We start from the raw sequence: 51,725 nt of genomic DNA on the forward strand, positions 1-51,725 counted from the left end.
CCGGGCCTGATCCGTTTGCGGCGCCGCCGCCGGCCCATCCCGCCGGTTCCGATCCTTTCGCGGCAACGCCACCGGCACGCCCGGCGGGTCCCGATCCCTTCGCGGCACCACCGCCGGCCCCGCATCCGGCGGGTCCCGATCCTTTCGCGGCGCCATCGCAGCGCCCGGCTGGCCCGGACCCTTTCGCCGCGCCCGCTGCCTTCGCGGCGCCGCCCGCGGCCGCGCCCGATCCCTTCGCAGCGTCTGTGGCAGCGCCCGCAGCATACGCAGCGCCGCAGCCAGCACCCGCGCCCGCCGGCCAGCACGCCGATCCCTTCGCGGAGCCGCCGCGTGCCGCTGCGCCGCCACCACCTCCTCCGCCGGTCCACGAACCACCGCCGGCGCCGCGCCCGGTTGCGGCGACCTCGGCGGGCGGGACGGATGCCGGCCTCGCGGCCTTCCTCGCCGGAGCGGGGCTGCCGCCGAGCGCCGCCGCGAATGCCGACCCGGAAGCCGCGCTGCGAGCGCTCGGGGCCGCTTTCCACGCGGCGGTGTCGGGGCTGCGGCAGTTGCTGATCGCCCGCGCTGACGTGAAGCGCGAATTCCGCATCGAGCAGACCATGCTGCGATCCGCCGGCAACAATCCGGTGAAGTTCGCCGCCTCGGACGAACAGGCGCTGGCCTCGCTGCTGACCGCCGGGCCGCAGGCCGGCCCGCGCGCGGTGCGCGAGACGGTCGAGGACCTGACCGCCCACCAGGTCGCGACGCTGGCCGCGACCCAGGCCGCCGCACGCGCATTGCTGGCGCGGCTGGCGCCCGAGGGCATCGAGGGCGTGGACCAGGGCGGCGGCGGGCTCTTCGCCAGCAAGGACAAGCGGCTGTGGGACGCCTACAAGCGTCTTCACCAACAGGTGACCGAACAGTTCGACGACGATTTCGACAGCGCCTTCGGCAAGGAATTCGCGCGCGCCTACGAACAGGCGTCGCGGCGCGACGGATAGGCCGGGGCACAAGGGGGCAGGGCGCGGATGCTGTGGCACGACAAGGTGGTCTGGCAGGAGGGCATGTTCCTCCGTGCGCAGCATTTTCAGCAGCAGGACCGGCATTTCGAATGGATGCTGCAGGCGCGCGCCGCGCCGCTGCGGCCGCATCCCTGGGGCATCACGGAACTCTCGCTCGACCGTGACCTGCTGGCGGCGGGGAAATTCGCCATCGCCTCGGCAACCGGCATCATGGAGGACGGCACCGCCTTCTCCGTGCCCGGCCATGCCGACCAGCCGACGCCGCTCGACCTGCCGGAAGGCACGCGCAACTGCGTGGTCTACCTCGCACTTCCGGTGCGCCAGCCCGGCAGCCCCGAGATCGCCTTCTCCGAAGGTCCGGACATGGCGAATGCCCGCTACGGCATGCGCAGCTTCGAGGCCTTCGACACCCATTCCGATGCGACCGTGCCCGGTGAACTGCAGGTCGGCCGCCCGCGCCTGCGCTTCATGCTGGAGACGGAGGAACGCGCGGGCTTTTCCACCATCGGCCTGACGCGCGTGGTGGAAGTGCAGGCCGATCGCCGCGTCGTCGTCGATGACCGCTTCATCCCGCCCTGCCTGCGCGTCTCCGCCACGCCGCCGTTGGGGAACCTGGTGGGCGAGCTGGTCGGCATGCTCGGCCAGCGCGCGGAAGCCCTTGGCGCGCGACTGTCGCAGCCCGGCGCGCGCGGCGTTGCCGAGGTCGCGGACTTCCTGCTGCTGCAGGCGGTGAATCGCTGGCAGCCGCTGCTGGCGCATTGGGCCGATGCGGGCAACGTCCACCCGGAATCGCTCTATGCCGCGCTGGTGCAGCTTGCCGGCGAGCTCGCCACCTTCACCGACCCGAAGCGGATGGCTGCGACCTACCCGGCCTATCGGCATGAGGATCTGCAGCGGTCCTTCGCGCCGGTCGTCGCGGATCTGCGCCGGTCGCTGTCGATGGTGCTGGAGACGAATGCCGTCTCGATCCCGCTGCAGGAACGCCAGTTCGGCGTGCGCGTCGGCCCGATCGTCGATCGCAACCTGCTGCGCGCCAGCCAGTTCGTGCTGACGGTGCAGGCGGACCTGCCATCCGAGCAACTGCGTCGCGTCTTCCCGAACCAGGTGAAGATCGGCGCAGTCGAGCATATCCGCGAACTGGTCAACGTCGCGCTGCCCGGCATCCAGGTGCGCCCGCTGCCGGTCGCACCCCGCCAGATCCCGTTCCATTCGGCCGCGGTCTATTTCGAACTCGACCGCGGCAGCCCGCATTGGGCGCAGATGCAGAATTCCGGGGCCTTCGCCATCCACGTCTCCGGCGATTTCCCGAACCTCAAGATGGAACTCTGGGCGATCAGGGGCTGAGCCCCTGCCTGCCTGGCACTGACCCGAAGGACGCCGCGCGATGAGCGACAATCCCTTCGCCGAACCCAATGACAGCGACCGGACGGTCGTGCGGGGGCCCGGCGGCGCCGCGCCGCCGCCCCGGCCCGCCCAGCCGCAGCCGGGTTTCGGTGCACCGGCCGGCCCGGTTGGCGGGATGCCCGGCCTGCCGGGGGCCGCGGGTCAAGGCGGCGGCCGAGCCGAATCCGCCCCGCGCCTGGCGGGTGAGGCAGATGCGCTGCCCAAGACCGGCATCGGCGCGCTTGCCGCCGCGGCGCAGCCGCTGCTTGACCTGCTGGGGCGGCTCGCCAATGCCGGCATGACCGCGCCGCCGCAGGGCGAGGAATTGCGCGAACGCGCGCTGCGCGCCTTCCGCCAGTTCGAGGTCGATGCCCGCGACGTCGGCGTCAGCGCCGAGCAGGTGCGCGCCGCGCACTACATCCTCTGCGCCAGCCTCGACGACGTGGTGCTGTCCTACAATTGGGGGCAGGGCAGCGTGTGGTCGGTGCAGTCCCTCGTCGCGACCTTCCATCAGGAAGTGAAGTCGGGCGATCGCTTCTTCGACGTGCTCGCCGGCATGCAGAAGGATCCCGGGCGCTGGAAGGATGCGCTGGAGGTCACTTACCTCTGCCTGTCGATGGGCTTCCAGGGGCGGTACCGCCTGTCGCCGCGCGGGGCGTCGGAACTCGACCAGATCCGCACCGGGCTCTACCAGCTGCTGACGCAGGTGCGGCCACCCTGGGAGCGCGAGCTCTCGCCGCATTGGAAGGGCGTGGATGCGCCGCATCGCGGACCGCGCCGCGGCATCCCGGCCTGGGTCGCTGCCTGCGTCGCCGTCTTCGCGCTCGGCATGGGCTATGCGTGGCTTGCCAATGCGATGAACGAGGGCTCGGACGGGCTCTATGAACGCCTCGCGGCGCTGCCGCCGGGCGCACTGCCGACCATCGAGCGGGTGGACCCGCCGCGCCCGCCCGCGCCGCCGCCACCGCCGCCGCGCACCGTAGCACCGCCGCCGCCGGACTTCCTGCTGACGCTGCGCGAATTCCTCAAGCCCGAGATCGACCAGGGCCTGCTGACCGTGTTCGGCGACGGGCGTTCGGTGACGGTGCGCATCAAGGGGCGCGGCATGTTCGCCTCGGGTTCCGCGACCGTCGAGCAGCGCTTCATCCCGATGCTTCAGCGCATCGGTCAGGGCTTGAGGACCGAACCGGGACGCGTGCAGGTGCTCGGCCATTCCGACAACCAGCCGATCCGCACGGTGCGCTTCCCGTCCAACTTCCACCTGTCCGCCGCGCGGGCCGAGGCAGCCGCCGCCATCATCGCCGGCGCGACGGGCGATCCCGGCCGCTTCACCTATGAAGGCCGCGCCGATGCGGAACCGATTGCCGACAACAGGACTGCCGACGGCCGGGAGGAGAACCGGCGCATCGAAGTGGTCCTGCTGAGGGGTACGAACTGACCATGGAGATCCTGACCGTCTTCCAGCCCTTCCTCAAAGGGCGTGCGATCGCGGCGCTGCTGGCCGTCGTGCTGTTGATGCCGATCGTCTACCTGTTCGGCCCGATGATCGATCTCGGCGGTGTTCGCCCGCTCGAGAGCGAGACCAACCGCATGATTCTCTGTGCGGTCCTGTTCGTCATCTCCCTGGCGGTGATCTGGGTGATGGAACGGCGCAAGTCGCGCCGCGACTTGCTGCTGGTGGCGGGCATCGCAGCACCCGATCCCGGCGCCGACCGTGCCGCGGAAGAAGAAAGCGAGATGCGCGAGCGGCTGACCGCTGCGCTCGACCGCCTGAAATCCGCATCCGGCAAGAAGGGCGCCTTCCTCTACGACCAGCCTTGGTACGTCATCATCGGCCCGCCCGGTTCGGGCAAGACGACGGCGCTGGCGAATTCCGGGCTCGACTTCCCGCTGAGCGACGGCGGCAAGCTGCAGGGCGTGGGCGGCACGCGCTTCTGCGAATGGTGGCTGACCGACACCGCCGTGCTGATCGACACGGCCGGGCGCTACACGACGCAGGATTCGGATGCCGCGGCCGACAAGGCGGGGTGGGAACGCTTCCTCGGCCTGCTGAAGAAGAACCGGCCGCGCCTGCCGCTGAATGGCGTGCTGGTGACCTTCGGCGTGGACATGATCTCCCGTCTCGGTCCCGCCGAGCGCGAGCAACACGCGCGCACCGTGCGCCGGCGCATCAAGGAGCTGGAGGACAAGCTCGGCCAGCGGCTGCCGATCTACTTCATGATCAGCAAGACCGACCTTCTCGCCGGCTTCATGGAGTTCTTCGACGACCTCGACAAGACGGCGCGCGAGCAGGTTTGGGGCTTCACCTTCCCGGTCGAGGGCGGGGGCGAGGCCGGCCATGCCGCGAAGTTCGGCGAGGAATTCCAGGCGCTGCTCGGCCGTCTGCAGGACCGCGTGCTGGAGCGTCTGCAGAATGAACGCGGGCCGCAGCAGCGCGCCGCGCTGGAGGGCTTCCCGGCGCAGTTCGCCTCGATGGAAGCCCCGCTTGGCGCCTTCATCGCGGCCGCCTTCGGCGGCACGCGGCTTGATCCCGCACCGATGCTGCGCGGTGTCTACTTCACCTCCGGCACGCAGGAAGGCAGCCCGCTCGACCGGCTGGCCGGCGCGCTGTCGCGGTCCTTCGGCTTCGATCCGCGCCGCCCGGCGGCAGTGATGCAGCAGAAGGGCCGCGCCTACTTCATCACGCGGCTGCTGAAGGATGTGGTGTTCAACGAGGCGCGGCTGGCGTCGAACGACCGCAAGGCGGACAAGCGGCGGCGCGTCGTCGCCATCGCCGCCTGGTCGATCGCCGCGCTGGTGATCGCGGGCGGCGGCCTGTTCGGCTACACGGCCTGGGCGAAGGAACAGGCGCGCGCGCAGCGCCTCGCCGAGCAGATCGGCAAGGCCGAGGCGGCTGCGCAGGGCCTGCCCTTCGATCGCATCACCGAGTCCGAGTTCCGCCGCATCCTTCCCTATCTCGACGCGGCGCGGGACCTGCCGCCGGCCGCGCGCGGCGAAGGCCCGATCTTCGGGCTGAGCCAGGGCGAGAAGCTCGAAGCCGGCGCCAATGCGGCCTATCGCCGCGCGCTCGACCGCTCCTTCCTACCGCGGCTGCTGGCGCGGATGGAACTGGTGATGCGCGGCGCCTTCCAGCGGCCGGACGAACTCTATGAGGCGACCCGCGCCTATCTGATGCTGGGCCAGGAAGGGCCGCTCGATATCGAGGTGGTGCGGTCCTGGTTCGCCCGCGACTGGCAGCGCGCTTTCCCAGGCGCGGTGAACCAGCCGGTGCGCGATGCGCTGATGGGCCACCTGGATGCGACGCTGGCGCGCAATTTCCAGCGCTATCCGGTGGATGGCGCGCTGGTGGACCAGGCGCGGCGCGTCTTCTCCCGCCTGCCGCTCGCGCAGCGCGTCTTCTCGCGCCTGCAGACCATCGCGGCGACGGCGGGGCAGAACGTCCAGCCCTGGCGGCCGGCGGATGCGCTGGGACAGTCGGGGCAGCGCTATTTCGTGCGTGCCTCCGGTCAGCCGCTGACCGAGGGCATTCCCGGCCTCTACACCATCGATGGCCTCTATCGCGGCCTGCTGCCGGTGCTCGGCCAGGCGGTGCGCCAGGGTGTCGCGGAATACTGGGTGCTCGGGCCGGAAGGGGCCAATCTCGGCACCGACGATCCGGTGCAGTTGGAACAGTCGGTGCTGCGGCTCTACGCCGAGGAATATGTGAAGCAGTGGCAGGCGATCCTCGAGGACCTGAACCTCGTGCCGCTGCCGCCCGCACTGGCCCAGCAGGCCGAGGCGCTGAACATCCTCGGTGCGCCGAACTCGCCCATCAAGGATCTGCTGCGCGGCATCGCGCGGCAATTGACGGTCGGCACGCCGCCGCAGGGCTGGACGCGACCGGGCGCCCAGCCGCGCAGCGCGCCGCAGCCCGGCCAGCCGGCGCAGCCGCCCGAACCGACCGGCGCCGAACCTGTCGCCGATGTGGTGGAACCGCGCTTCGAGGCGATCCGCGCGGCCGCCGGCCAGCCGCTGGACGACGTGCTGCGCATCGTGAACGAGCTGTTCGTGCAGGTGCAGCGCCTGGCCAGCACGCCGCCCGGCACGCTGCCGCCGCCGAGTGTCGGCCTCGACCCCGGGCAGCGGCTGCAGGCCGAGGCGGTGCGCCAGCCGCAGCCGTTGCAGCGCTGGCTGAACGGCATGGTCACAGCATCCGCCGCGGCGCGCGGCGGCGGGGCCAAGGCCGCGCTCGCGGCTGCTGGCGCGCAGCAGATCGCACCCTTCTGCCGTGGGCTCGACCAGCGCTTCCCGTTCAACATCAATGGCCAGGACCTGCCGGTGGATGACTTCATCCGCCTGTTCGGGCCCGGCGGGGTGTTCGACCAGTTCTTCACGCAGAATGTCCGGCAATATGCCGACATCACCAGCCTGCCCTGGCGGCCGGTGGCGACCGACGGCCTGCCGCCGCCGATCTCCGCGGCAGACCTGATGCAGTTCCAGCGGGCACGGGCGATCCGCGACGCCTTCTTCCCCGGCGTCGCCTCGATCGGCCTGCGCTTCGAACTGGTGCCGCAGAACATGGACGCCGGCACGCAGATGGCGACGCTGGAGTTCGAGGGCGCGAAGACTGAGATCACACGCACCGCGTCGTTCCGGCCAATCCCCATGTCCTGGCCGGCGCGCGGCAACATGACGCTGACCTTCGATCCGCCCTCGCTCGCCGGGCCGCTCGCCTTCGACGGTGCCTGGTCGGCGCTGCGGCTGGTGATGCGGCGCGGATCCACCCTGACCACGACGCCGGCACGCGAAAGGCTGCGGCTGCGCGTGACGCAGGGGGATCGCGTCATCGACTTCGAGCTGCGCGCCGGCAGCACGCAGCACCCATTCGGCCTGCGCGAGCTGACGGAGTTCCGATGCCCGACGCTCTCCCCCTGACGGGTCTGTTCGGCAAGGTGCCGGCGCACGGGGATTTCGTGCGCCGTGGCCTGCCGACGACCTTCGTCGGGCCTTGGGATTCCTGGCTGCAGGATGGGATGGCGACGGCGCGCGAACGGCTGGGCGATCGTTGGGCAGCGGTCTGGGACGGCGCGCCACCCTGGCGCTTCGCGCTTCCGGCCGGGGCCTGCGGGCCGGACGCCGTGGCCGGCGTCCTGCTGCCAAGCGAGGACATGGTCGGCCGGCGCTTCCCCATCACGCTGGCGGTGCTGTTGCCGCTTGGGGAGCCGACACCGAGCCGGGCCTGGTTCGCGGCGCTGGAGGCCGCGGCCCTGGCGGGACGGGCCGGGCAGGCCGACGCGGATGCCCTGGCCGCCGCGATCCCGCTGCCCGGTGCCGAGCCACCGGAAGCCGAGCCGGCGCCCCCGCCATCCGGGTGGAGCCCTGCCGAACCCGCTGATCCGCCGCCGCTGCCCTTCGCCGCGGCGCCTGAGGATGACGCGATGTCGCCCGTGGCCGATCTGCGCGACAGCCTCGGTGAGAGCCAGGGAGTTGCGCTGGCCGAGTCCGTCGATGGATCGGAGGGCGACCTGTCGGTCGCAGCGGGCAATGTGCTCGACCTGTTCGCCGGTGGTGACGCGTCGCCGCCGGTAAGCGACGCGCCCGCGGCGCCGCCGGGCGACCTGCTCGACATCTTCAGCCGCGCCGTGCCGGCGGCCGAGGCGGCGACGCTTCCCGAGATGCCCGGCAGCGCCCCGCCGCCCCACATGGCGACGCCCGATCCGCCGGCACCCGCGCCGTCCGACGGCACGCTCGCCTTCCTGCTTGGCGAAGGCGATGCGGCACCGGCGGCCACGCAGGCCGGCCTGGCCGTGGAGAGCGATCCACTGGCGGCGCTGATCGCCGCCGGTGATGCGCCGCCGCGCCTGCCCGCCGAGGATGTCGCGCCGGCGATGGAGCCGCTGGCGGCTACGCCGATCCTCGCGGAACTCGCCTCACTGCCGCTTGCCGCCATGCCCACGCCCTTGCCGTCGGCCGCCGCACCCGAACCGCCGCCGGGCGGTGGCTGGTGGACGGGCGGTGGCGGCCGCCTGCCACCCTCCATCCGGTCGCTGCCAGCCCTGCTGCCGGCGGCCGATTTCGCCAGCCTATTGGAAGCCGACGCATGACCTGGCGCCTTGCCTCAATGGCTGCGACCCATCCCGGCGCGGTGCGTCCGCGCAATGAGGATGCGCTGCTCGATCGATCCGATATCGGGTTGTGGGTGGTGGCTGATGGTGCCGGCGGGCATGGCGCGGGCGACGTCGCATCCAACGCCATCGTCGCGGCGATGGGCGTGATCCCGGCGGGCCTGGCGGCGGCGGAATTGATGGCGCAGGTGCGCCTGCGCCTGACCGCCGTGCACCAGGAACTGCAGGAGGAAGCGGCGCGGCGCGGGCCGGGTCGGATCCTTGCCTCGACGGTCGTCGTCATGCTCGCGCGCGGGGAGCATTTCGCGATGCTCTGGGCCGGCGATTCGCGCGCCTATCTGCTGCGGCAGGGCACGCTCTCGCGCGTCACCAAGGACCACAGCCTGGTGCAGGAACTGGTGGACCAGGGCACGCTGCGCGAGGAGGAGGCCGAGAGCCATCCGCAGGCCAATGTCATCACCCGCGCGATCGGGGCGCATGGCGAACTGGAACTCGACAAGGTGTCCGGCCGCATGATCGAGGGCGACCGCTTCCTGCTGTGCACCGATGGCCTGTTCAAGACGATGGCGGAGGCGGAGATCGCGGCCATGCTCGGCGGGGGCGCCGATGTGCAGGCGATCATCAACGAGGCGGTCAGCCGCGGTGCCCGCGACAATGTCAGCGCGATCGGGGTGGATTGCCTGGCGTGACGCCGGCGGAGCCATTGGCCTGCGCGCGCCGGATCGCGGCGCCGTCGCTTGCCTCGTGTCCTTGGGGAAATCCTCGCCCGACCGGATGATTTGCGCCTGGTCAGGCCCCGCGGCCGTTCAAGCGCTTGGCTCGATGGCGGTTGCGCTCCCGTGCTGCCGGACCGGGCATCGCCACGCGCCCGAATTCCGCCCAAGGCGGGCCGGTGCCGATCCGGCGCGAGGGTAAGCGGCCCTAGCCGCCCGAGTGCTCCGGCACGGAGTATCGTACGAGGTCCTGCGAGCCGGACAGCGTGTTGCCGACATTGCTCACGCCAACCGTGACCACCTCATACTTCATTTCGATGATCTCGTGCGGCCGGTCCCCCTCGGACGATTCCGAGATCCGTAGGACGTGGGCACTCTCCAGCGTGATTCCGAAATAGGGGATCGGCCGGGTCGTGCCGGTGCGCAGCCAGGTGATCTTGACCTCTGGGAAGATGCTTCGGTCCACCATGTTCTTCCAGAACAGGGCGCTGTTCGCATCCGAGATGCGTTTCAACTTCACGGAGCGGAGCTGTGGTGCCCAGGCCCGTGCGCCGCTGGAAGAAGACTGCGAAGTGTTGCGCGCGACGCGCGTACCGCCCCATTCGAAGCCGGCCAGCGTCAGCCAGCCAATATGGTCGGGGGCCCTCGCCTCGCCGATGATGCCCGGCACCTGGAAAAGGGTGCTGTCGCCACCGGAGCCGGATTGCTGGACTGCCATGACGGCTCCCCTCTCAGAGCGAGTTGGCGATGGTGGCGGTCGCCCGCGCCGTCGAGGCGCCGCTTCTTTCGAAGGCCCACGACGTGATGTCCATGCGCGTGTACCGGATGCTGAAGCTCTCGAGCGGCCGGTCGGACCCCGTCGATATCGTGGTGAAGCCGGCAATGCCGCAACCCAGGAGCTCCAGGCGCAGGTATTGCTGAGGCTGGGCGGTTCCGGTCCGCAGGAAGACGATGACGACGTTGCTGTCGAAGCCGCCGAACAGCGCGTCGCGGTACAAGCCGGTGGAGGACGCATCCGCGAGCTTGGTGACGGTGATTTCCGTGACGTCCAGCGCGCTCGAGTCCTGCCAAGGCTCAGTCTGGCCGGCCGGCAACGCGGCCGAGAAGCTGCAGCCCTTCAGGTTCATCCATCCGCCGCTTGCCGGCGACTTCTGGACAAAGGACGGCGGAAGCCCGGACTCGCCCCGCACGCCGTCAAAGCACATGCAGATCGCAACATCGCTCATGGCGTCTGTTCTCCGATGGCTTTCGCCAAGGATATGCCGCCCGGATGGCTCCGGACGGCATGTCCAGTCTTATGGTCCGGCGCCCGCCGGGGATGTCACGCCGCTGCGCGGCGCGGCATCACTTCGTCATCGACGACAGCTTCCAGCTCGTGGAGGCGGGGCTGCCCGTCAGGTCGTCGCCGATCGGGTTGTACTTCACTTCGATCTCACCGAAGTTCATGTGCACCGTCTCGCCAGGGCGGCTGTCGACGCCCGAGCCGCCGGCGGCCTTGAAGGACAGGCCGGACACGCCGGTGGCCTTCAGGTAGACGCCGAGGAATTCCTGCGGGTCGCCCGAACCGGTGCGCACGAAGGAGATCTTCACTTCGTTGTTCAGCTTGCCGAAGCAGGCCTGCTCGAAGAGCTTGAGCGTGGTGCCGTCGGTCGACTTCTTCACGACGATCTCGCTCATGTTCACGACGGAACCTTCGCGGACCGAGTTCACGCCCGAGGTAATCCGGCGACCAAGGCCGAATTCGAACGAGGTGAGCTCGATGTACTTCTCGAAGCCCTTAATCTTGCTCTCGCCCGGAATGCCCTTGTATTCCATCAGAATTGGCATCGCTGTGTCCCTTTCCCTACCTACCCCCGGAAGGCGACCCGCTGTCGCCTCCTGATACGAAGAACCTTATCTCAATCGACGTCGTATCGGAACGACCCATCGTCGTTCAGACCCACCTTCACCTGAAGGATTTCATGACCGTCGGCGAGGCGCGCGAGGATGCGCGCGGAAAGCTCCGGCAGCACCGTGCGGCTGAGGATGTTGTCGATGTTGCGCGCACCCGAGGAGACTTCCTTGCAGCGCTCGACGATCGCATCAATGACGTTGTCGTCCACCTGTAGCGGCACGTTGTACGCCTCCTTGAGGCGACGTCCGATGCTGCGCAGCTTGAGCCCGGCGATCTTCTTCAGGATCTCGGGCGGCAGCGGATAGTAGATGACGACGTTGGTGCGCCCGAGGAAGGCCGGCTTGAACGACTTCAGCAGGTCCGGCATCAGGCTTTCGCGCAGCACCTCGGGCTCGGGCGCCATGTCGGGATCGGCGCACAGCTTGTCGATGGTGTCGGTGCCGGCGTTCGACGTCATGATGATGACGGTGTTGCGGAAGTCGATGTCGCGGCCTTCGCCGTCCTTCATCGCGCCCTTGTCGAACACTTGGAAGAAGACGTCCTGCACGCCGGGATGCGCCTTCTCCATCTCATCCAGCAGGATGACGGAGTAGGGGCGGCGGCGCACCGCTTCGGTCAGCACGCCACCTTCGCCATAGCCGACATAACCCGGCGGCGAGCCCATCAGGAGGGAGACCTTATGCTCCTCCTTGAACTCGGACATGTTGATGGTCGTCATGTTCTGCTCGCCGCCATAGAGCAGGTCGGCGACCGCGAGCGCCGTCTCCGTCTTGCCGACGCCTGACGTGCCGGCCATCAGGAAGACGCCGATCGGCTTGCGCGGGTCGGTCAGCCCGGCGCGGGAGGTGCGGATCGCCTGGGCGATCGCATCCAGCGCATGGTCCTGGCCGACCACGCGCTCCATCAGGTGGTCCTTGAGCTTCAGGACGGTGTGGATCTCGTCCGACACCATCCGGCCCACGGGGATGCCGGTCCAGGTGCCAACGACATCGGCCACCGCCTGGCCATCGACCACCGGGAAGACCAGCGGCTCCTCGCCTTGCAGCTTGTGCAGCGCATCGGCGGTCTCGCCGAGTTCCTTCTTCAGTGCCTCCAGGTCCACCGCGGCCGGGGCGGCGCCTTCCGGGGCAGGCATGGGCACGGCCGCCGTCTCGATCTGGTGGCGGATGTCGCGCATCTTGGTGACGAGCGCCTTCTCCTGCTCCCAGCGGTTCATCACCTCCTCGAGCTCGGCGGAGACCTTCGCGTGCTCCTGCTCAAGGGCGAGGCGGCGCGCTTCGTGGTTCGCGCCGGTGGCCTCCTCGCGCTTGATGGCGCCCAGTTCGGTGTCGATCAGGGCGAGGCGGCGCTGGCGATCCTCGACCGGGGCGGGGATCGCCGCCTGGGACATGCCGACGCGGGCGCAGGCGGTATCCAGCAGCGACACGCCCTTGTCCGGCAGCTGCCGCGCCGGGATGTAGCGGGCCGACAGCTTCACCGCCTGGGTGATCGCCTCATCGAGGATGCGCACGCCATGGTGCTTCTCGAGCGTGCCGACCAGCCCGCGCAGCATGGCGTTGGCGAGCGGTTCGGACGGCTCCTCGACCTTCACCACCTGGAAGCGGCGGGTCAGGGCGGCGTCCTTCTCGAAGTACTTCTTGTATTCGGCCCAGGTGGTGGCTGCGATACAGCGCATCTCGCCGCGCGCCAGGGCGGGCTTCAGCAGGTTGGCGGCATCGTTCTGCCCCGCCGCGCCGCCGGCGCCGATCAGGGTATGCGCCTCGTCGATGAACATCACGATCGGCGTCGGCGAGGACTTCACCGCGTCGATGACACCTTTGAGACGATTCTCGAACTCGCCCTTCACGCCCGCACCGGCCTGCAGCAGGCCCATGTCCAGCGAGTAGAGCTTCACGCCCTTCAGCGCCTCGGGCACGTCGCCGGCGGCGATGCGAAGTGCGAGGCCCTCCACCACCGCCGTCTTGCCGACGCCGGCCTCGCCGGTGAGGATCGGGTTGTTCTGGCGCCGCCGGGTCAGGATATCCACCATCTGGCGGATCTCCCCGTCGCGGCCGAGGATCGGGTCGATCTTGCCGGCCTTGGCGTGGGCGACGAGCTCCGTGCAGTACTGGTCGAGCGGGCCGCCCGAGCGCGGCGCCTCGCCGCCAGGCGCACCGCCCGCGGCGGGGCCGGCGGCGGATTCGGCACCGGCCTCGGCGGCTTCCTCGCTGCCCTCGGCCATCTCGCCGAGATTCCGCCGCACTACATCGGCCGGCAGGTTCAGCAGGGAAGGCGCGCTGTCCTTCACCGTGCGGCCGAGCGCGTCATCGTTCAGCAGCGCGGCGAGCAGGTGCCCCGAGCGGATCTTCGGCGCCCCGCTTTCGAGGCTGGTCAGCAGCCAGGCCTCGCGCAGCCAGGTCACGATGTCCGGGGACAGCGAGGGCGCGCGGGCATTGCCCGTCTTGAACTTGTCGAGCGCCCGGGTGATCTCGTTCGCCACGCGCCCGGCATCGACGCCGCCCTTGCGCAGCACCGCGGCGACGTCCGACCCGCCGGTCTCGACCAGCTTGAGCAGGACGTGCTCGATCTCCACATTGTAATGGGTGCGCGACAGGGTGAGCCCGGCCGCCGCCTCCAGTTGCCGACGCGTGAGCGCGTTCATGCGCCCGACGAGGGATTTCAGATCAATCGCCACCATGCCGGGACTGCCTCACCTGGAACTGCACTCGCGGAGCGGCTTTGCTTCCGCGACGCGGACGGTAAGGGGGCGTGCGAAACGAGTCCAGCGTGCTAGCGTGGCGTGCATCGGCCCCCGTCATTCGGTGTAAGGGGCATCACACGGGGGTTAACGATGGGTGAAGGTGTGCTCGATATCGAGGCGCTTCTGGCACCGCTGGCCGATGGCGAGGGGGCCGGCGAGGATCTGCGTCCCGACTATTCGCCGACCTCGCTCTATCAGCGGATACGCACCCAGAGGAACGACGCGCGCGCCGGCGAGCGCGCGATCGATGGCGGCGACCCGGAGGCCAATCCGGCGGCCATCGCCACCGCCTGGCGGGATGTGAAGAAGCTCGGGATCGAGGCGGTCAGCGGCCGGTCCAAGGATTTCGAGATCGCCTGCTGGATGGCGGAGGCGCTGGTCCGCGTGGACGGCCTGCCCGGCCTGGCCGACGCCGCCGAGGTCATCACCGGGCTGTGCAACCAGTATTGGGATCACGGCTTCCCCGCCCTCGACAGCGAGGACGGCATCGAGGATCGCGGCGCCCCGATCGGCGGCCTGTCCGGCGAAGGTGCCGACGGCACCCTGATGGCGTCGATCCGCCGCTACCCGCTGTTCCAGCGCGCCGACGGATCCGATGGCGACCTCTTTACCTGGCAGCGCGCCGAGGAGACCGCGGCGATCGCCGATGCCGAGCGTCGCCAGGCCCGCATCGATTCCGGCGTGCCCGACTTCAACGCCCTGCAGAACGAGGCACGGGCGAGCGTGGGGATGCTGCGGGCGGCCGGGCAGCAGGCGCGGGCGGCGCTGACCGCCTGGACAGCGATGGATGCCGCCGTCTCCACCCGCTTTGGCGGCAGCGCGCCGTCTACCCGCCGCGTCGCCGAGGCGCTGCAGGCCATCCTCGAGCTGGTGACCCGGATCGGCGGCGCGCCGGCCGAGCCGGGTACGGCCGAGGAGGCTGCCGTCGACGCATCCGGCGGCGGCGGCGGCGATGCGCCCGCCGGGGGCGGTGGCGGGGTGGCTGCCGGCCCGAAGCCCATGCGTACCCGCGAAGACGCGATCCGCCAGCTGGAGGAGATCGCGGGCTTCTTCCGCCGGACGGAGCCGCATTCGCCGCTGGCCTTCACCCTGGACGACGCGGTCCGGCGCGCCCGGATGCCCCTGCCGGAACTGCTCGCGGAGGTGATGCCCGATGCCTCCGTGCGGAGGATGCTGCTGACCGCCCTCGGCATCCACGTCGCCGAGGAGTGATGCGCCTCACGGCGATGATGCGGATGCGTTGACCCGGATCGGGCTGGGTGCGTAGTCTCCCGCCACCGTAATCATGGGCCTCGGACCTCGCCCTTTGGAGGAATGCTGATGAGCAGCGTGCATGACAAGCTCGCGCGGGTCCGGAAGCCGCGCGTCCACATCACCTATGAGGTCGAGACGGAAGGCGCGCAGATCGAGCGCGAGCTGCCCTTCGTCATGGGCATCATGGGCGACTTCGCCGGCGATCCCAGTGAGCCGCTGAAGCCGCTGGCCGAACGCAAATTCGTCCAGATCGACCGCGACAACTTCAATGACGTGATGGCCCGCATCCAGCCCGGGCTGAACATCAAGGTCGACAACACCCTGGCCGGCGACGGCAGCCAGATGGCGGTCAACCTGAAGTTCAACAGCCTGGACGACTTCGAGCCCGCCAAGGTGGCCGAGCAGGTGCCGGCGCTGAAGGCGATGCTCGAGACACGGGCGAAGCTGCGCGACCTGATGTCCAAGGTGGACCGCTCGGACGAGCTCGAAGGGCTCCTCGAGCAGGTGCTGCAGGACAAGGACAAGCTCGACAAGCTGTCGGCCGAGCTCGGCCTCGACAAGAAGGAGGGCTGAACGCATGAGCGGCACCCAGTCGGCCCCCGCCGGCAGCACGACGACCACGGAAGCCGAAGGCGGTCTTGGCCTTCTCGACCAGGTCATCGGCGCCACCAAGCAGACCGAGCGCGACCGCGCCCAGGACCTGATCAAGGCGCTGACCGAGGAAGCGCTGAAGGGCACCGTGACCTTCAGCCGTAACCTGTCGCAGACCTTCGATCGCGCCATCGCCGCGATCGACCAGAAGGTCAGCGAGCAGCTGAACGCCATCATGCACAATGAGCGCTTCAGCAAGCTCGAAGGCTCCTGGCGCGGCCTGCATTACCTGGTGATGAACTCGGAGACGGGGACGTCCCTGAAGCTCCGCCTGCTGCAGATCAGCAAGCGCGAGCTGTCGCGCGACCTGCAGCGTGCCGTCGAATTCGACCAGTCGCAGCTCTTCAAGAAGATCTACGAGAACGAGTTCGGCACCCCGGGCGGCGAGCCCTACGCCTCGCTGATCGGCGACTACGAGTGGACGTCCCACCCGGACGACGTCGAGACGCTGCGCCTGATGTCGTCGATCGCGGCGGCGTCCTTCGCGCCCTTCATCTCCGCGGCCTCCGCGCAAATGTTCGGCATGAACGACTATCGCGAGCTGTCGAAGCCTCGTGATCTCGCCAAGATCTTCGAGACGGCCGAGTACACCAAGTGGCGCGGCCTGCGCGACACCGAGGATGCGCGCTTCCTCAACCTGGTCATGCCGCGCACCATCGCGCGCCTGCCTTATGGCGCCGCCACCGTCCCGGTGGAGGAATTCGCCTATGAGGAGGCGCCCTACGACGCCAACGGCAAGCCGAAGGCGATGGACCACGAGCATTACTGCTGGATGAACGCCGCCTACGTCATGGGCGCGCGTCTCACCGACGCCTTCGCGCAGTATGGCTTCTGCGTCGCCATCCGCGGTGCGGAGGGCGGTGGCAAGGTGTCCAACCTGCCGACCCACGTCTTCACCTCGGACGATGGCGACAGCGACACCAAGTGCCCGACCGAGATCGGCATCACCGACCGGCGCGAGGCGGAGCTCTCGGGCCTCGGCTTCCTGCCGCTCTGCCACTACAAGAACACCGACTACTCCGTGTTCTTCGGTGCGCAGTCCGTGCAGAAGCCGAAGAAGTACGACCGGCCGGAAGCGACGGCGAATGCGGCGATCTCCGCCCGCCTGCCGTATCTGATGGCGACGTCGCGCTTCGCGCACTTCCTGAAGGTCATGGCGCGCGACAAGATCGGCTCCTTCATGGAATCGACGGATGTCGAGATCTGGCTGAACCGCTGGATCCAGAACTACGTCAACGCCAACGAGAATGCCGGCCAGGACCTGAAGGCGCGCTACCCGCTGCGGGAGGCGAAGGTCGAGGTGAAGGAGGTGCCGGGCAAGCCCGGCGTCTACAACGCCGTCGCCTATCTCCGCCCGTGGCTGCAGATGGAGGAACTCTCGACCTCCATGCGCATGGTCGCGCGCATTCCGCAGAAGGCCTGACGCAACGGCGGGGCGGAAAGGGGAATGCGGCGTGGTGCCACAGCCGCCCGATACCGACCCGCCGGTGCCGCTGCGCGCACAGGTCCTCTCCGGGAACTTCCTCGGCCGCTCCGCGGCCGGGGGGGCGGAAGCGCTCTCGGCCTTCCTGGTCGAGAGATCGCCCGTCGAGGCCATCCGCGCCTGGTTCGGGCCGCGGCTGGCCAACATCACGGCCCATGACGGCAGCAAGGCAGGGCGCGCCAACGCCATCGCCCGGCTGGAGGAAGCCGTCGATCGCGACATCGCCGCGCTCGACCGGCTGATCGGCAGCCAGCTCGACACCGTGCTGCATGACGACCGGCTGCGCCGGCTGGAAGGCGGCTGGCGGTCGCTGGACTGGCTGGTCGATCGCGTCCCCTTCGGCGCACGCATCAAGATCCGCATCTTCGTCGCGCGCTGGGGGGAAATCTGCCGCGACTTCGAACGCGCCATCGAATTCGACCAGTCTGTCCTGTTCAAGCAGGTGTATGAGGGCGAGTTCGGCTCCCCCGGCGGCGAGCCCTTCGGCATGCTGGTCGCTGATTACGAGGTGCGCCACGCACCCGGACCCGGCAGCCCGACCGACGACATCGCCGGGCTCGACGGCCTGGCCGGCGTCGCCGCCGCGGCCTTCGCGCCGGCGGCGATCGCGGCCCATCCCGCGCTGCTTGGCTTCGACACCTGGGCCGGCGTGGGTGCGGCAGCGGACCTGACCGATGTGCTGCGCGCCGCCGACCGCACCCGCTGGCGTTCGCTGCAGGGGCGGGAGGACAGCCGCTTTCTCTCCGTCGTGCTGCCGCGCGCGCTCGGCCGCGCGCCCTGGCCCGATGACGCGACCCGCGCCGATGGCTTCCGCTATCGCGAATACGCGCCGGGGCCGGAGGCGCGCGTCTGGACCAGCCCGGCCTATGGCCTCGCGGCTGCCGCCATCCGGGCCTTCGCCAAGGCGTCCTGGCCCGCCGATGTGCGCGGCGCGACGATCGCGGCCGAGGCCTCCGGCGGCGTGATCGAGGACCTGCCAGCCGAACGCCTGTCCGGCGACCCGCGTTCGGGCACGCTGCGCCCGCCGGTCGAGGTCGCGCTGACCGACGACCAGGAACGCCAGGCGGTCGAGGCCGGCTTCATTCCCTTCATCGGGCTCGAATTGCTGCCGGAGGCGTCCTTCGCGGCGACGCCGTCGATCCATCGCCCGCCCCGCATGCAGGGCGAGACGGCGGCGGCGGCGGCGGCGAATGCCAACCAGCGCCTCTCGGCGCAGTTCAATGCCATGCTCTGCGTCAGCCGCTTCGCCCATTGCGTGAAGCTGATGGGGCGCGACATGGTGGGGTCCTTCCAGACGGCGGACGACATCCAGATACGGCTGCAGCGCTGGCTGCAGGGCTTCACCAACATCTCGGCGGGCGGTGCCGGTGATTCCGGCGCGCGCTATCCGCTGCGCGAGGCGCGGGTCGAGGTGCATGAGAAACCGGGCAAGCCCGGTGTCTTCGGCTGCACGGTGCTGTTGCAGCCGCATTACCAGTTGGACGAGGTGGGGGCGGCCTTCCGCCTCGTGACGGATCTCCAGGCGGCGAGGCAAGCGGCATGACCACGGCAGGCGAGGCGTTCAAGGCAGGCGACATCGAGGGAGCGGTCGCGGCGGCGATCGCCACGGTGAAGTCCAATCCACGGGAGCCGGGGGCGCGCTGGCTGCTCGCCGAGATGCTCCTTTTCGCCGGGGAGTTCGAACGCGCGGACCGTTCCCTCGATGCGGTGATCGAGGAGAACCCGTCGCCGACCGTGATGGAGTTCCGCCAGTTGCTGCGCGCCGAGGTGGTCCGCCACCAGGTCTTCCGGGACGGCCGCGTGCCGAAGTTCCAGGGTGAGGATCCGACCGAGGCGCAGAAGGCCGCGGCGCGGGCGGTGACGCTGCTGCGCGGCGGCGACCATGCCGGTGCGGCCGCGGCGGGGGCCGAGGTGGAATCGCTGCGCCCGCGCGTGCCGGGCAAGGTGGACGGCGTCGCCTTCGACGACCTGCGCGACGCCGATGACGTGCTGGCCGCCATGATCGAGATCCACACCGCCGGCGGCGAATACATGTGGGTGCCGGTCGAGCGCCTGCGCGCGCTGTCCTTCGACGAGCCCAAGCGACCGCGCGACCTCTATTGGCGCCGCTGCACCATCGAGACCAAGGACGGCCAGGAGGGTGTCGTCTACATGCCGACCGTCTATCCCTGGACGGCGAAGGACATGCCGAACCCGCTGCGGCTCGGCCGCGGGACGGAATGGCAGGATGATGCCGGGCTAGTGCGCGGCCTCGGCATGCGCGAATTCCTCATCGGCGAGGAGGCGAAGACGCTCGCCGAACTCACAGAGATTACCTTCGATTGACCAGGCCTACGCCCACGACCGCGACGCCCTTCCGGCCCGATGTCCTGCATCGGGTCGCGGGCGTACGGCACGGCCGTGCCCAGGCCGCCAACGGCGGCTGCCGCAGGGCGCGAAAGCCAGGCGGCCGGACGGATTCCAACATGACCGCCGACCCCCTTCGGCCCGATGCCTGGCATCGGGCCAGGAGCGCACAGCGCGACCGCGCCCAAACCACCCTCCACCGCCAGCGCGTCAGTGCAGGGCGCGAAAGCCAAGCCGGCGGATGCCGGCGCCGGCGTTTGAGGCATGAATAATGTCCGATAACCGATCGAGCCCGCGCATCCGGCTGCCGCTGCTCGACCGGCTGCTCGATGCCGACCCGGACAGCCCGCGCGATCCGCCGCTGTCGCAATCCGTCGCGGTGGACCTGCTGCGCACCGCGGTGCGCCGGGATCTCGAGGCGCTGCTCAACGCGCGCCGCCGCCGCCTGCCCCCGCCGCCGGGCTTCACCGAATTGTCCATGTCGCCGATCGGCTATGGCGTGCCCGACCCGACCGCCGGTTCCTTCACCGAGGAGGAGCGTCGTGCCGCCCTGTCGCGCGAGATCCAGGCGACCATCACCCGCTTCGAGCCGCGCTTGACCGGGGTGAAGGTGCAACTCCACAAGAATGAGGGCCGATCGATCGACCGCGTCCTGCGCCTGCGCATCGAAGCGGTGCTGCGCACCGACCCGGTGCCCGAGCACATCTCCTTCGAGACGCTGGTGCGCCCGACCACGCTCGACGTCGCGGTGCGGGAGGACTGAGCGATGTCTGAATCGCTGCTCCCCTATTACAACCGCGAGCTCCGCGCGATCCGCAAGCTCGCCGGTGAATTCGCCGATGCCTATCCGAAGGTCGCCGCCCGGCTGCGCGTGACCGCCGAGGCGGTGGACGATCCCTATGTCGAGCGGTTGCTCGAAGGTGTCGCCTTCATCGCCGCGCGGGTGCAGCAGCGCCTCGACGACGAATTGCCCGAGTTCAGCGAGACGCTGCTCGAGATGCTGGCGCCGCATCTGCTCGCACCCGTGCCGTCGATGACGACGCTGAAGCTCTCGGCACCGCCGGAAGCGACCGGGCCGACCCGCGTGCCGCGCGGCCTGATGGTGGAAACCGAGCCGGTGCGCGGCGAGCCGGTCCGCTTCACCACCTGCCACGACGCCACGGTCTGGCCGGTGACGGTGGAATCCTTCCGCCTGTCGGGCCTGCCGATCACCGCGCCGGTCAACAACCGCGTGCAGGGCGCGTTGGGGGTGCTGCGCATCACGCTGCGCACCACGACGCCGGAACTGACCTTCGCGAAGCTCGGCCTCGACAAACTGCGCCTGCACCTGCGCGGCGTCGGCGCGCAGGCGGCGCTGCTGCACGAATTGCTCTGCACCTCGACGCTCGGGCTCGCGCTGGCCGACAGCCCGGTCGATCCGCGCCCGACGCTGCTCGATGCCGATGCGCTCTCCCCCGGCGGCTTCAGCGCCGAGGAAGCGGCGCTGCCCTGGCCGAACCGCTCCTTCGCCGGCTACCGCATGCTGACGGAGTGGTTCGCCTTCCCGGAGAAGTTCCTCTACCTCGATCTCAACGGGCTGGATGCGCGGACCCTGCTGCAGGAATCCGACAAGCTCGACATCTTCGTCTATCTGTCCCGCGCCATGCCGGAGCTCGAACGGTCGGTCGGCGTGGACAATGTCGCGCTGGGCTGCACGCCTGCGATCAACCTGTTCCCGCAGCGCTGCGAACCGATCGGCCTCGACGGCACGCAATCCGAATGGATGGTGGTGCCAGATGCGCGCCGTCCCGGCGCGCTCGAGATCTACGCCGTCGATTCGGTGCGCGAGAGCCGCGCCGATGGGCGCCGGCGCACGGTGCTGCCCTTCTACCGGGTTGGCCGGGCGGAGGGTGACGAGACGCTGCTCGCCGACATCAACTACGTCACCTTCCGCCGCGGCGCGACGCCCCCGGTCACCGGCACCCAGACCTGGATCGAGCTACGCGACGCCGAGTTCGACCCGGCCCAGGTCGCCGAGGGTGTGCTGACCGTCGAGGCGCTGTGCTGCAACCGCGACCTGCCGGCACTGCTGCCCTTCGGCGCCGGCCAGCCGCGGCTGCGCGTGGCGCAGGGCGGTTCGCCGGTGTCGATGGTGGACTGCATCTCGCCGCCCACGCCGACGCTGCGCCCGCGGCTGAACGACCGCGGCGCCTGGCGGCTGATCTCTCACCTCGCGCTCAACCACCTGTCGGTGACGGGCGGGGATGGGGGCGCGGCCGCGCTGCGCGAAATCCTGCGCCTGCACGATCTGCGCGACACGGCGGAGACGCGCGCCGCGCTGGCGGCCCTGGTAGCGGTGGATACGCGACCCGGCGTGGCGCGGCTGCCCGGCGGGCGGGCCGGCGCCTTCGCGCGCGGGCTCGATGTGACGCTCACCTTCGATCCGCAGGCGTGGCAGGCGGCGGGGCTGTATCCGCTCGCCCAGGTGCTGGAGCGCTTCCTCGCGCTGCAGGTCTCGGTCAACGCCTTCTCCCGCACCCTGGTCGCCCTGCGTGGCAGGCCCGGGGTGGTGGCGCGCTTCGCCCCACGTAGCGGCACGCGGACCCTGCTGTGAGCGAAACCGCCCCGCCCGGTCCGGAGCCGATCGCCGAGACCATCCCCGATGTCGCCGACCTCGCGGTCGCCACGCCCGAGGCCGCGGCCGAGGCCCGTCCGGCGCCGGAGCCGCCGCTGTCGCCGACCCTGACGCCGGTCGCGCCGATCGAGCGGTTGAAGCGGGAGCCGACCCGCTTCGACATCGACCAGGCCACCGCCATCGCCCTGCACGCCGCCGGCCTCCCGCCGGATGAGCCGGAGGCGCTGGTGCTGCGCAGTTCCGCGCGGCTCGCCATGCCGGCCGGCGCGGTGCTGGCGGCGAAGCCGGAGCAGGGGGAACTCACCCTTGGCACCTTCGGCCTGATCGGCGCCGGCGGTGTGCTGCCGCGCCACCACACGGCTCAGGTCGCCGCCGAACAACGCAAGCGTTCCCTCGCGCTGCATGTCTTCCTCGACATGCTGGGCCGCCGCGTCACCGGGCTGCATGCCAAGGCGGGATCGAAGTACCGGCCGACGCGCAACCCCGAACCGGCTGAGCGCGTGCTGTCGGCGGCGATCGGCATGGGCTCGCCGCATCTCGAGATGCGCACGCGCATCCCGAAATCGGCACTGCTGTTCCATGCCGGCAACCTCGCCGCCCGCACCCGCAGCGCCGAGCGCCTGCGCGCGATGCTGGAGGCCGAGACAGGCCTGCGCGTCGAGATCCAGGAATTCGCGGGTGGCTTCATCCGCCTGCCGGAGGAAGAACGCAGCCGCATGCCGAAGGGGCGCGGCGCGCCGCAGCATTGCGCGCTTGGCGTGTCGACCACCGCGGGGGCGCAGGTGTGGGACCCGCAGGCGCGGCTGATCGTCCGCTTCGGGCCGCTCGACCGCGCCGCCTTCGATTCGCTGCTGCCCGGCACGCCGGCCTGGCAGCGGGTGACGCAGCTCGCCCGGTTGTTCGTCGGCCCCGACACCGCCTTCGCCGTCAACCTGGTGCTGCGCGCGGACGATGTTCCCGCGGGCGCGCTTGGCAGCACCTCGCGGCTTGGCTGGACGTCCTGGATGGGGGCGTCGAAGCCGCGCCGCGGCGATGCGCGCGACGCGCTGTTCGAACCGCGGGAGGTGATGTGACCCCGGTCGGCCCACCGATGGGGGCAGCACCAACGACCCGCTGCCGCGCATCGGAGCGCGACCATCCGGCGCGAAGCCAAGCCGCCGGGACATGTTCGCGTGCGACTGCCGCCCGCCTTCGGGCCGATGCTCCGCATCGGACCGGAAGCGCACAGCGCGACCGCGCCCAGACCACCCGCCGCCGCCAGCGCACCAGTGCAGGGCGCGCAAGCCAAGCCGCCCGGACGGGCGGCGCCCGGCGTTTGAGGGACACAAGATATGAGTGACGCCAAGTCGCGCTATGGCGCAGCCGATGTCCGCTATGTGACGGCCTTCCAGTCGGAGGCATCGCCGGCGCGGCTGCACTTCAACCTGGCGCTGGCCGACACCCATTGGGAACCGGCCGACCGCGACCGGCTGAATGTCCTCGACATCGGCTGCGGGCGGGGCGTCACCGCGCGTCTGCTGGCGGCGGCGAATCCGGGCTGGGACGTCATCGGGGTCGACCTGCAGCCGGTGCATGTCGTCGAGGCGCGGGAAGGCGCGGCGGCGGCCGGTCTCGACAACGTCCGTTTCCTCGAGATGGACGTGGCGGAGCTGGACGAGGCTGGCTTCGCGGCGCAACTGCCCGAGCTCGACATCGTGGTGATCTGGGGCGTGTGGACCTGGGTGCCCGATGCGGTGCGGGACGGCATCGTGCGTCTGCTGAAAGGCCGGCTGAAGCCGGGCGGCATCGTGCTGATGGGCTACAACGCGCTGCCCGGATTCTCGGACGCGCTGGTAATGCAGCGGCTGATCGACGAAGCCGCCCGCGACCCCCGCGGCACGCCCTATGAGCGCGGCGCCATGGCGATCTCGGCGATCGAGGCCATGAAGGAAGCCGGCGCCTACAACCTGCCGAACGAGCATGTGCTCAAGCACGTCATCGAATCGGCGCGGCGTTCACCGTCCTACATGGTGCATGAATGGCTGACCTCCTTCTGGCGGCCGGTCTATCACGTGGACCTGGCCCGGGCGCTGCTGCCCGCGCGCCTGGAATTCGCCGGCAGCGCCAACCCATCGCGCAGCCTGCCCTCGCTGCAATTGTCACCGGCCCAGCGCGAGGTGATCGAGAACGCGCCGCCGGGCCTTCACCGCGAGACGCTGACCGACATGTTCCTCCAGCGCCGCTTCCGCGCCGACATCTTCGTGCGCGGGCGGCGCCCGGCCAGGCCGAATGCGCTGGCGGATATCCCGGTGGCCCTCGCCATGGCGCCGGGGCTGATCGACACCTCGGTCAACACCTCCTCCGGCGAGGCGACGCTAAAGGACGAGCATCAGGCGATCCTCGCCCGCGCCCTGGCCGACGGGCCGCGCACCCTGGCCGAACTGGCGGCGCTGCCCGGCCTCGGCGACCTCAGCCTGGCCGAGATCGGGCTGATGCTGGTCGAAAGCAGCGCGGCGCAGCCGCTGTGGCGCCCGATCACCCGCGACCCGGCCGCCGCCGCCCGCGCCGCGCGCTGCAATGACGCGCTGATCACCAGCCACACGGCCGAGGGTGGCGGCAGCGGCGCCGTGCTGGGCGCGGTGGTCCCCGCCCTTGGCAGCGCCATCGCCGCCTCGCCGTCGGACCTTGCCGTGATCGTCGAATTGCAGAAGGGCGCGCCGGCCGAGCCCGAGGCCATCGCCGCACGGCTCGTCGGTCCCGACATGCCGCCCGAAGCCATGGCCAATGCGACATCCGCGATCGAAAGGCTGCTCGCGCTGCGCCTGTCCGCCTGGCACGGCATGGGGGTGTTGTGAACCACTTCGGATGCGCGACGATGCCACGCATGCTACTCATGGTCGTATCCAAGGAGGGCCAAGTATGACCCGTTCGCTGCTTCTTGCTGGCGCCGCCGCGCTGGCCTTCGTCACCGCTGCCCCAGCCGTGCAGGCGCAGACCGATCCCGCTGCATTGCAGCTGATCGAACGGCTGCGCCCGCAGGCCGGTGGCCAGACCCGCGGCATCCGCGTGCCCGGCAATGTGGAGGGCGCGCCCGCCGCGCCGGCCCCGGTGCAGCCCGCCCCGGTCTTTGGTCAGCCCCAGGCTGCGCCGCCGGCCGCATCGGTCGCCGGTCCTGGCGCACCGACGGCGAACCCGACCACGGCGACGTCCCGTCCGACCCCGGCCGCGGCACGCGCACCGGTGCGGGAGACGACCGCGGATGCGCCCTCGGCGTCCATCACCGTCACCTTCGCCACCGGTTCCTGGATGCTGACGCAGGAGGCGGAGCGCGCACTCGCGCCGCTCGGCCGCGCGCTGTCCTCGCAGGACCTCGCCGCCTTCCGCTTCCGCATCGAGGGCCACACCGACACGGTCGGCGACGGCGCAATGAACCAAGCGCTGTCGGAACGCCGCGCCGCCGCGGTCCGCGAATACCTGATCGCGAAGTTCGGCGTGGACCCAAACCGGTTGGTCGCGGTCGGTCTGGGCGAGACGCAACTGCTGGTGCCGACGCCGCCGCAGACCTCCAACGCGCGCAATCGCCGCGTGCAGGTGGTCAACATCGGCAGCTGACGGCCACGGCGTGGTCGATCGGGACGAGACAGTCCGGCTCGAACGCCCGGCCCCGGCTGCACCGGCGGCGCCACCGCCCGTTGCTTCCGCGGGCGCCGGGCGGCGTTCCGTCGCGCTGGTCGCGGCGGGCGCAGCGGTGTTGTTGGCCGGCATCGGCGCCGGCGCCTGGTTCTGGCTGCAGCCCGGGCCGGCCGAACCACCACCCAAGCCGGACACCGTCGTCCTCGCCCCACCGCCGGCACCGATCGTCCGGCCGGCGACACCGCGCATCACCGTGGCCTCGGCGGAGGCGATCCGCGACCATCGCGCCGCCGAGCCGACGCTGTTTCGCCTGGCCGAAAATCCCCATGTTTTCGTTGCCGATTTTCCGGGGCTCGACCGCCAGGGCGCCGCACTGAACCGCGTCGCGGCGCTGGTCGAGAAGGCCGGGACGCCGCGCGACCTGGTGCTGGACGATGCCGCGCTCGCCGCCGCCATCGCGCGCAGCGGGGAGACCGCGGCCACCTACTACTACGGGCACAACTACCGGGGGCGCGACCTTGAGCGCTTCTTCGCCCTTGCCGCACGCGACGGCGTTGCCCTGACCGCCGAGGAGGCATGGCTGCGCGACCAGGTCGCCCGGATCCGCGCCATCGTGCCGGAGGAGGAGTTCGCGCTGGTCTCCGTCCCCGGCATCGGCGGCCAGGTGGATGCCACCATGCGCGGCGCCATCCTGCACCATGAGATCGGCCACGGGCATTTCTTCACCGTCCCCGCCTTCGCCGCCCATGTCGGCCGCGTGTGGCGGGAGGTCTTCACCGCGGATGAACGCGCCCGCTTCCGCGCCTTCCTGCAGCGCGAGGGCTACGACCCGACGCTGGAGGAGGTGATGATGAACGAGGCCATGGCCTATCTGATCTTCACCCCCGATCGGCGCTTCTTCACCCCGGCCCATGCCGGGCTGGACGATGCGCGGGCCGAGGCGCTGCGCGCGGCGCTGCGGGCCGGGGCGCCGCAGTAGCAGGGCTCATCCCGCCGGGATCAGCTTCACCCGCTTGCCGTCCACGCCAAGGGCCAGCCGCCCCGTCTTCAGCGCCAGCGCGGCCTCGCCGAAGACTTCCCGCCGCCAGCCATGCAGCGCTGGCACCTCGTTGCCGTCACCGCTGGCCAGGCGATCGAGGTCGTCGCTGCTGGCGAGCAGCTTCGGCGCGACGTCGTGTTCCTCGCTCTTCGCCGCCAGCAGCACCTTGAGCAGCGCGACCAGGGCCGGCGAGGCGGGCGGGCCGGCGCGGTCCTTCGGGGCCTCGGGCAGCGCGTCATCGGGCAGTTCGCGCCCGGCTTCCACGGCAGCGAGCAGCCCGGCACCCGAACGCCCCTTGGCGAAGCCTTCGGAGATGCCCCGCGCGCGGGCGAGGTCGGCGGCCGTCGTGGGCGTCGTCGCGGCGATTTCGAGCAGCGTCTCGTCCTTCACCAGACGCTGGCGGGGGATGTTGATGCGCTGCGCCTCCCGCTCGCGCCAAGCGGCGATGGCCTTCAGCACGCCGAGGAAGCGCCGGTTGCCGGTGCGCGGGCGCAGGCGTTCCCAGGCGGTCTCGGGGTCCTGGCGGTAGGTGGCAGGGTCGGCCAGCGCGCCCATCTCCTCCGCAACCCAGGCGAGGCGGCCTTCGCGGCGCAGCCGGGCATCGAGCGCGGTGTAGATCTTGCGCAGATGGGTCACGTCGGCCACGGCATAGGCCAGTTGCGCGGCCGAGAGCGGCCGGGCCGACCAGTCGCTGAAGCGGTGCGCCTTGTCGATCTGCGTCCCGGCCAGGGACCGACACAGCCCGTCGTACGAGACCTGGTCGCCATAGCCCGCGACCATGGCCGCGACCTGGGTGTCGAACAGCGGGGTCGGCACCGCGCCGAACTTCAGCAGAAAGATCTCCACATCCTGCCGGGCGGCGTGGAAGACCTTGGTCACCGCCGGGTCGGCGAGCAATTCCCCGAGCGGGGCGAGGTCGAGGCCGGGGGCGAGGGCGTCGACCGCCGCGACCTCATGGTCGCCGGCGAGCTGCACCAGGCAGAGCTCGGGCCAATAGGTCCGTTCCCGCATGAATTCGGTATCGACGGTCACGAAGCGCTCGGACCGGAGGCGCGCGCACAGGGCGGCCAGGCCTTCGGTCTCGGTGATCAGGACGGCGGGCGACTCGCCGGGGGTTGCGGCGGTGGCGGCGGAACGACGACTCATCGCATGACGTTTAGACCCCGCGGCGGGCCAGGGAAAGGCGAAGCCCGGGCGGGGCTGGCCGGACGGCGGCCGGCGGCGCATCCTGGGGCCTGGTCAGGAGGGGATTTCCCATGCGGATGCGTGCGCTCGGCCGGTCGGGGCTCTCGGTGCCGGTGGTGGTGTTCGGCGGCAATGTCTTCGGCTGGACGGCCGACCAGGCGATGTCCTTCCGGCTGCTCGATGCCTGTGTGGAACGAGGCCTGGTCGCCATCGACACGGCCGATGTCTATTCCGCCTGGGTGGCGGGCCATAAGGGTGGCGAATCGGAAACGATCATCGGCGCCTGGCTGAAGGCGCGGCCCGGCGTGCGCGAGAAGGTGCTGATCCTGACCAAATGCGGCATGGAGATGCCGGGGCAGGGCAAGGGGTTGTCGCCGGCCTGGATCGCGAAGTCGTGCGAGGATTCCCTGAAGCGGCTCGGGATCGAGCGGATCGACCTGTATCAGGCGCACAAGGACGACGAGAGCGTGCCGCTGGCCGAGACGCTCGGCGCCTTCCAGGCGCTGATCAAGGCGGGGAAGGTCCGCGCCATTGGGTCGTCCAACTATACCGCGGCGCGGCTGAAGACGGCGCTGGAGGTCAGTACGGCGCAGGGCCTGCCGCGCTTCGAGAGCCACCAGCCCGTCTACAACCTGATGGATCGCGGCATCGAGGCCGGGCTGCTGCCGCTGTGCCGGGCGGAGGAGGTCGCGATCATCACCTATTCCTCGCTCGCCTCGGGGTTTCTGACGGGGAAGTACCGGACCCGGGACGATCTCGGGAAAAGTGTGCGTGGCGAACGGTCCGTGGCCAAGCACATGACCGACAAGGGGATGGCGGTCCTTGCGGCGGTGGACGCGGCGGCGAAGCGGCACGGCGTGAGCCAGGCTGCGATCGCGCTCGCCTGGCAGATCGCCCGGCCGGGCATCACGGCGCCGATCGCCAGTGCGACCAGCCCCGAGCAACTGGCGGAGCTGGCCGTGGCAGGAGGGCTGGACCTGTCGGCCGCCGACATGGCTGAACTGGACGCGGCCAGCGCCTGACGGCCGCCCAGGTCATGGGCCGGCCAGCACCGGCCCAAACGGCCTTCGTGCCCGTCCGGCGCTTGACATGGCGCGGTCGGTCGGTCCCTTTGCGCGGCCCTCCATCGTATCCGAGCACTGCCCATGCACGCCTATCGCACCCATACCTGCGCCGCGCTGCGCGCCTCCGACGCCGGCAAGACCGTGCGCCTGTCCGGCTGGGTGCATCGCAAGCGCGACCATGGCGGGCTGCTGTTCGTGGACCTGCGTGATCGCTTCGGCCTGACGCAATGCGTCTTCCCGTCCGGGTCGATCGTGTTCGACGCGGCCGAGGCGGCGCGCCCGGAAAGCGTGATCACCGTGACCGGGGAGGTGGTGCTGCGCGAGGCGGGCACCATCAACGACAAGCTGCCGACCGGCGCGGTCGAGATCCGCGTCCATGAGATCGCGGTGCAGTCGGCGGCCGAGGTGCTGCCCATCCAGGTCGCGGGCGAGCAGGAATTCCCCGAGGATCTGCGTCTGCGCTACCGCTTCCTGGACCTGCGCCGGGAGAAGCAGAAGCAGAACATCCTGCTGCGCGCGGGCGTGATCGCCTCCATCCGCCACCGGATGATCGAGCAGGGCTTCACCGAGTTCCAGACGCCGATCCTCACGGCGTCCAGCCCCGAAGGCGCGCGCGACTTCCTGGTGCCGTCGCGCAATCATCCCGGCACGTTCTACGCGCTGCCGCAGGCGCCGCAGCAATTCAAGCAGCTTGCGATGGTCGCGGGCTTCGACCGGTATTTCCAGATCGCGCCCTGCTTCCGTGACGAGGCATCTCGCGCCGACCGCTCGCCCGGCGAGTTCTACCAGCTCGACTTCGAGATGAGCTTCGTCACCCAGGAGGACGTCTTCGCCGCCATCGAGCCGGTGATCGCCGGGGTGTTCGAGGAGTTCGCGGGCAGCCGCAAGGTGTATGGCGCGCCGTTCCCGCGCATCGCCTATGACACGGCGATGCTGGAATACGGGTCCGACAAGCCGGACCTGCGCAACCCGATCAAGATCACGGATGTCACCGAGCATTTCGCTGGCTCGGGCTTCGGGCTGTTCGCCAAGATCGCCGCGTCCGGCGGCATCGTTCGTGCCGTGCCGGCGCCGGGCGCTGCCGACAAGCCGCGCGGCTTCTTCGACAAGCTGAATGAATGGGCGCGCGCCGAGGGCGCGGGCGGGCTCGGCTACATCCAGTTCGCCACCGACGGCGCCAAGGGGCCGATCGCCAAGAACCTCGAAGCCGATCGCGTCGAAGCCATCCGCGTCGCCTGCAGGCTGAACCCCGGCGATGCCGTCTTCTTCGCCGCCGGCAAGAAGGACGAGGCGCCGAAGTTCTCCGGCAAGGTCCGCACGCGCCTCGGCGAGGAACTCGGGCTGATTGCCAAGGACGAGTTCCGCTTCTGCTGGATCGTCGACTTCCCGATGTACGAGCTGAACGAGGACACCAAGCAGATCGACTTCAGCCACAACCCGTTCAGCATGCCGCAGGGCGGGCTGGAGGCGCTGAACACGATGAACCCCTTGGACATCAAGGCGTTCCAGTACGACATCGTGTGCAACGGGGTGGAACTGTCCTCGGGCGCCATCCGCAACCACCGCCCCGACATCATGATCCGCGCCTTCGAGATCGCCGGCTACACGGCGCAGGACGTCGAGGACCGCTTCGGCGGCATGCTCAACGCCTTCCGCTACGGCGCCCCGCCGCATGGCGGCTCGGCACCCGGCATCGATCGCATCGTCATGCTGCTGGCCGATGAGCCGAACATCCGCGAGGTCATCCTCTTCCCGCTCAACCAGCAGGGCGAGGATCTGATGATGCAGGCGCCGGCACCGGTGCCCGCGGCGCGGCTGAAGGAACTGCACATCAAGCTCGACCTGCCGCCCGCGAAGGGTGCGCCGGGGGCCAAGACGGCCTAGATTACCTCCCTGATCCCGCTGCAGGAGAGCCCGCGATGCGGCTGACGCTCACGACCGCCCTCGTCCTCGGCACGCTGCTCGGGATGCCGCCTGCCGGCGCGCAGCAGGCGCCGGCGGCCCCCGGTGCGGCGACCGCCGTGCCGCAGGGCCAGCCGCTCGAGGCGCGGCACCTCGCCGCCCATCGGGCGGCCTACCGGCTGACGCTGGCGCCGCAGCGCGACCCCGGCAACATCGCCTCCGCCCAGGGCGGGATGATCTACGAGCTGGTCGATGCCTGCGACGGCTGGGCGACGCGCCAGCGTTTCACCCTGACCCTGACCGACCGCGAGGGGACGGAGATCGAGACTGCCTCGGATTACTCGACCTTCGAGACCAAGGACGGGCGGCGCCTGCGTTTCACGTTGACGCAGCTGACCCAGGGCGCGGTGACGCAGCGCATCGCCGGCGAGGCGGAACTGAACGCCGATGGTTCCGGTGTGGTCCGCTACACGGAACCGGAGGTGAAGGAGGAGCGCCTCGCCCCCGGCACCATGCTGCCGAATGCGCACACCATCATCACGCTGAACGCGGGGCGCCGCGGGCAGCGCCTGGTGGTCGGGCCGCTGTTCGACGGCACGTCCTCGGACGGGCCGCAGGACACGACGACGGTGCTGTCCGCCTGGGACGGCCCGCGGGATACGCCGGAGTTCCCGATGCTGTCGCCGCTGGGGTCGGTGCGCATGCGCATCGCCTTCTTTGACCGGGAGGCACAGCAGCAGGGCGGCGGCGCGACGACGCCGTCCTATGAGGTCTCCCTGCGCTATTGGGAGAACGGCGTCGCCGACCAGATGCTGATGGATTTCCGTGAGTTCGCCGTCGATGGACGGATGGTGAAGCTGGAGCCGGTGACGGGCGGCTGCTGAGGCCGTTTTTCCGGCCTCAGGCGGCTGGGCACGGTCGCAACCTGCGCTCCCGGTCCGATGCAGTGCATCGGACCGAAGTGCCGGCGATGGCTGGGGGTGGCGTGACGGCAGCCGCCGGAGCCTTCACCCCCGCTTGAGGTTCCACACGAACGGGTTCGGCCCCTGCAATACGCCGGTCAGGTCGGACCGGAAGGCCGTGCGCAGGCGGAACAGCCCGGTCGGCGCGAAGGGCACGGCATCCCAGGCCAGTTCCTGCAGCCGCTGCATGGCAACCGCCTGGGCTTCCAGCGTCGGTGCATCGACCCAGGCCTGCACCTGTTCCTCCACCGCCGCATCCTCGGGCCAGCCGGGCCAGGCGGCCGCGCCGTTCATGCGAATGGCGAAGGACACTGCCGGGTTGGCGATGGTCGCCGCCGGGCCGTTGGTGTTGTGCAGGTTCCACCCGCCCTGCGCCGGCGGGTTGCGGTTGTTGCGCCGGCCGAGGATCGAGGCCCAGTCGGACTCCACCGGCTGGATGTTCACGCCGAGCCGGCGCATCAACTCCACGGTCAGGCGCCCCTGCTGCGTCACCGCGTTGAAGTCGGACGGGTTGATGTGGACGATCGGCTCGCCGTTGTAGCCGGTCGCGCGGATCGCATCCCGTGCACCGGCCATCGCGGCTTCCCCGCGTGGGGCAGGGGGGAATTCCATCACGCCGGGCAGGCCGCAGGGGAACATGGCGTGGCATTCCTGCCAGTCGCCTTCCAGCGCCACCGCGGCCATGAAATCGGATTGCACGATCACGTCGCGCACGGCCCGGCGCACCCGCACGTCGTCGAAGGGCTTGTGCAGGTGGTTGAAGCGCAGGAAGCCGAGGAAGCCGTTCGGGTCGTAGATCTGCGTCTTCGTGTGGCGGTCGCGGTCGAGCACCGGCACCAGGTCGGGCAGCGGGTATTCGATCCAGTCGATCTCGCCGGTGCGCAGCGCGGCTGCGGCGGTGCCGCCATCGGGGATCCAGACCAGGTCCAGCCGATCGAAGTTCACGACCTTGCCGCCAGTGGCACCCTCGGCGGGTTCGCTGCGGGGGACATAGGCGTCGTTGCGGATGTACCCGCTGCGCGCACCCTGGACGTAGTCGGCGGCAACGAACCGCCAGGGGCCGGAGCCGACCATGTGCTCGACGCCGAGCGGACGGTCGGCGGGCAGCGACGCGATGCGTTCCGGCATCATGAAGCAGGGGGAGGACCCCGGCTTGGCCAGCGCGTCGAACAGCGCGGGGAAGGGGCGCTTCAGGCGGAAGACGATAGTGCGGTCTTCGGCGGCGGACAATTCATCGGTCGCGCGCAGCAGCAACTGCCCGAACCCGTCGCGGCTGCCCCAGCGCTTGATCGAGGCGACGCAGTCCGCGGCACGGACCGGCTCGCCATCATGCCAGCGCAGCCCATCGCGGAGCCGGATGCGTACGGTGCGGCCATCCTCGGAGATGGTGTGCCCCTCGGCCATCTGCGGGCGCGCGGTCAGCGACCGGTCGGCGCCGTAGAGCGTGTCGAACACGCAATAGGCATGGGTCGTGATGATGGTGCTCGGGCTGAACACCGGGTCGAGCGAGGCAAGCGCGGCCTGCGGCATGAAACGCAGGGTGCGGGCGCGGGCGTCCTGCGCGGCGGCGGGGCGCGCGAGCGGCGCGGCGATGGCGGCAACCAGCAGCGAACGGCGATGCATCACTTCGTTCCTCCATGCCGGCATGGGGAACGGGCGGCCCGCACGCGACCGCGCGCACGGCCCCCGGACGGGCTGAACGCGCGGACGAACGGATGGCACCGTTCCCTACACCGGTCCGAACCGGATCAGGTTCCATGGGTCGCGGGTGAAGCCCGCCTCTCAGCCCCCGATGGGGCTCCCCAAGGTGTCCAGGCCCTGCATGCACCCGCCGCGGTTCCGTTGCAAGGGCAGGGTCGCGCGGCGCCCTCGCTCGGCTAGGATGGGGTTGCCCAAGGGAGATGACGTGATGGTGACCGCAACCCTGCCCCCCGTGATCCGCCTGCACCCCGAGGACGGCATCGTCATCGCGCGCCAGCCGCTGCAGCCCGGGACCGAGGTGTCGCCGGGTGTGACCGTCGGCGCCCGGCGCATCCCGCCCGGGCATAAGGTGGCGGTGCGCGCCCATGCGAAGGGGGAACCGATCCGCCGCTACGGTCAGATCATCGGCTTCGCGACGGATGCGATCGAACCCGGCGCCTGGGTGCACACCCACAATTGCGAAATGGGCGATTTCTCCCGCGACTATGCCTGGGGCGTGGATGCGAAGCCGACGGCGTATGTCGATGCGCCCGCGACCTTCATGGGCATCCGCCGCGCCGATGGGCGCGTCGCCACGCGCAACTACATCGGCATCGTCACCTCGGTGAACTGCTCGGCTCATGTGGCGGAGCTGATCGCGCGGCAGTTCGAGCGCAACCCGATCACCGGTCACGACCCGCTGGACGCCTGGCCGAATGTCGATGGCGTGGTGGCGCTGACGCACAAGACCGGCTGCGGCATGACGATGGACGAGCCGTTGCGGGTGCTGCGCCGCACGCTCGCGGGCTTCGCGCGGCACGCCAATTTCTCCCATGTCATCGCTATCGGGTTGGGCTGCGAGGTGAACCAGCTCGGCCCGATGCTGGAGGAGCAGAAGCTCACCGGGCGGCTGCGATCCATGGACATTCAGGACAGCGGCGGGTCACGGTCCACCGTGATGAAGGGCCTGGGCTTCGTGAAGGAGGTGCTGGCCGAGGCCAATACGGTCACGCGCGTGCCGGTGCCGGCGAGCGAACTCTGCGTCGCCCTGCAATGCGGCGGATCGGACGGCTATTCGGGCATCACCGCGAACCCGGCGCTGGGCGCGGCCTCGGATCTCGTGGTGCGGCATGGCGGCACGGTGATCCTGTCCGAAAGCCCCGAGACCTATGGCGCGGAACACCTGCTGACGCGCCGTGCCGTGTCGCAGGAGGTCGGGCAGAAGCTGGTCGACGTGATGCATTGGTGGGAGGACTACACGGCGCGCGAGGGTGCCGAGATGAACGCCAACCCATCGCCGGGCAACAAGGCGGGCGGGCTGACGACGATCCTCGAGAAGTCGCTGGGTGCGATGGCGAAGGCGGGCACGACCAACCTGGTCGATGTCTATCGTTATGCCGAACCGGTTACCGCCAAGGGCTTCGTCTTCATGGACACGCCGGGCTACGACCCCGTCGCGGCGACGGGACAGGTGGCCGGCGGGGCGAACCTCGTCTGCTTCACCACCGGGCGCGGCAGCGTGTTCGGCATGAAGCCGGCGCCGTCCATCAAGCTCGCGACCAATGCCGCGATGTATGAACGCCTGTCCGAGGACATGGACATCAATTGCGGCACCATCGTCGGCGGCGAGGAGACGGTGGAGCAGTGCGGCCAGCGCATCTTCGAGCTGATGCTGCGCACGGCATCGGGCGAGCCGACGAAAAGCGAGGCGATGGGCTTCGGCGCGTCGGAATTCGCACCCTGGGTGCTTGGGGCGACGATGTGAGGGACTTCGTCACCATCCTGACTTTCGCGATGCTCATCACGGCGTTCACTATGATGGCGACGACGGCCGTGTCAGTGGCGAATGGGGTGGAGATCGTCGGGTGGCGTAGGCTCTGGTCCACGCGCCTCCACTTGTTCGGCCAGCCGCGCGACCTCGCGCCCGAGGCCTGGCGTCAGGTCCGCGGGTTTCATCCGTGCCTGTTCGGGGCGACCAGTTGCTTCACCCTGCAGACGATCATCCTCCGTTCGCTCACATGACCGCCGAGGCGATCGTCGCCACTGCCCAGCGCCTCGACGCCGCGGGCATGATGCCGTCGAAATCCGGCAACATCTCCATCCGCGACGGTGACGGCTTCCTCGTCACGCCGGCAGCCTTGCCCTATGCGCAGATGACGCCTGCGGACATCGTGAAGGTCGATGCAGATGGCGTGACGGCGCCCGGCGCACCCCACCGCCCATCGTCCGAATGGCGGCTGCATGCCGCCATCTACGCCGCGCGACCCGACGCCGGCGCCGTCGTCCACACCCACAGCCCGCGCGCCACCGCGCTGTCCTGCGCGCGCCGCGGCATCCCGCCCTTCCACTACATGGTGCTGCTGGCCGGCGGGCCGATCCGCTGCGCCGAACACGCGACCTTCGGCACCGAGGCCCTGGCGCGCAACTGCGTCGCCGCGCTGGCCGACCGCCGGGCCGTGCTGCTCGCGAACCATGGCGTCGTCGCCAGCGGGACGACGCTCGCGGCAGCGCTCACCCTGGCATTCGAGGTCGAGAACCTCGCCGGCCAGTATCTCGATCTGCTGGCCGCGGGGCTGAAGCCCGTGCTGCTGAAGAAGCGCGAACTGGCCGAGGCCGCCGCGCAATTCGCGGGCTACGGCCGCGCCACCTGACCGGCCGGCCTCACGCGTGCCTTGGCGGCACGTTGTCTTACGCGTGCCTTGGCGGCACGACATCCGCGAAGATCTCGAAGGTCTTCCAGGCCGGCTCGACGCGATCGACGCCGCAGCGGGGGACGAAAGGGCTTTCCTCCACCACCTGGTGGCGCGGGATGTTGCGCGGGCAATTGGGGAAGATGTCCTCCGGCGTCACGCGCACCAGGGCCTGGGCGCCCTCGAATTCCCCGAGCAGCGGGTCGTCCAGCACCACCTGCGCCGTGCCGTTCACCCGTAGCCGGCGCGGCTTGTCCTCCATGCCGATGAACAGCAGCCCGACATGGGGATTGGCGCGGATGTTGCCGAGGCTCTTGAACATCCCGTTGCCGTCATAGTCGGGAAAGACCAGCAGGTCGGGCGTCACCACCCGCGCGAGGCCCGGATCGCCGCCCTTGAAGGAACAATCGGGCCGGCCATCCGCCGTCGCCGTCGCCAGGAAGAAGAAGCGGAGGGAGGCGATGAAGGCCGCATCGTCGTCGGTGAAGGCCGATCGGCGGATGCGTTCTTCCAACCGGTCGGCGAGGCGCCTCGTGCCGAAGGCGTCCTGCAAGTCCCGATTGTCCTGATGGTACATGACCATGGTCGGACCTCCGCCCTGGAAGCAGCTACAGGCTACGCCCCCCTGCCGCGTCCGAGGTAACGGAATCGACAACGGCCCGCCCCTCAGGGGGCGGGCCGGCCGGTCCGGTCGCTACCGGCGCTGTTGCTGCTGGCGCTGCTGCTGCTGCTGCGGTGCCGGCGGCGGGGCGAGCAGCTGCTCGATCTCCATCGTGCGGCCGAGATCGAACTGCAGCAGGCAGGCGGCGCGATCCGCCGCGGCCTCGGCGCCGCGCTCCGGGTTGCTGCCCGCGAAGTCGCAGCGCAGGTCGCGGTAGTTCACCCAGGCCGCCTGCACGGCCGCGAGGCCCGCGCGCCGCGCCGGGTCGGACTGGGTGGCGAGCATGCGCTCCACCGCGCTGTCCAGCCGCGGGGCGACCACGGCCCGCTGGCTGTCCATGCAGCGTGCGACGAGCGACATCTCCTGCGAATTGCCGATGCAGGTGCGGATGTTGCGCTCGACCTGCTGGGGCAATTCGTCCTGGCGGGGCTGCTGCTGCTGCGTCCGCTGCTGCGCCAGCACCGGCCCGGGCAGCAGCAGCGCGAGGGCGAGAAGGGCGGCGCGGGTCACGACGACGCCACCAGCTTCTGCTGCTGCTCCCCAAGCCCGGCGATGCCGAGCTTCATCACCTGGCCCGCCTTGAGGAAGACCGGCGTCGGCTTCTTGCCCAGCCCCACCCCCGGCGGCGTGCCGGTGAAGATGACGTCGCCCGGGTTCAGCGTGATGCACTGGCTGACATAGGCGATGACCTGCTTCACGCCGAAGATCATCGTCCGCGTCGAGCCATCCTGCTGGCGCACGCCGTCCACGTCGGTGAACATGGCGAGGTTCTGCGGGTCGGGCACCTCGTCCTTGGTGACCAGCCAGGGGCCGAGCGGGCCGAAGCTGTCGAAGCCCTTGCCCTTGTCCCACGCGCCGCCGCGTTCGGCCTGCCATTCGCGTTCCGACACGTCGTTGCCGACGGCGTAGCCCGCGACGTGGTCGAGCGCGTTCTCCTCGGAAACGTACTTCGCGCGCGTGCCGATGATGATGCAGAGCTCGACTTCCCAATCCGTCTTCACGCTGTTGCGCGGGATGACGACGTCGTCATTCGGCCCCGACAGGGCGTTCAGCGACTTCAGGAAGACGATCGGCTCCTTGGGGATCGGCGCGCCGGTCTCGGCCGCGTGGTCGGCGTAGTTCAGGCCGATGCAGACCAGGTTCTTCATCCCCGTCACGGGCGGGCCCAGGCGCGGATTGCCCGGCACCTTCGGCAGCGAGGCGGGGTCGAGCGCGGCGATCTTCGCCAGCGCGGCCGGGGCGAGCGCATCGCCCGAGAGGTCCGGGATCACGCCGGACAGATCGCGGATGGCGCCGTCCGCATCCAGCAAGCCGGGCTTCTCCTGCCCGGCGGGTCCGTAGCGCAGCAGCTTCATCGGCGTGTTCCTGATCCTGACGTGTGGTGGCGGGAAGATGCCAGGGATTGGCCGGGGCAGGAAGCGCCCGGCCGGTGGGCCTACAGGGTCCAGCCGCCGTCGATGACGATGGCCTGGCCGGTGACGAAGGTGCTCTCCGGTGCGGCGAGATAGACGACGAGGGCCGCCATCTCCTCCGCCGTTGCGAGCCGACCCATAGCCTGGCGGGCGACGAAGGCGGCGTGCGCGGCCTCGATCGACCCGGCGGCCGCGGCGTTGACCGCGATGCGTTCATGCAACGATGGCGTGTCCACCGTGCCGGGGCAGAGGCAGTTGCAGCGGATGCCCTGCGTCACATACTCGGTCGCGATCGACTTGGTCATGCCGATCACCGCCGCCTTGGTCGTGCCGTAGAGAAAACGGTTCGGCGCGCCCTTCACCGATGAACAGGCGGAGGACATGTTGACGATCGCACCGTCCTTCCGGTCGATCATGCCGGGCAGGAAGGCGCGCGCCACCTTCCACATCGCCCGCACATTCAGCGCGAAGCCGAAATCCCATTCGTCATCCGTGCAGGTCAGGATGGTGTTCTGGTGGACGAAGCCGGCGCAGTTGAACAGCACGTCGATCGGCCCGGCTTGCTTCGCCGCGTGTTCCACCGCCGCATCGTCCAGCACGTCGAGCGGCTGGTGGATGATGCCCCGCGCGCCGAGTTCGCCCACCTTCTGGGCGTCGCGGTCGGTGGCGATGACCGTCGCGCCCTCGGCCACCATGGCGAGCGCTGCGGCGCGCCCGATACCCTGTCCCGCCGCCGTCACGAATGCGCGCTTGCCTGCCAGCCTGCCGGGCATTGCCGTCCTCCCCTGTTCCGGCGGCGAGATTGGGCAAGCGGCGCCAGGGGCGTCAACCGAACTCGGCGCCGCGCCCTGCGGACCGGCTTGACGCGGCCGATCGCCGGGCGCCTTCCTTCGGGGAATGAGAGGAGCCACGGCCATGGGCGCAGGCAATTCGGACGGGCGTATGCGCCTTGGCGTCTTCGTGCAGGCGGCGGGTCACCACGTCGCCGGCTGGCGGCATCCGGAGGCCATTCCGGGCGGCCCGGACCTCGCGCTGATGCGCCACATCGCGCAGACCGCCGAGCGCGGCACCTTCGACATGTTCTTCCTCGCCGACAACTTCGCCACCGGCTACGCGGAGCACCCGTCCTCGATCGGCAAGTTCGAGCCGCTGACGCTGCTGTCGGTGCTCTCGGCGCACACGACGCATCTCGGCCTCGCCGCCACGGCGTCCACCACCTATTCCGAGCCCTATCACGTCGCGCGCGCCTTTGCGTCGCTGGACCATCTGTCCGGCGGGCGGGCGGCGTGGAATGTCGTGACGTCGTCCTACCCCAAGAACGGCGCGGTGTTCGGGCGCCAGCATCCGTCGCATGCCGACCGCTATGCGATCGCCGACGAGTTCGTGGAAGCCTGCCTGCAATTGTGGGATTCCTGGGATGACGGCGCCTTCGTCATGGACAAGGCGGCCGGCACCTTCGTCCGTCCCGGATCGCTGCATGTGCCGGATTTCCACGGCCAGCATTTCACCGTCACCGGCGGGCTGAACCTGCCGCGCTGCCCGCAGGGCCATCCGGTGATCATCCAGGCCGGCAGTTCCGCGCCCGGCCAGGCGCTCGCCGCACGCACGGCGGAGGTCGTCTTCACCGCACAGAACAGTCTGGAGGATGCGCGCGACTTCTACCGCCGGCTCAAGGCGCAACTCTCCCAGCATGGCCGGGCCGAGGATTCGCTGAAGATCATGCCCGGCTTCATGCCCATCATCGGGCGGGACGAGGCGGAGGCGAAGGCGCTGTTCGCCACGCTGAACCGCAACCTCGACATGAAGCAGGCCAACACCGTGCTGTCCGATCGGCTGGGCACCGACATGTCGCGCTACGACCTCGACGGGCCGGTGCCGGAACTGCCCGAGAGCGATCATTTGAAGAGCCGCGCACTGCTGCTGCTGGAGACGGCGCGGCGCGAAGGGCTGACGCTGCGCGACCTCTGCTACCGCGTCGCCGCCGCGCGCGGGCATCTGATGGTGGTGGGCAGCGCGACGCAGGTCGCGGATACGATGGAGCAATGGTTCCGCGAGGGCGCCGCGGACGGCTTCAACCTGATGCCACCCTTCTTCCCCGGACAGTTCGACGCTTTCGTCGATCAGGTCGTGCCGATCCTGCGGGAGCGGGGGCTGGCGCGGCGGGGGTATGAGGGGGCGACGCTGCGGGACAATCTCGGCCTGGCGCGGCCGATGAGTCGGCATGCGGCGCGCATGGAGAGCGCAGCAGAGTGAAGGATTGGAGGGGCTCTGCCCCTCCAAGCCACCCCGCCAAGGGGCAGTGCCCCTTGGAACGCCGGCACTTGGCGTTAGGCTGGGCGATCGTGCCGAAATCCAATGTGCGCCCTTTGCGCAGCGCCAGGAATCGGCATTCCAAATGCCACTGGCATTTGGGGGGGTGAGGTCCGGAGAGGGGCGGCGCCCCTCTCCGCCGCGTCTCAGTGATTGTGCCGGCTCTCCCCGCGCGTCTCGAGGATGTTGAGGAACAGCGTCGCCGGTTCCAGGCACCCGCCGGCGCCGAGGCTGCCCACCGAGTTCCGGTAGATCTCCTCCCACGGCGTCTTGTTCAGCAGCTCCGGCGCCTTCCAGGCGGCGCGGCGGGCGGCGAGTTCCTCCGCCGGGATCAGCACATCGACCTTGCGCGTGTTGAGGTCGATGCGGATCGGGTCGCCGTCCCGCAGCAGCGCGAGCCCGCCGCCTACTGCGGCCTCCGGCGACACGTTGAGGATCGACGGCGAGCCCGATGTCCCCGACTGCCGCCCGTCGCCCATGGTCGGCAGCGCGGTGATGCCGCGTTTGATGAGGGCTGCGGGGGGCTGCATGTTCACCACCTCCGCCGCACCCGGATAGCCGACCGGGCCGCAATTGCGGATCACCAGCACCGTCTTCTCATCGATGCCGGAATTCGGATCCTCGATGCGCGCGTGATAATCCTCTGGGCCTTCGAAGACGGCGACCTTGCCCTCGAAGACATCGGGCGGGTTCGACAGGAAGCGCTCGCGGAAAGCCTTGTCGATGACGGAAATCTTCATCACCGCATTGTCGAACAGGTTGCCCGACAGAACGACGAAACCGGCGCGTTCCTTCATCGGCTTCGACAGCGGGCGGATCACCTCGGGATCCGGCGCAGGGACATTGGCGAGGTTCTCGGCCACGGTCTTGCCGGTCACCGTCATCACATCGCCATGCAGCAACCCGGCATCGAGCAACTGCTTCATCACCGCGGGGATGCCGCCGGCGCGGTAGAAGGCTTCGCCCAGGAAGCGGCCCGCCGGCTGGCAATCGACCAGCAGCGGGATATCGGCGCCGACGCGCTGCCAATCCTCGACCGTGTGGTCCACGCCCATGTGGCGCGCGACGGCAACCATGTGCACGGGGCAGTTGGACGACGCGCCGATCGCGCTCGCCACCGCGACGGCGTTCTCGAAGGCCGTCTTCGTCATGACGTCGGACGGGCGGAGATTGGCCTCCACCATCTCGACGATCCGCCGCCCGGTCTCGTAGGCGATCTGGGCGCGCTGGCGATACGGGCCGGGGATCGCGGCGCAGCCGGTCAACGACATGCCGACGGCTTCGGCGAGCGAGTTCATCGACAGCGCCGTGCCCATGGTCGAGCAATGGCCGACGCTCGTGGCGCTGGCGGCCACCATCTCGATGAAGGTGTCGTTGTCGATCTCCCCGGCGGCGAGCATCTTGCGCGCCTCCCACACGATGGTCCCGGACCCGGCCAGGCGGCCCTTCCACCAGCCATCCAGCATCGGCCCGCCGGACAGGCCGATGGCGGGGATGTTGACCGTCGCGGCACCCATCAGCTGTGCCGGCGTGGTCTTGTCGCAGCCCATGGTCAGCACGACGCCGTCGATCGGGTAGCCGTGCAGCACCTCGACCAGCGAGAGGTATTGCAGGTTGCGGTCGAGTGCTGCGGTCGGCCGCTTCAGCGTTTCCTGAATGGGATGGACGGGGAATTCCAGCGGCACGCCGCCCGCGTCGCGGATGCCGGCCTTCACGCGATCGGCGAGCGCGATGTGGTGGCGGTTGCAGGGCGCGATATCCGATCCGGTCTGCGCGATGCCGATGATCGGGCGGCCCGACTGCAATTCGCCGCGCGTCATGCCGAAATTCAACTGCCGCTCGATGTAGAGCGAGGTCATTCCCGGATCGGTGGGATCGTTGAACCAGCGCTGGCTGCGCAGCTTGAACGGCCGCTTGGTCTGGTCCTGGTCCGCCATCACGCTTCCCCCATGGTCTGGTTGGGGGAAGCGTGGGTCGGCGGCGGCGCGCCTGTCAATTCAGGCGCGGCCGGCGAGCAGCAGGGTCGACAGCCGCGGCTGCGGCACCGTCGGCGGCAGGCCGAGATCGGCGCGGATGTGATCTGGCAGCCCGTCCGTGAAGTCCTGGTGATGCCAGGATTGGCGCAGGCGCTTCCAGAGCTTGGCAGGGGTGGTGATCATGGCCTTGGGTCCTTTCGTCATGGTTGGCGTGACAGCCACTCTGGCCAGCCCATGCTTCCGGGCGATGTCGCGCCGGGGCGGAAAGGGTTTCGGGCACGGCAATGTCTCGGCCGCAACCGAAACGACGACAGGCCTTGTTTCGCGCTATGTTTCGTTCGTTGCGTGTGCGCCCTGGTGGCGGCGCCGCGCCCGGGAGCGCCATGGATGACAGGACAGACCGAGATCGTGGTTGCCGACGATGAGGCACCGCTGCGGGAGGCCGTGGCGGAATACCTCACCCGCCAGGGCTTCGCCGTCCGCGCGGTGGGCGATGGCGCCGCCCTGCGCGCCGCTCTTGCCGAGCGGCCGGCCGACCTGTTGCTGCTCGACATTTCCATGCCGGGGGAGGACGGGCTGTCGATCGCGCGCTCGATCCGCTCCGGCCCGCTCGCCGATATCGGCATCGTCATGCTGACGGCGGCCGGCGACGTGGTGGACCGCATCGTGGGGCTCGAGATCGGCGCCGACGACTACGTCGGCAAGCCCTGCGACCTGCGCGAGCTGCTGGCACGGCTGCGCGCCGTGCTGCGGCGGCGCGAGGCAGCGCAGGCGGCGCCGGCACCGGCGGCCGAGGCGCCACCTGCCGGTCGGGTCGTGCGCATGGGGCGCAACCTGCTTGACCTCGAAGCGCGCCGCCTGACCGGCCCCGACGGCGCGGAGATCCAGCTCCACGCCAGCGAATACGCCCTGCTGCGGGCCTTCGCCGAGCGGCCAGGCCGGGTGCTGACGCGCGAGACGCTGCTCGACCTCGCCCATCCGCGCGGGGATGAGCATTTCGATCGCTCCATCGATGTCCGGATCGCCCGCATCCGCCGCAAGATCGAGGCCGTGCCGGACCGGCCGGAGGTGATCAGGACAGTGCGGGGGGCGGGCTATGTCTTCGACCCGAAAGCCCAGGGCTGACAGCGGGGCGGGCAGCCTGCCGCCCTTCGCCGATTCGGGCGTGCTGCGCAGCATCCTCGATGCGGTGCCGACGCGCGTCACCTATCTCGACCGCACGCGGCGCTACCGCTTCGCCAATCGCGAATTCTACGCCTTCACCGGGCTGACGCCCGAACAGGTGATCGGCCGGACGGTGACGCAGGTGCTGGGGCGGCGCACCACCGCGACGACGCGACCCTTCGTCGAGGCAGCGCAGCAGGGCCGTGCGACACGCCATGTCGGCTGGCGCGAATACCCGACTGCGGGGCGGCGCTATGTGGACAGCGTCTTCGCCCCGGTGCTCGACGATGATGGCCGGATGCTGGGCTATTTCGTCCTCGTCCGCGACCTGACCGAGGCGCGCATCCGCGAGGAGGAGCTGGCGATCCGCAGCCGCCAGCTCGAGGAGATCCTGGACGCGACGCCGGCGCGCGTCTGCGTCACCGACCTCGACCGCCGCTATGTCTATGTGAACCGCGAATTCTGCGCCTTCGCCGGCAAGACGCCGGAGGAGATCATCGGCCGCACCAGTGAGGATCTGGTCGGCCCCGCGGTGGCCTCGGCGCTGGAACCGCTGGTGCGCGCGGCGCAGCAGGGCCACACCGTCTCGCGCGAGGGCTGGGTCGACTACCGCACCCATGGCCGGCGCTACATCAACTACGTCTTCGCCCCGAAGCGGGCGCCGGATGGCGCTGTCGAGGGCGTCATCCTGTTCATGACCGACGCCACCGAGCTGAAGCGGCGCGAGGAAGACCTGGCACGGCGCTCGACGCAGTTGGAGGCGATCCTGGCGGGCATCGGCGACGGCGTCAGCATCGTGGACGGGCAGGGCAGGCTGGTGTTGGGCAATCGCGGCTTCCTCGACATGTTCGGCTTCCCCGAGGAACTGGCGCGCCCCGGCACGCCGATCGAGACGCTGGTCCATCATCGTGTCGAGCGCGGCATCTTCTACGAGGACGAGCCGCGCGACGCGCCGCCGCAGGTGATTGCCGCGTCCCGCCTGCGCGGCATGCGCGAAGGGCAGGACCGGATCGAGGAGACGCTGCGCTCCGACGGCAAGCTGATCGAGGTGCGCCGCCGGCGGCTGACGGACGACACCATCGTCTCGACCTATGCGGACGTCACCGCGCGGGTCGAGGCCGAGCGGGCGCGGCGGGCGCAGCGCGACGCGGTGCGCCGGGCGGCGCAGATGGAGGCGACGACGACGCTGCTCGCGGGCGTGGGGCACGAGATCAACAACCCGCTCGCCATCATCGCGGCCCAGGCGCTGCTGCTGGCCGAGGATGCCGAGGGCACGCCGCTCGCCGCCCGCGCCGAGGCGATCCGCGTCGCTGCCGAACGCTGCGGGCGCATCGTCCACAGTCTGATGGAGAGCGCGCGGCGCCGGCCGCGCCGGCGCGAGCCCGTGCATCTGGCCAAGGCGGTCGAGCAGGGGATCGACATCGCCGGCTATGGGCTGCGGGCGGCGGGGATCGAGCTCAGCCTCGACATCCCGCCCGACCTGCCGAGCTTCCAGGGCGACCCGGCGCAATTCGCCCATGTGGTGTCGAACCTGGTGGCCAATGCACAGCACGCCTTCGACGGCGCGGCGACGCCACCGCCACGCCGCCTTGCGATCTCGGTCGAGCGGGAGCGCGGTGCGCTTCTGATGCGCGTCGCCGACAACGGGCCGGGCATCCCGGCGGAGCTGCACGCACGGATCTTCGATTCCTTCTTCACCACCAAGCCCGGCGGAGATGGCAGCGGGGTGGGCCTCGCGCTCTGCCGCGCGGTGGTCAGCGCGCATGGCGGGCGGATCTCGGTCGAGCAGACACCGGGCGGCGGCGCAACCTTCCTGCTGCGGCTGCCGCTCGGCAGCGCGGCCCGGCGCGGCGGCGACGGTGACGGCGATGGGTGAGCGTGCGTGGCGTGGCCTGGCTGGTCCGCTCCGGCGCCGTCGCGCGCCGGAGCGTCAGCCCGCCCGCATCGTCATTTCCAGACGGGGCCGGGCGGCAGCAGCACGCGCGGGAGCTCGCATCGCGACACGCCCATGTCGGCGAGGGTGCGGTCGTCGATCTGCGCGAGTTCCCACGCCGCCTGACGGGCTGCGCGCCAGCGGCGCAGCCAGCCGATGAGGCGGGTACCGGCGCCCGGCCGGCGCGCCAGTGGCGCCGTGCCGTCCATCGGGATCGATGCCTGGCGGGGCAGGCCGCGTAACATGGCCATGGCTGCCGCCCCGTCAGCGCAGGAAGTCATGGGGCGGGTGCGAGCGGGACGGCACATCCGACGGGTCGAGGCCGATGTCGGACAGCATGCGGTCGTCCATGGCCGCGAGTTCCCGGGCCGCCGCGCGGTCCGCGATGTCAACGCGGAGCGAGGCCATCATGCGGCCCAGCAGGCCGAGGGGGTGGCCGACGTCGGGGATCGCGTCGGCCGGCATTGGGTAGTGGATGAAGGCGGGGATACGCATGACGGCACTCCTTGTGTCTCGTGGTGTGCGGTCATGCTGCTGGTGCGGGGTTTCGCGGTGACGTCGCGGCGATAGGGAAATGGTTTCGTCCGCTGGCGTCGGCGCGTGCGCTGCGACATGCATGAAACAGAGGGCGTCCGGTGCGCCGGTACGGCTTTCCTGCCAGCCTTCGGCGTGCCGCGATCAGGCTGTTGGTGAGGATGGTGCGTAAGCGGGCGGCGTGGAGCCGACCTGATCCGGGCCGGATCGCCTCCATCGACGACGATGCGTGCTGCGACGGGTGGGAAGCGATTTTGTCCCGGGGGATGACCGTTCGAACGGCCCCGGCGCATAGCCGCGCCCGGTGATGCGGGGCGGTTCCCGAGGGGGCCGCCGCATGGCGGCTTTCATTGGGGACGGCGCATGCCGGATACGCCGTGCACACGCCCGTCGGTTGGCTTGACGTCGCGGGCGATTATTCCCGCGCACGGCGCGGGCCGGAGCCCCGCGCCGTGGGGATCGAACGAACCGTCAGGGGAAGTTGATGTCCGTCAGCTCGCAGGTGTTGATGTTCCGCCGCTCGGTGGCGCGGCCGCCCTCGACCACGATACGGATGTCGTTCTGGCACTGCCCGTTGGGCAGCCGCACGATGAAGGTCTGACCGGCCGGCAGCACGTTGGCGCCCAGCAGGTCCTGGCCCCAATTGCTGTCCTGGGAGGAGGAGACATAGACCTCCATGATCGTCGCGTTCGACCGGTTGTTCAGCCGGAAGGACGGATCCGTGGTCTGCGCCCGCGCCGCACCGGCGAGGCCGAAGGCGAAAGCGGTGGCGACGGCGGCGGTGCCAAGGCCGAACAGGGCGCGACGAACGGTCATGCGTATCATCCGTGGATCAGCCGCCGGATCGGCGGCGGCTGCACCCTATGGCGCAATGCGTTGCGTGACGATGAAGCCGTTCAGGCCGCCGGCGCTTCCTCGAGGAAACCCTGCACCGTCTGGAACAGCGCGCCGCGGTTACGTTCCATCAGCATGGTGTGGGTGCCCTCGCCCAGCATGACCAGGCGCTTGCCGGGGCTGTTCACCAGCAGCGGGAAGATCGCCGCGGCCATGGCGGGCGGCGTGTCGCGATCCCATTCGGCGACCACCAGCAGCGTCGGCGCGGTGACCTTCGCCGGATCCCAATAGGGCCGGCCGGCCTGCGCGTATTCCCGGTCATCGAGTAGCACGCCGTTCGGCGCGCGCAGGACCTGCGGGTTGCGGCGCAGCCCTTCCGGATCGGTCGCCCAGGTCACGCCGGCCCAGTGTTCGAACCAGCCGGGCGGGATCAGCCCGGCGCGCTTGGCCTCGGGCACGCCGTTCATCCAGCGCTGCCGCACCTGCGCCTGCGTCACCGCGCGATAGGCGCCGAGCGTCTCGCCCGTGCCCGCGGCGGCGGGGCTCGCGCCATCGCGCAGCCAGGGCGGCGCGAACAGCACCAGGCGTTCCACCAGCGTCGGATTGTCCGCTGCGAAGCGCCCCATCAGCGTGCTGCCCCAGGACCAGCCCATGTGGATGATACGCGGTACGGACCGGTGGCTGCGGATGAAGGCCGCCGCGGTGCCGATATCCGCGAGTGCGACATCGCCGCGCACGATCGGCGGATTCGCCTCGGGCGGCTGCGACATCTCGGGCGGGCGCGTGCTGCGGCCATAGCCACGGATGTCCATGCACCAGACATCGAAGCCGCGCCCGGCGATGTAGTCCATCCAGGACAGCCCGCCGAGCGGAATATCGAACGTGGTATGCGCCGGAGGGGTCGCGCCATGGACGAACAGCAGCGTGCGCGAGGGCGAGTATGCCGTCATCGTCTCCTGCCGCTTGTTGCGCAGGAAGATCTCGATGCCCGCATCCCCGGCCGGCACCATGAATTCCTCGGTGACGATGGCTGGCGTCTGGGCGCGGGCGGTGCTCGCGAGGATCGGCGCGACGAAGGGGGTGGCGATCAGGGCACGTCGGTTCATGGCGGCCTCGTTACGGAGTTGCCGGCAGTGATAGCGCGGTCCGGACGGGCCACGAAATGGGCCGTCCGGAGTCTTGCGGTTTTGCCTCAGTCGCCGGCGCCGGGTCTTTGGGTTGCCTCAGTCGCCGGCGCGCACATCCGTGCGCTTGGCTTACGCGCCCTGCACTGGTGCTCCGGGCGCGACAGTTGGTTTGGGCGCGGTTGCGCTGTGCGCTCGCGGCCCGATGCGGGGCATCGGGCCGGGGTGTCGGAATTCACTATGGTCGCGCGTTTCGTCATCACGCTCTAAACCACCGGCAATGGACGCCGGGAACATCACGACGGCGCGACCGGGACTGGCCGCGGAGGCACGCGCGACGCTCGCGCTCTCCGGTCCCATCGTGCTCACCAATCTCTCGCAGATGGCCCTTGCGCTGACCGAGACGCTGCTGCTCGGCCGCCTCGGCACCGAGGCGCTGGCCGCCGGCATGCTCGCGACCAGCCTGCATTTCGCGCTGATCGCGCCGGGCTTCGGCCTTGCCCTCGCCGGCGCCCCGCTGCAGGCGCAGGCGCGCGGGGCAGGGCGCCTGCCGGGCGGGGCCGGGCGCGGCTGGGTGCGGGAGATGCGCCGCGCGACGCGGGCTGCGCTCTGGGCGGCGGGCCTCGCGATCCTGCCGTCGTGGCTGCTGCTGTGGAACAGCGGGGCGCTGCTCCGCGCCCTGGGGCAGGACCCGGTGCTGGCGGACCTGGCGCAGGACTACACCCGTGCCTCGATGTTCGGCATGCCCGGCTTCTGCGCCTTCGTCGCGCTGCGTGGCTTCCTCGCGGCGATGGAACGGCCGGCTGCGGCGATGTGGGTCTCGATCGGCGTCGTCGTGCTGAATCTGCCGCTCGCCTGGCTGCTGATCTTCCCCGCCGGGCTCGGCGTCTGGGGCGCCGGGATGGCCATCGCCATCGCCAATACGGCGATGCTGGTCACACTGCTGTGGCTGATCCGGCGCGACCGGGTGTTCCGCCGCTTCCGGCTGCTCGGCCATCTCTGGCGGCTGGACCGGGCGCGGCTGGCGCAGGTGGCGGCGGTCGGGCTGCCCATCTCCGCCGCCATGTTGCTCGAGATCGGCGTCTTCAGCGGCGCTGCATTGGCGATGGGCTGGTTCGGCGCGGTGGCAGTCGCCGCCCATGCCATCGCGATCCAGACGGCCTCGACCACCTTCATGGTGCCGATGGGCATCGGCCAGGCGGCGACTGCGCGCGTTGGCCTCGCGATCGGCGCGGGCGACCGGGCGGGCGCGGCGCGGGCGGGTTGGGTGGCGATCATCCTCGGCGCCGGCTTCATGGCGGTGATGGCGGTGCTTCTGGTGCTCTCGGCCGGGACGATCGCGCGCGGCTTCATCGATCTCGCCGATCCGCGCGCGGCGGATGTCGTGGCGCTGGGCGCGACGCTGCTGGCGGTGGCGGGCCTGTTCCAGATGGCCGACGGGGTGCAGGTGGTCGCGGCCGGGTCGCTGCGGGGCCTCGCCGACACGCGCGTGCCGATGCTGTTCGCCGCGCTCGGCTACTGGGTGCTGGGGCTGCCGACCGGCCTTGCGCTCGGCTGGTGGGCCGGCTTCGGGCCGCCGGGAGTGTGGATGGGGCTTGCGACAGGCCTTGTGGTGGTGGCGGTGCTGATGTTGGCGCGCTGGCGGCGGCTGTCGGCCTTCGCCTGATACGCGCGGGCCTCGGACGCCTTCCGAGGCCGCCCCAAACCTACCCGCGCGGCACCCGGCCGAGCAGGTCGAACAGCGCCGCCCAGTGCCGTTCCGCCGCCACCGGATCGAAGCCTGCGGAATCCGGCTGGGCGAAGCCGTGATGCGTGCCGGGGTAATGCTCGATGCGATGCGGGATGCGGCTCTCCGCCATCGCCGCCGTCACCGTCTGCGGCACGCCGGCGGGAATGTAGGGGTCCTGTTCAGCGAAGCAGAGATACGCCTCCCCGCGCGCCAGGCGCGGAACCCACAGATGCGGGCTGTCCGCTGCCTCGGTGACCATGCGCGTGCCGTAGAAGGACGCCGCGACGGCGATGCGCTCCGGCGCCTCGGCCAGCGCCTGCAGGGCGAAGCGGCCGCTCATGCAGTAGCCGACCGCCGCACCGGGCCGCGCGGCCGTGACGTGAAGCGCATCGAGCATCGCCGGCAGGTCCGTGCGGAACTGGTCGTGCCCATACCCGCGGGCGAGGTTGAAGATCCGCTCCCGCTCCGGATTGCCATCCTGGCTGAAGGCGGCGCGGTCGAAGCCGACCTCCCGCATCCGCCGCCAGTACAGGTTGGGCAGCAGCGCCCGGTATCCGGCCGCCGCGAGCCGCGCGGCCATGCCGTGCAGCGCCGGGCGCACCCCGGGCGCATCCATCAGCACCAGCACGGCGGGCGCAGCATCCGGGGCGATGGCCGGCGCATAGAGATGCGCGTTCAGCACGCCCTCGGCGGTCGGGATGTCGATCGCGGTTGCGGTGATGCCCATCCGTCTGCGGTCCCCGGGAGCGGTGTTCAGCGCCGCACCACCGTTTCCACTACGACCGGGCGGACCACGACGCGGGTGCCGTTCGCCCGCGCGGTGCGCAGCGCCTGGGCCAGCGCGGCGACATAAGCCGCCTGCGGTTCCACCACCGGCCGCGACGTGCCGAACAGCGGCCGGTCCGAGGCGATGACGACCGCGAGGTCGGTGCCGAAAGGCTCGTCGATCACCCAGCCCGGGAAATTCGCCTCCGGCTCGCCGAGGCGCACCTGCTCACCGGGCCGCTTGAGGATGGAGGGGACCAGGTTCGCGACCTCCCCCGAATGCATGAAGTAAGCGACGTAGAGATGCGCGGGCCAGTCCGGCATCTGCACGTCGAGGCGCATCAGCTCGTCCTTCTGCAGCGGCAGGCGGCCGACGACCGAGACGGTCGGTGCCACCCCGGCCGCGCCGAGCACCGGGCGCAGCAGGTCGAGCGCCTCGCAGAAATTGCCGTCGAAGGGCGTGATGTCGAGCCGCGCGGCATCCTCGGGCACGCTGCGCTGGGCCAGCGCCTGGCGGATCGATGCCTCGTCGCTGCGGCGGACCACGCCGGCGAGGGTGAGATTGCGGTCGGTCGCCGACCACGCGATCAGCGAGCAGGGCGTGGAGACGGCGATCGCCTGGGCGGCGGCGCGCAGGTCGAGCCGCGCGATCTGCTGCCGCTGCGCCTGCTCCCGCGCGATGCGGTCGCGCTCCGCCTGATCGCGGGCGGCCTGGTCCCGGGCGGCCTGTTCGCGCGCGGCCTGATCGCGTGCCGCCTGATCGCGGGCGAGCCGGTCGCGTTCCGCCTGGTCGCGCGTGGCCTGCTGCTGCGCCTGCTCCCGCGCCAGCCGGTCGCGTTCGGCCTGGGCGCGCGCAGCCTGATCACGCGCGGCCTGTTCGCGCGCCGCCTGTTCGCGGGCGGCGGCTTCCCGCGCCGCGGCCTCGGCGGCGAGGCGCTCGCGCTGGGCCTGCTCGCGCGCCGCCTC

General features: G+C 70.4%; 43 protein-coding genes, 1 pseudogene and 1 riboswitch. Of the genes and pseudogenes, 26 read left to right on the forward strand and 18 right to left on the reverse strand.

The genetic code is table 11. The annotated features are described in order from the left end of the window. The 6 genes from tagH to AC2YHJ_RS24600 all read left to right on the forward strand — a co-directional run. The coding region (tagH, locus tag AC2YHJ_RS24575) for a type VI secretion system-associated FHA domain protein TagH (RefSeq protein WP_487398818.1) at positions 1 to 980 on the forward strand (980 nt) is incomplete at its 5' end. Positions 981 to 1,007: 27 nt separating this feature from the next. Continuing rightward, positions 1,008 to 2,345, forward strand: coding sequence for a type VI secretion system baseplate subunit TssK (gene tssK, locus AC2YHJ_RS24580; RefSeq protein WP_487398819.1), 1,338 nt, complete (start codon positions 1,008 to 1,010; stop codon positions 2,343 to 2,345). Between the two features lie 40 nt (positions 2,346 to 2,385). Continuing rightward, positions 2,386 to 3,822, forward strand: coding sequence for a type VI secretion system protein TssL, long form (tssL, locus tag AC2YHJ_RS24585; protein WP_487398820.1), 1,437 nt, complete (start codon positions 2,386 to 2,388; stop codon positions 3,820 to 3,822). Positions 3,823 to 3,824: 2 nt separating this feature from the next. Then, a complete protein-coding gene (gene tssM, locus AC2YHJ_RS24590; protein ID WP_487398821.1) occupies positions 3,825 to 7,298 on the forward strand; it encodes a type VI secretion system membrane subunit TssM in 3,474 nt (1,157 codons plus the stop codon). After that, positions 7,277 to 8,467, forward strand: coding sequence for a type VI secretion system-associated protein TagF (tagF, locus tag AC2YHJ_RS24595; RefSeq protein ID WP_487398822.1), 1,191 nt, complete (start codon positions 7,277 to 7,279; stop codon positions 8,465 to 8,467). The genes tssM and tagF overlap by 22 nt, the downstream gene beginning before the upstream one ends. After that, positions 8,464 to 9,177, forward strand: a complete 714-nt coding sequence (locus AC2YHJ_RS24600; protein ID WP_487398823.1) for a PP2C family protein-serine/threonine phosphatase — start codon at positions 8,464 to 8,466, stop codon at positions 9,175 to 9,177. The genes tagF and AC2YHJ_RS24600 overlap by 4 nt, the downstream gene beginning before the upstream one ends. A gap of 232 nt (positions 9,178 to 9,409) precedes the next feature. Here AC2YHJ_RS24600 and AC2YHJ_RS24605 read toward each other — a convergent pair whose 3' ends face one another. The 4 genes from AC2YHJ_RS24605 to tssH form a co-directional block, all read right to left on the reverse strand. Then, positions 9,410 to 9,919 carry a type VI secretion system tube protein Hcp gene (locus tag AC2YHJ_RS24605; RefSeq protein ID WP_487398824.1) on the reverse strand — a complete coding sequence of 170 codons (510 nt, stop codon included), beginning with the start codon at positions 9,917 to 9,919 and terminating at the stop codon, positions 9,410 to 9,412. A 13-nt stretch (positions 9,920 to 9,932) separates the two neighbouring features. Beyond that, the gene (locus AC2YHJ_RS24610; protein WP_487398825.1) at positions 9,933 to 10,427 is read right to left on the reverse strand and encodes a type VI secretion system tube protein Hcp; all 495 of its coding nucleotides are present in this window, start codon (positions 10,425 to 10,427) and stop codon (positions 9,933 to 9,935) included. Positions 10,428 to 10,545: 118 nt separating this feature from the next. Next, positions 10,546 to 11,028 carry an Hcp family type VI secretion system effector gene (locus AC2YHJ_RS24615; protein ID WP_487398826.1) on the reverse strand — a complete coding sequence of 161 codons (483 nt, stop codon included), beginning with the start codon at positions 11,026 to 11,028 and terminating at the stop codon, positions 10,546 to 10,548. A 71-nt stretch (positions 11,029 to 11,099) separates the two neighbouring features. Continuing rightward, positions 11,100 to 13,772 carry a type VI secretion system ATPase TssH gene (tssH, locus tag AC2YHJ_RS24620; RefSeq protein WP_487398827.1) on the reverse strand — a complete coding sequence of 891 codons (2,673 nt, stop codon included), beginning with the start codon at positions 13,770 to 13,772 and terminating at the stop codon, positions 11,100 to 11,102. Positions 13,773 to 13,925: 153 nt separating this feature from the next. Between tssH and tssA the strand changes: the two genes are divergently transcribed. The 11 genes from tssA (at position 13,926) to AC2YHJ_RS24675 (ending at position 26,774) form a co-directional block, all read left to right on the forward strand. Further along, on the forward strand, positions 13,926 to 15,047 hold the full coding sequence (gene tssA, locus AC2YHJ_RS24625; RefSeq protein ID WP_487398828.1) for a type VI secretion system protein TssA: 1,122 nt from the start codon (positions 13,926 to 13,928) through the stop codon (positions 15,045 to 15,047). 108 nt (positions 15,048 to 15,155) lie between these two features. After that, entirely contained in the window at positions 15,156 to 15,662 is a 507-nt protein-coding gene (gene tssB / locus AC2YHJ_RS24630) for a type VI secretion system contractile sheath small subunit (RefSeq protein ID WP_487398829.1), read from the forward strand. Positions 15,663 to 15,666: 4 nt separating this feature from the next. Next, entirely contained in the window at positions 15,667 to 17,163 is a 1,497-nt protein-coding gene (gene tssC / locus AC2YHJ_RS24635) for a type VI secretion system contractile sheath large subunit (protein WP_487398830.1), read from the forward strand. A gap of 34 nt (positions 17,164 to 17,197) precedes the next feature. After that, the gene (tssC, locus tag AC2YHJ_RS24640) at positions 17,198 to 18,766 is read left to right on the forward strand and encodes a type VI secretion system contractile sheath large subunit (protein WP_487398831.1); all 1,569 of its coding nucleotides are present in this window, start codon (positions 17,198 to 17,200) and stop codon (positions 18,764 to 18,766) included. Then, positions 18,763 to 19,548, forward strand: coding sequence for a type VI secretion system accessory protein TagJ (locus AC2YHJ_RS24645; protein ID WP_487398832.1), 786 nt, complete (start codon positions 18,763 to 18,765; stop codon positions 19,546 to 19,548). The genes tssC (AC2YHJ_RS24640) and AC2YHJ_RS24645 overlap by 4 nt, the downstream gene beginning before the upstream one ends. Positions 19,549 to 19,840: 292 nt before the next feature. Next, positions 19,841 to 20,332, forward strand: a complete 492-nt coding sequence (gene tssE / locus AC2YHJ_RS24650) for a type VI secretion system baseplate subunit TssE (protein WP_487398833.1) — start codon at positions 19,841 to 19,843, stop codon at positions 20,330 to 20,332. Positions 20,333 to 20,335: 3 nt separating this feature from the next. After that, positions 20,336 to 22,162: a type VI secretion system baseplate subunit TssF gene (tssF, locus tag AC2YHJ_RS24655; protein WP_487398834.1), complete on the forward strand. Its 1,827-nt coding sequence runs from the start codon at positions 20,336 to 20,338 to the stop codon at positions 22,160 to 22,162. After that, the gene (gene tssG / locus AC2YHJ_RS24660) at positions 22,159 to 23,256 is read left to right on the forward strand and encodes a type VI secretion system baseplate subunit TssG (protein ID WP_487398835.1); all 1,098 of its coding nucleotides are present in this window, start codon (positions 22,159 to 22,161) and stop codon (positions 23,254 to 23,256) included. Before tssF ends, tssG begins: the two co-directional genes overlap by 4 nt. A gap of 258 nt (positions 23,257 to 23,514) precedes the next feature. Then, positions 23,515 to 25,017, forward strand: coding sequence for a class I SAM-dependent methyltransferase (locus AC2YHJ_RS24665; RefSeq protein ID WP_487398836.1), 1,503 nt, complete (start codon positions 23,515 to 23,517; stop codon positions 25,015 to 25,017). A 64-nt stretch (positions 25,018 to 25,081) separates the two neighbouring features. Then, a complete protein-coding gene (locus AC2YHJ_RS24670) occupies positions 25,082 to 25,774 on the forward strand; it encodes an OmpA family protein (protein ID WP_487398837.1) in 693 nt (230 codons plus the stop codon). A 10-nt stretch (positions 25,775 to 25,784) separates the two neighbouring features. Then, on the forward strand, positions 25,785 to 26,774 hold the full coding sequence (locus tag AC2YHJ_RS24675; protein ID WP_487398838.1) for a hypothetical protein: 990 nt from the start codon (positions 25,785 to 25,787) through the stop codon (positions 26,772 to 26,774). A 6-nt stretch (positions 26,775 to 26,780) separates the two neighbouring features. Here the strand turns inward: AC2YHJ_RS24675 and rnd are convergent, their stop codons facing one another. After that, positions 26,781 to 27,980 (reverse strand): ribonuclease D, encoded by a 1,200-nt coding sequence (gene rnd, locus AC2YHJ_RS24680; protein ID WP_487398839.1) that lies wholly within the window; start codon positions 27,978 to 27,980, stop codon positions 26,781 to 26,783. 110 nt (positions 27,981 to 28,090) lie between these two features. Here rnd and AC2YHJ_RS24685 point away from each other — a divergent pair, with 110 nt between their 5' ends. From AC2YHJ_RS24685 to AC2YHJ_RS24695, 3 genes are all read left to right on the forward strand, one after another. Continuing rightward, the gene (locus AC2YHJ_RS24685) at positions 28,091 to 29,041 is read left to right on the forward strand and encodes an aldo/keto reductase (RefSeq protein WP_487398840.1); all 951 of its coding nucleotides are present in this window, start codon (positions 28,091 to 28,093) and stop codon (positions 29,039 to 29,041) included. Between the two features lie 123 nt (positions 29,042 to 29,164). Then, positions 29,165 to 30,967 (forward strand): aspartate--tRNA ligase, encoded by a 1,803-nt coding sequence (aspS, locus tag AC2YHJ_RS24690; protein WP_487398841.1) that lies wholly within the window; start codon positions 29,165 to 29,167, stop codon positions 30,965 to 30,967. 35 nt (positions 30,968 to 31,002) lie between these two features. Then, on the forward strand, positions 31,003 to 31,869 hold the full coding sequence (locus AC2YHJ_RS24695; RefSeq protein WP_487398842.1) for an EipB family protein: 867 nt from the start codon (positions 31,003 to 31,005) through the stop codon (positions 31,867 to 31,869). A 123-nt stretch (positions 31,870 to 31,992) separates the two neighbouring features. Here AC2YHJ_RS24695 and AC2YHJ_RS24700 read toward each other — a convergent pair whose 3' ends face one another. Next, the gene (locus AC2YHJ_RS24700) at positions 31,993 to 33,570 is read right to left on the reverse strand and encodes an ABC transporter substrate-binding protein (RefSeq protein ID WP_487398843.1); all 1,578 of its coding nucleotides are present in this window, start codon (positions 33,568 to 33,570) and stop codon (positions 31,993 to 31,995) included. Positions 33,571 to 33,654: 84 nt separating this feature from the next. After that, a riboswitch (TPP riboswitch) is annotated at positions 33,655 to 33,762 on the reverse strand. Positions 33,763 to 33,856: 94 nt separating this feature from the next. Here AC2YHJ_RS24700 and AC2YHJ_RS24705 point away from each other — a divergent pair. Both AC2YHJ_RS24705 and AC2YHJ_RS24710 read left to right on the forward strand, forming a co-directional pair. Continuing rightward, positions 33,857 to 35,392 carry a UxaA family hydrolase gene (locus AC2YHJ_RS24705; protein ID WP_487398844.1) on the forward strand — a complete coding sequence of 512 codons (1,536 nt, stop codon included), beginning with the start codon at positions 33,857 to 33,859 and terminating at the stop codon, positions 35,390 to 35,392. Between the two features lie 253 nt (positions 35,393 to 35,645). Further along, a complete protein-coding gene (locus AC2YHJ_RS24710; RefSeq protein WP_487398845.1) occupies positions 35,646 to 36,278 on the forward strand; it encodes a class II aldolase/adducin family protein in 633 nt (210 codons plus the stop codon). A gap of 37 nt (positions 36,279 to 36,315) precedes the next feature. Here AC2YHJ_RS24710 and AC2YHJ_RS24715 read toward each other — a convergent pair whose 3' ends face one another. From AC2YHJ_RS24715 to AC2YHJ_RS24730, 4 genes are all read right to left on the reverse strand, one after another. Then, on the reverse strand, positions 36,316 to 36,900 hold the full coding sequence (locus AC2YHJ_RS24715; protein ID WP_487398846.1) for a pyridoxamine 5'-phosphate oxidase family protein: 585 nt from the start codon (positions 36,898 to 36,900) through the stop codon (positions 36,316 to 36,318). Positions 36,901 to 37,011: 111 nt separating this feature from the next. Next, positions 37,012 to 37,488, reverse strand: coding sequence for a lysozyme inhibitor LprI family protein (locus tag AC2YHJ_RS24720; RefSeq protein ID WP_487398847.1), 477 nt, complete (start codon positions 37,486 to 37,488; stop codon positions 37,012 to 37,014). Further along, positions 37,485 to 38,333 (reverse strand): fumarylacetoacetate hydrolase family protein, encoded by an 849-nt coding sequence (locus AC2YHJ_RS24725; RefSeq protein ID WP_487398848.1) that lies wholly within the window; start codon positions 38,331 to 38,333, stop codon positions 37,485 to 37,487. The genes AC2YHJ_RS24720 and AC2YHJ_RS24725 overlap by 4 nt, the downstream gene beginning before the upstream one ends. An 80-nt stretch (positions 38,334 to 38,413) precedes the next feature. Next, positions 38,414 to 39,163 carry an SDR family oxidoreductase gene (locus AC2YHJ_RS24730; RefSeq protein ID WP_487398849.1) on the reverse strand — a complete coding sequence of 250 codons (750 nt, stop codon included), beginning with the start codon at positions 39,161 to 39,163 and terminating at the stop codon, positions 38,414 to 38,416. A 142-nt stretch (positions 39,164 to 39,305) separates the two neighbouring features. Between AC2YHJ_RS24730 and AC2YHJ_RS24735 the strand changes: the two genes are divergently transcribed. After that, positions 39,306 to 40,643, forward strand: coding sequence for an LLM class flavin-dependent oxidoreductase (locus AC2YHJ_RS24735; RefSeq protein WP_487398850.1), 1,338 nt, complete (start codon positions 39,306 to 39,308; stop codon positions 40,641 to 40,643). 203 nt (positions 40,644 to 40,846) lie between these two features. On the opposite strand, the gene AC2YHJ_RS24740 is transcribed toward AC2YHJ_RS24735, so the two are convergent. Beyond that, positions 40,847 to 42,637, reverse strand: coding sequence for an IlvD/Edd family dehydratase (locus tag AC2YHJ_RS24740; RefSeq protein WP_487398851.1), 1,791 nt, complete (start codon positions 42,635 to 42,637; stop codon positions 40,847 to 40,849). Between the two features lie 60 nt (positions 42,638 to 42,697). After that, positions 42,698 to 42,859, reverse strand: coding sequence for a hypothetical protein (locus tag AC2YHJ_RS24745; protein WP_487398852.1), 162 nt, complete (start codon positions 42,857 to 42,859; stop codon positions 42,698 to 42,700). A 204-nt stretch (positions 42,860 to 43,063) separates the two neighbouring features. Here AC2YHJ_RS24745 and AC2YHJ_RS24750 point away from each other — a divergent pair, with 204 nt between their 5' ends. Continuing rightward, on the forward strand, positions 43,064 to 43,801 hold the full coding sequence (locus AC2YHJ_RS24750; protein ID WP_487398853.1) for a response regulator: 738 nt from the start codon (positions 43,064 to 43,066) through the stop codon (positions 43,799 to 43,801). After that, positions 43,773 to 45,716 carry a PAS domain-containing sensor histidine kinase gene (locus AC2YHJ_RS24755; protein ID WP_487398854.1) on the forward strand — a complete coding sequence of 648 codons (1,944 nt, stop codon included), beginning with the start codon at positions 43,773 to 43,775 and terminating at the stop codon, positions 45,714 to 45,716. The genes AC2YHJ_RS24750 and AC2YHJ_RS24755 overlap by 29 nt, the downstream gene beginning before the upstream one ends. A gap of 71 nt (positions 45,717 to 45,787) precedes the next feature. On the opposite strand, the gene AC2YHJ_RS24760 is transcribed toward AC2YHJ_RS24755, so the two are convergent. The 4 genes from AC2YHJ_RS24760 to AC2YHJ_RS24775 form a co-directional block, all read right to left on the reverse strand. Continuing rightward, positions 45,788 to 46,024, reverse strand: coding sequence for a YjiS-like domain-containing protein (locus tag AC2YHJ_RS24760; protein ID WP_487398855.1), 237 nt, complete (start codon positions 46,022 to 46,024; stop codon positions 45,788 to 45,790). A gap of 13 nt (positions 46,025 to 46,037) precedes the next feature. Next, complete coding sequence (locus AC2YHJ_RS24765; RefSeq protein ID WP_487398856.1) at positions 46,038 to 46,268, reverse strand: DUF1127 domain-containing protein; 231 nt, start codon at positions 46,266 to 46,268, stop codon at positions 46,038 to 46,040. Between the two features lie 510 nt (positions 46,269 to 46,778). Beyond that, positions 46,779 to 47,123, reverse strand: coding sequence for a hypothetical protein (locus AC2YHJ_RS24770; protein WP_487398857.1), 345 nt, complete (start codon positions 47,121 to 47,123; stop codon positions 46,779 to 46,781). A gap of 80 nt (positions 47,124 to 47,203) precedes the next feature. Further along, on the reverse strand, positions 47,204 to 48,247 hold the full coding sequence (locus AC2YHJ_RS24775; protein WP_487398858.1) for an alpha/beta hydrolase: 1,044 nt from the start codon (positions 48,245 to 48,247) through the stop codon (positions 47,204 to 47,206). Between the two features lie 298 nt (positions 48,248 to 48,545). Here AC2YHJ_RS24775 and AC2YHJ_RS24780 point away from each other — a divergent pair, with 298 nt between their 5' ends. Next, a complete protein-coding gene (locus AC2YHJ_RS24780) occupies positions 48,546 to 49,931 on the forward strand; it encodes an MATE family efflux transporter (RefSeq protein ID WP_487398859.1) in 1,386 nt (461 codons plus the stop codon). Positions 49,932 to 49,971: 40 nt separating this feature from the next. Here the strand turns inward: AC2YHJ_RS24780 and AC2YHJ_RS24785 are convergent, their stop codons facing one another. Beyond that, positions 49,972 to 50,721 (reverse strand): dienelactone hydrolase family protein, encoded by a 750-nt coding sequence (locus tag AC2YHJ_RS24785; protein ID WP_487398860.1) that lies wholly within the window; start codon positions 50,719 to 50,721, stop codon positions 49,972 to 49,974. A gap of 26 nt (positions 50,722 to 50,747) precedes the next feature. Beyond that, a pseudogene (locus tag AC2YHJ_RS24790) lies at positions 50,748 to 51,725 on the reverse strand (hypothetical protein); the annotation flags it as partial.

It is taken from the genome of Roseomonas sp. SRI_022 (genome assembly GCF_057586215.1).

Excerpts from the sequence above, each read along its gene's own strand:
- tagF (WP_487398822.1), top strand. The coding sequence starts at position 7,277 with ATGCCCGACGCTCTCCCCCTGACGGGTCTGTTCGGCAAGGTGCCGGCG.
- tssK (WP_487398819.1), top strand. The coding sequence starts at position 1,008 with ATGCTGTGGCACGACAAGGTGGTCTGGCAGGAGGGCATGTTCCTCCGT.
- tssC (WP_487398830.1), top strand. The coding sequence starts at position 15,667 with ATGAGCGGCACCCAGTCGGCCCCCGCCGGCAGCACGACGACCACGGAA.
- tssH (WP_487398827.1), bottom strand. The coding sequence starts at position 13,772 with ATGGTGGCGATTGATCTGAAATCCCTCGTCGGGCGCATGAACGCGCTC.
- AC2YHJ_RS24695 (WP_487398842.1), top strand. The coding sequence starts at position 31,003 with ATGCGGCTGACGCTCACGACCGCCCTCGTCCTCGGCACGCTGCTCGGG.
- AC2YHJ_RS24760 (WP_487398855.1), bottom strand. The coding sequence starts at position 46,024 with ATGGCCATGTTACGCGGCCTGCCCCGCCAGGCATCGATCCCGATGGAC.
- AC2YHJ_RS24710 (WP_487398845.1), top strand. The coding sequence starts at position 35,646 with ATGACCGCCGAGGCGATCGTCGCCACTGCCCAGCGCCTCGACGCCGCG.
- AC2YHJ_RS24770 (WP_487398857.1), bottom strand. The coding sequence starts at position 47,123 with ATGACCGTTCGTCGCGCCCTGTTCGGCCTTGGCACCGCCGCCGTCGCC.
- AC2YHJ_RS24750 (WP_487398853.1), top strand. The coding sequence starts at position 43,064 with ATGACAGGACAGACCGAGATCGTGGTTGCCGACGATGAGGCACCGCTG.
- AC2YHJ_RS24735 (WP_487398850.1), top strand. The coding sequence starts at position 39,306 with ATGGGCGCAGGCAATTCGGACGGGCGTATGCGCCTTGGCGTCTTCGTG.
- AC2YHJ_RS24745 (WP_487398852.1), bottom strand. The coding sequence starts at position 42,859 with ATGATCACCACCCCTGCCAAGCTCTGGAAGCGCCTGCGCCAATCCTGG.
- AC2YHJ_RS24765 (WP_487398856.1), bottom strand. The coding sequence starts at position 46,268 with ATGCGTATCCCCGCCTTCATCCACTACCCAATGCCGGCCGACGCGATC.
- AC2YHJ_RS24740 (WP_487398851.1), bottom strand. The coding sequence starts at position 42,637 with ATGGCGGACCAGGACCAGACCAAGCGGCCGTTCAAGCTGCGCAGCCAG.
- AC2YHJ_RS24780 (WP_487398859.1), top strand. The coding sequence starts at position 48,546 with ATGGACGCCGGGAACATCACGACGGCGCGACCGGGACTGGCCGCGGAG.
- AC2YHJ_RS24605 (WP_487398824.1), bottom strand. The coding sequence starts at position 9,919 with ATGGCAGTCCAGCAATCCGGCTCCGGTGGCGACAGCACCCTTTTCCAG.
- AC2YHJ_RS24600 (WP_487398823.1), top strand. The coding sequence starts at position 8,464 with ATGACCTGGCGCCTTGCCTCAATGGCTGCGACCCATCCCGGCGCGGTG.
- AC2YHJ_RS24705 (WP_487398844.1), top strand. The coding sequence starts at position 33,857 with ATGGTGACCGCAACCCTGCCCCCCGTGATCCGCCTGCACCCCGAGGAC.
- AC2YHJ_RS24775 (WP_487398858.1), bottom strand. The coding sequence starts at position 48,247 with ATGAACCGACGTGCCCTGATCGCCACCCCCTTCGTCGCGCCGATCCTC.
- aspS (WP_487398841.1), top strand. The coding sequence starts at position 29,165 with ATGCACGCCTATCGCACCCATACCTGCGCCGCGCTGCGCGCCTCCGAC.
- AC2YHJ_RS24670 (WP_487398837.1), top strand. The coding sequence starts at position 25,082 with ATGACCCGTTCGCTGCTTCTTGCTGGCGCCGCCGCGCTGGCCTTCGTC.
- AC2YHJ_RS24715 (WP_487398846.1), bottom strand. The coding sequence starts at position 36,900 with ATGGTCATGTACCATCAGGACAATCGGGACTTGCAGGACGCCTTCGGC.
- tssF (WP_487398834.1), top strand. The coding sequence starts at position 20,336 with ATGTCTGAATCGCTGCTCCCCTATTACAACCGCGAGCTCCGCGCGATC.
- AC2YHJ_RS24645 (WP_487398832.1), top strand. The coding sequence starts at position 18,763 with ATGACCACGGCAGGCGAGGCGTTCAAGGCAGGCGACATCGAGGGAGCG.
- tssL (WP_487398820.1), top strand. The coding sequence starts at position 2,386 with ATGAGCGACAATCCCTTCGCCGAACCCAATGACAGCGACCGGACGGTC.
- tssE (WP_487398833.1), top strand. The coding sequence starts at position 19,841 with ATGTCCGATAACCGATCGAGCCCGCGCATCCGGCTGCCGCTGCTCGAC.
- AC2YHJ_RS24665 (WP_487398836.1), top strand. The coding sequence starts at position 23,515 with ATGAGTGACGCCAAGTCGCGCTATGGCGCAGCCGATGTCCGCTATGTG.
- AC2YHJ_RS24725 (WP_487398848.1), bottom strand. The coding sequence starts at position 38,333 with ATGAAGCTGCTGCGCTACGGACCCGCCGGGCAGGAGAAGCCCGGCTTG.
- rnd (WP_487398839.1), bottom strand. The coding sequence starts at position 27,980 with ATGAGTCGTCGTTCCGCCGCCACCGCCGCAACCCCCGGCGAGTCGCCC.
- AC2YHJ_RS24610 (WP_487398825.1), bottom strand. The coding sequence starts at position 10,427 with ATGAGCGATGTTGCGATCTGCATGTGCTTTGACGGCGTGCGGGGCGAG.
- AC2YHJ_RS24685 (WP_487398840.1), top strand. The coding sequence starts at position 28,091 with ATGCGGATGCGTGCGCTCGGCCGGTCGGGGCTCTCGGTGCCGGTGGTG.
- tssM (WP_487398821.1), top strand. The coding sequence starts at position 3,825 with ATGGAGATCCTGACCGTCTTCCAGCCCTTCCTCAAAGGGCGTGCGATC.
- tssA (WP_487398828.1), top strand. The coding sequence starts at position 13,926 with ATGGGTGAAGGTGTGCTCGATATCGAGGCGCTTCTGGCACCGCTGGCC.
- AC2YHJ_RS24755 (WP_487398854.1), top strand. The coding sequence starts at position 43,773 with ATGTCTTCGACCCGAAAGCCCAGGGCTGACAGCGGGGCGGGCAGCCTG.
- AC2YHJ_RS24730 (WP_487398849.1), bottom strand. The coding sequence starts at position 39,163 with ATGCCCGGCAGGCTGGCAGGCAAGCGCGCATTCGTGACGGCGGCGGGA.
- AC2YHJ_RS24785 (WP_487398860.1), bottom strand. The coding sequence starts at position 50,721 with ATGGGCATCACCGCAACCGCGATCGACATCCCGACCGCCGAGGGCGTG.
- AC2YHJ_RS24615 (WP_487398826.1), bottom strand. The coding sequence starts at position 11,028 with ATGCCAATTCTGATGGAATACAAGGGCATTCCGGGCGAGAGCAAGATT.
- AC2YHJ_RS24700 (WP_487398843.1), bottom strand. The coding sequence starts at position 33,570 with ATGCATCGCCGTTCGCTGCTGGTTGCCGCCATCGCCGCGCCGCTCGCG.
- tssB (WP_487398829.1), top strand. The coding sequence starts at position 15,156 with ATGAGCAGCGTGCATGACAAGCTCGCGCGGGTCCGGAAGCCGCGCGTC.